The 57,671-nt window shown below is 64.6% G+C and carries 45 protein-coding genes and 1 pseudogene (2 of these 46 cut by a window edge); 25 read left to right on the top strand and 21 right to left on the bottom strand.

The window, feature by feature from the left end:
* The 8 genes from DT069_RS05460 to DT069_RS05425 all read right to left on the bottom strand — a co-directional run.
* Nucleotides 1–296, bottom strand: partial view of a hypothetical protein gene (locus DT069_RS05460; RefSeq protein ID WP_162912990.1) — the beginning only. Its footprint begins 955 nt before the window's first position; only the first 296 of its 1,251 coding nucleotides appear in the window; its start codon is at nucleotides 294–296; its stop codon lies beyond the left edge, outside the window.
* A 34-nt stretch (nucleotides 297–330) separates the two neighbouring features.
* Nucleotides 331–1,020: a hypothetical protein gene (locus DT069_RS05455; RefSeq protein ID WP_119459252.1), complete on the bottom strand. Its 690-nt coding sequence runs from the start codon at nucleotides 1,018–1,020 to the stop codon at nucleotides 331–333.
* A 172-nt stretch (nucleotides 1,021–1,192) separates the two neighbouring features.
* Entirely contained in the window at nucleotides 1,193–2,512 is a 1,320-nt protein-coding gene (locus tag DT069_RS05450) for a phenylacetate--CoA ligase family protein (protein WP_119459251.1), read from the bottom strand.
* Nucleotides 2,509–3,864, bottom strand: a complete 1,356-nt coding sequence (locus DT069_RS05445; RefSeq protein WP_162912989.1) for a phenylacetate--CoA ligase family protein — start codon at nucleotides 3,862–3,864, stop codon at nucleotides 2,509–2,511. Before DT069_RS05445 ends, DT069_RS05450 begins: the two co-directional genes overlap by 4 nt.
* Nucleotides 3,861–4,544, bottom strand: a complete 684-nt coding sequence (locus tag DT069_RS05440) for a GNAT family N-acetyltransferase (protein WP_119459249.1) — start codon at nucleotides 4,542–4,544, stop codon at nucleotides 3,861–3,863. Before DT069_RS05440 ends, DT069_RS05445 begins: the two co-directional genes overlap by 4 nt.
* The gene (locus DT069_RS05435) at nucleotides 4,541–5,689 is read right to left on the bottom strand and encodes a glycosyltransferase family 4 protein (protein WP_119459248.1); all 1,149 of its coding nucleotides are present in this window, start codon (nucleotides 5,687–5,689) and stop codon (nucleotides 4,541–4,543) included. Before DT069_RS05435 ends, DT069_RS05440 begins: the two co-directional genes overlap by 4 nt.
* On the bottom strand, nucleotides 5,686–6,942 hold the full coding sequence (locus DT069_RS05430) for a phenylacetate--CoA ligase family protein (RefSeq protein ID WP_119459247.1): 1,257 nt from the start codon (nucleotides 6,940–6,942) through the stop codon (nucleotides 5,686–5,688). The genes DT069_RS05435 and DT069_RS05430 overlap by 4 nt, the downstream gene beginning before the upstream one ends.
* A gap of 7 nt (nucleotides 6,943–6,949) precedes the next feature.
* Nucleotides 6,950–8,257, bottom strand: coding sequence for a polysaccharide pyruvyl transferase family protein (locus DT069_RS05425; protein ID WP_119459246.1), 1,308 nt, complete (start codon nucleotides 8,255–8,257; stop codon nucleotides 6,950–6,952).
* 247 nt (nucleotides 8,258–8,504) lie between these two features.
* On the opposite strand from DT069_RS05425, the gene DT069_RS05420 reads away from it, so the two are divergent.
* Together DT069_RS05420 and DT069_RS05415 are read left to right on the top strand one after the other, a co-directional pair.
* On the top strand, nucleotides 8,505–8,930 hold the full coding sequence (locus DT069_RS05420) for an OsmC family protein (RefSeq protein WP_119459245.1): 426 nt from the start codon (nucleotides 8,505–8,507) through the stop codon (nucleotides 8,928–8,930).
* A gap of 48 nt (nucleotides 8,931–8,978) precedes the next feature.
* Entirely contained in the window at nucleotides 8,979–9,860 is an 882-nt protein-coding gene (locus DT069_RS05415) for a 3-oxoadipate:acetyl-CoA acetyltransferase (protein ID WP_119459244.1), read from the top strand.
* A gap of 36 nt (nucleotides 9,861–9,896) precedes the next feature.
* Here the strand turns inward: DT069_RS05415 and DT069_RS05410 are convergent.
* From DT069_RS05410 to DT069_RS05390, 5 genes and pseudogenes are all read right to left on the bottom strand, one after another.
* A pseudogene (locus DT069_RS05410) lies at nucleotides 9,897–10,823 on the bottom strand (UDP-glucuronic acid decarboxylase family protein); the annotation flags it as partial.
* 329 nt (nucleotides 10,824–11,152) lie between these two features.
* Nucleotides 11,153–11,884 carry a methyltransferase domain-containing protein gene (locus DT069_RS05405; protein WP_119459243.1) on the bottom strand — a complete coding sequence of 244 codons (732 nt, stop codon included), beginning with the start codon at nucleotides 11,882–11,884 and terminating at the stop codon, nucleotides 11,153–11,155.
* Nucleotides 11,885–11,906: 22 nt separating this feature from the next.
* Complete coding sequence (locus DT069_RS05400; protein WP_119459242.1) at nucleotides 11,907–12,245, bottom strand: DUF1491 family protein; 339 nt, start codon at nucleotides 12,243–12,245, stop codon at nucleotides 11,907–11,909.
* A gap of 21 nt (nucleotides 12,246–12,266) precedes the next feature.
* Complete coding sequence (locus DT069_RS05395) at nucleotides 12,267–13,616, bottom strand: aspartate aminotransferase family protein (protein WP_425450025.1); 1,350 nt, start codon at nucleotides 13,614–13,616, stop codon at nucleotides 12,267–12,269.
* A gap of 15 nt (nucleotides 13,617–13,631) precedes the next feature.
* Nucleotides 13,632–14,021: a DUF2934 domain-containing protein gene (locus DT069_RS05390; RefSeq protein WP_119459241.1), complete on the bottom strand. Its 390-nt coding sequence runs from the start codon at nucleotides 14,019–14,021 to the stop codon at nucleotides 13,632–13,634.
* 269 nt (nucleotides 14,022–14,290) lie between these two features.
* Here DT069_RS05390 and DT069_RS05385 point away from each other — a divergent pair, with 269 nt between their 5' ends.
* The 9 genes from DT069_RS05385 (at nucleotide 14,291) to DT069_RS05345 (ending at nucleotide 35,380) form a co-directional block, all read left to right on the top strand.
* Nucleotides 14,291–17,671, top strand: coding sequence for a maltotransferase domain-containing protein (locus DT069_RS05385; RefSeq protein ID WP_425450024.1), 3,381 nt, complete (start codon nucleotides 14,291–14,293; stop codon nucleotides 17,669–17,671).
* Between the two features lie 26 nt (nucleotides 17,672–17,697).
* A complete protein-coding gene (gene treS, locus DT069_RS05380; RefSeq protein ID WP_119459240.1) occupies nucleotides 17,698–21,000 on the top strand; it encodes a maltose alpha-D-glucosyltransferase in 3,303 nt (1,100 codons plus the stop codon).
* Between the two features lie 6 nt (nucleotides 21,001–21,006).
* The gene (glgB, locus tag DT069_RS05375; RefSeq protein WP_119459239.1) at nucleotides 21,007–23,217 is read left to right on the top strand and encodes a 1,4-alpha-glucan branching protein GlgB; all 2,211 of its coding nucleotides are present in this window, start codon (nucleotides 21,007–21,009) and stop codon (nucleotides 23,215–23,217) included.
* Nucleotides 23,218–23,245: 28 nt separating this feature from the next.
* Nucleotides 23,246–25,399, top strand: coding sequence for a glycogen debranching protein GlgX (glgX, locus tag DT069_RS05370; protein WP_119459310.1), 2,154 nt, complete (start codon nucleotides 23,246–23,248; stop codon nucleotides 25,397–25,399).
* Nucleotides 25,396–27,255 carry a malto-oligosyltrehalose trehalohydrolase gene (treZ, locus tag DT069_RS05365; RefSeq protein WP_119459238.1) on the top strand — a complete coding sequence of 620 codons (1,860 nt, stop codon included), beginning with the start codon at nucleotides 25,396–25,398 and terminating at the stop codon, nucleotides 27,253–27,255. The genes glgX and treZ overlap by 4 nt, the downstream gene beginning before the upstream one ends.
* A complete protein-coding gene (malQ, locus tag DT069_RS05360; protein ID WP_119459237.1) occupies nucleotides 27,252–29,498 on the top strand; it encodes a 4-alpha-glucanotransferase in 2,247 nt (748 codons plus the stop codon). The genes treZ and malQ overlap by 4 nt, the downstream gene beginning before the upstream one ends.
* Nucleotides 29,495–32,434, top strand: a complete 2,940-nt coding sequence (gene treY / locus DT069_RS05355) for a malto-oligosyltrehalose synthase (RefSeq protein ID WP_119459236.1) — start codon at nucleotides 29,495–29,497, stop codon at nucleotides 32,432–32,434. Before malQ ends, treY begins: the two co-directional genes overlap by 4 nt.
* Nucleotides 32,435–32,569: 135 nt before the next feature.
* On the top strand, nucleotides 32,570–34,297 hold the full coding sequence (locus tag DT069_RS05350) for a sensor histidine kinase (protein ID WP_119459235.1): 1,728 nt from the start codon (nucleotides 32,570–32,572) through the stop codon (nucleotides 34,295–34,297).
* Nucleotides 34,298–34,516: 219 nt separating this feature from the next.
* Nucleotides 34,517–35,380 carry an RNA polymerase factor sigma-32 gene (locus DT069_RS05345; RefSeq protein WP_119459309.1) on the top strand — a complete coding sequence of 288 codons (864 nt, stop codon included), beginning with the start codon at nucleotides 34,517–34,519 and terminating at the stop codon, nucleotides 35,378–35,380.
* Nucleotides 35,381–35,563: 183 nt separating this feature from the next.
* Here the strand turns inward: DT069_RS05345 and DT069_RS05340 are convergent, their stop codons facing one another.
* Together DT069_RS05340 and DT069_RS05335 are read right to left on the bottom strand one after the other, a co-directional pair.
* The gene (locus DT069_RS05340) at nucleotides 35,564–36,124 is read right to left on the bottom strand and encodes a sigma-70 family RNA polymerase sigma factor (RefSeq protein WP_119459234.1); all 561 of its coding nucleotides are present in this window, start codon (nucleotides 36,122–36,124) and stop codon (nucleotides 35,564–35,566) included.
* A 212-nt stretch (nucleotides 36,125–36,336) separates the two neighbouring features.
* On the bottom strand, nucleotides 36,337–36,564 hold the full coding sequence (locus DT069_RS05335) for a NepR family anti-sigma factor (RefSeq protein WP_119459233.1): 228 nt from the start codon (nucleotides 36,562–36,564) through the stop codon (nucleotides 36,337–36,339).
* Nucleotides 36,565–36,909: 345 nt separating this feature from the next.
* On the opposite strand from DT069_RS05335, the gene DT069_RS05330 reads away from it, so the two are divergent.
* Entirely contained in the window at nucleotides 36,910–37,689 is a 780-nt protein-coding gene (locus DT069_RS05330) for a response regulator (protein WP_119459232.1), read from the top strand.
* Between the two features lie 236 nt (nucleotides 37,690–37,925).
* Nucleotides 37,926–38,519: a superoxide dismutase gene (locus tag DT069_RS05325; protein WP_119459231.1), complete on the top strand. Its 594-nt coding sequence runs from the start codon at nucleotides 37,926–37,928 to the stop codon at nucleotides 38,517–38,519.
* Between the two features lie 65 nt (nucleotides 38,520–38,584).
* Here DT069_RS05325 and otsA read toward each other — a convergent pair whose 3' ends face one another.
* Nucleotides 38,585–40,093 (bottom strand): alpha,alpha-trehalose-phosphate synthase (UDP-forming), encoded by a 1,509-nt coding sequence (otsA, locus tag DT069_RS05320; protein ID WP_119459230.1) that lies wholly within the window; start codon nucleotides 40,091–40,093, stop codon nucleotides 38,585–38,587.
* Between the two features lie 392 nt (nucleotides 40,094–40,485).
* On the opposite strand from otsA, the gene DT069_RS05315 reads away from it, so the two are divergent.
* Both DT069_RS05315 and DT069_RS05310 read left to right on the top strand, forming a co-directional pair.
* Nucleotides 40,486–40,815 (top strand): sll1863 family stress response protein, encoded by a 330-nt coding sequence (locus DT069_RS05315; RefSeq protein ID WP_119459229.1) that lies wholly within the window; start codon nucleotides 40,486–40,488, stop codon nucleotides 40,813–40,815.
* A gap of 111 nt (nucleotides 40,816–40,926) precedes the next feature.
* A complete protein-coding gene (locus DT069_RS05310; protein WP_119459228.1) occupies nucleotides 40,927–41,439 on the top strand; it encodes an MgtC/SapB family protein in 513 nt (170 codons plus the stop codon).
* 5 nt (nucleotides 41,440–41,444) lie between these two features.
* On the opposite strand, the gene DT069_RS05305 is transcribed toward DT069_RS05310, so the two are convergent.
* From DT069_RS05305 to DT069_RS05295, 3 genes are read right to left on the bottom strand one after another with little or no spacing between them, the layout of a single operon-like run.
* Nucleotides 41,445–42,179 (bottom strand): ABC transporter ATP-binding protein, encoded by a 735-nt coding sequence (locus tag DT069_RS05305; RefSeq protein ID WP_119459227.1) that lies wholly within the window; start codon nucleotides 42,177–42,179, stop codon nucleotides 41,445–41,447.
* Complete coding sequence (locus tag DT069_RS05300) at nucleotides 42,163–43,038, bottom strand: ABC transporter permease (protein WP_119459226.1); 876 nt, start codon at nucleotides 43,036–43,038, stop codon at nucleotides 42,163–42,165. The genes DT069_RS05305 and DT069_RS05300 overlap by 17 nt, the downstream gene beginning before the upstream one ends.
* Nucleotides 43,035–44,042, bottom strand: coding sequence for an aliphatic sulfonate ABC transporter substrate-binding protein (locus tag DT069_RS05295; RefSeq protein ID WP_425450023.1), 1,008 nt, complete (start codon nucleotides 44,040–44,042; stop codon nucleotides 43,035–43,037). Before DT069_RS05295 ends, DT069_RS05300 begins: the two co-directional genes overlap by 4 nt.
* Nucleotides 44,043–44,381: 339 nt before the next feature.
* Here DT069_RS05295 and DT069_RS05290 point away from each other — a divergent pair, with 339 nt between their 5' ends.
* Complete coding sequence (locus tag DT069_RS05290) at nucleotides 44,382–44,885, top strand: OsmC family protein (protein WP_119459224.1); 504 nt, start codon at nucleotides 44,382–44,384, stop codon at nucleotides 44,883–44,885.
* A gap of 13 nt (nucleotides 44,886–44,898) precedes the next feature.
* On the opposite strand, the gene DT069_RS05285 is transcribed toward DT069_RS05290, so the two are convergent.
* Nucleotides 44,899–45,702: a ZIP family metal transporter gene (locus tag DT069_RS05285; protein ID WP_119459223.1), complete on the bottom strand. Its 804-nt coding sequence runs from the start codon at nucleotides 45,700–45,702 to the stop codon at nucleotides 44,899–44,901.
* Nucleotides 45,703–46,047: 345 nt separating this feature from the next.
* Here DT069_RS05285 and DT069_RS05280 point away from each other — a divergent pair, with 345 nt between their 5' ends.
* The 8 genes from DT069_RS05280 to DT069_RS05245 all read left to right on the top strand — a co-directional run bounded on the left by DT069_RS05280 (nucleotide 46,048) and on the right by DT069_RS05245 (nucleotide 54,610).
* Nucleotides 46,048–47,241, top strand: a complete 1,194-nt coding sequence (locus DT069_RS05280; RefSeq protein ID WP_119459222.1) for a c-type cytochrome — start codon at nucleotides 46,048–46,050, stop codon at nucleotides 47,239–47,241.
* A complete protein-coding gene (locus DT069_RS05275; protein WP_425450022.1) occupies nucleotides 47,228–47,647 on the top strand; it encodes a c-type cytochrome in 420 nt (139 codons plus the stop codon). Before DT069_RS05280 ends, DT069_RS05275 begins: the two co-directional genes overlap by 14 nt.
* 10 nt (nucleotides 47,648–47,657) lie before the next feature.
* A complete protein-coding gene (gene coxB / locus DT069_RS05270; protein WP_119459221.1) occupies nucleotides 47,658–48,698 on the top strand; it encodes a cytochrome c oxidase subunit II in 1,041 nt (346 codons plus the stop codon).
* Nucleotides 48,695–51,214, top strand: coding sequence for a cytochrome c oxidase subunit I (ctaD, locus tag DT069_RS05265; RefSeq protein ID WP_119459220.1), 2,520 nt, complete (start codon nucleotides 48,695–48,697; stop codon nucleotides 51,212–51,214). Before coxB ends, ctaD begins: the two co-directional genes overlap by 4 nt.
* 7 nt (nucleotides 51,215–51,221) lie before the next feature.
* On the top strand, nucleotides 51,222–51,584 hold the full coding sequence (locus DT069_RS05260; protein ID WP_119459219.1) for a hypothetical protein: 363 nt from the start codon (nucleotides 51,222–51,224) through the stop codon (nucleotides 51,582–51,584).
* 92 nt (nucleotides 51,585–51,676) lie between these two features.
* Entirely contained in the window at nucleotides 51,677–52,405 is a 729-nt protein-coding gene (locus tag DT069_RS05255) for a ZIP family metal transporter (protein ID WP_425450021.1), read from the top strand.
* Nucleotides 52,406–52,547: 142 nt separating this feature from the next.
* A complete protein-coding gene (locus DT069_RS05250) occupies nucleotides 52,548–53,651 on the top strand; it encodes a sodium:calcium antiporter (RefSeq protein WP_119459218.1) in 1,104 nt (367 codons plus the stop codon).
* Between the two features lie 47 nt (nucleotides 53,652–53,698).
* Nucleotides 53,699–54,610, top strand: a complete 912-nt coding sequence (locus tag DT069_RS05245) for a cytochrome c oxidase assembly protein (RefSeq protein WP_425450020.1) — start codon at nucleotides 53,699–53,701, stop codon at nucleotides 54,608–54,610.
* Here DT069_RS05245 and DT069_RS05240 read toward each other — a convergent pair.
* Nucleotides 54,599–56,278: a thiamine pyrophosphate-binding protein gene (locus tag DT069_RS05240; RefSeq protein ID WP_119459216.1), complete on the bottom strand. Its 1,680-nt coding sequence runs from the start codon at nucleotides 56,276–56,278 to the stop codon at nucleotides 54,599–54,601. The genes DT069_RS05245 and DT069_RS05240 overlap by 12 nt on opposite strands.
* Before the next feature lie 189 nt (nucleotides 56,279–56,467).
* On the opposite strand from DT069_RS05240, the gene DT069_RS05235 reads away from it, so the two are divergent.
* Nucleotides 56,468–57,671: the 5' portion of an SEL1-like repeat protein gene (locus tag DT069_RS05235; protein ID WP_162912988.1), read on the top strand. The gene runs 1,025 nt beyond the window's last position; 1,204 of the gene's 2,229 nt are visible here — the first part of the coding sequence; it begins with the start codon at nucleotides 56,468–56,470; its stop codon lies off the right edge, out of view.

Here is a 57,671-nt window from a genome sequence, read left to right as displayed (position 1 = left end):
GCGCAGGGAAGCGTGAAGAGGGAGACCGAACCGATTGCCTCGCATTCGGGTTCACCCTCGAAGAACCGCCGGGCCAGAACCTCGATCGTCACCCCCTGACCAGCCACAAGGACTGTGCCAGTAGATGTCGGGCTCAGCCCCGTCAATCCCTTGAGCAGGAACAGCGGCACGCGAAGCTGCATCAAGGGCATCAGATAGCGGTGCCCGGAACGAAGTGCGTTCTCAAGCGGCTGAGGCAGAGAGTCGGTGAGCCAATCGTCGAACCGCGTCCAGAGCTGCCGCGAAACCATAGTCACCAGGCGCCTCCGTGCCATGATCGAGTCTGGATCTTCAGCGACTCGTAACCGTTTGCTCCTGGCGGCTCCGAGACGAGCCACGCTGGCGGCGAAAAAAGGTCCAGGACAGCGGGCCCGCCTTGATGCAGTTGATTGCTCCCGTGCGACGAAATCCGGCGCGCTCGCGCACGATGATGTTCGAGCGATTGTAAGGCGCAATCAGCGAAACTGCCTGTCGAAAACCGGCGGCCTTGAAATCCAGCAGGATTGTCGAAACAATTCTCGGTTGAATGTGCTGTCCACGATAGTCAGAAAGGGTAAAGGCATCGAAGATGTACATCTCTCCCTGATCGAGAGAGATATGCTGACCCAGCGCCTCGACCCAGGCGCTGCGCTCCGCGACCCAGGCGGTAGATGCGAGCTGCCCATCATGCCGCGCGGCGTAGCAGCAATGCCCCTCTTCTAGTCTGGACAGAAACTGCAGTGGCGTTGCGCCGCGCCGAAATGCGATATACTCGTCGACATGCTCTGCTGTAAGGCGACCGATCTCGACGGGGATTCGCGCCGATGCGAGCTCGATGGGCGCATCCAAGGCGCGCTGGTAGCGGCCGACGGTGCGATAGCCAATAAGCGCAAGTGTTCGGTAAACGAGGCCGCGCGTCCCCTCCCGTTGCCCGATTTCGCGAATGCGCCGGAGTGCCCATCCCCAACGTTCCCCCGCTATCCGGTTAGGCCTGTTCTGCATGACTTGGTTCGCTCTCGAACAAGAGGAAGGCGATCGCGAAACCGTCCGCGACGGTAATTCGCGCTCAACTCAACCTAAAATTCTAATACAAAATTTCGTGGAGCGCTTGTATATCGGCTTAACTCTGAACCATTTCCGGCTCAGTCGAGCGATATCTTCGCAATTGACCAGTTCAAGCGCTGGCTGAGCCTTCTTCCGGCTTAGCCGCGGTCTCGCCGTTCCGCGGCAGCTTCGACACGAAGACCTTGAACTTGGTGCCGTGGGTCTCGATCGCCGGAACGGGGCGCAGCTCGAGTGCGATCGGCTCGGCGAAGAAGGTGCGGAGCCGTGCTTCCAGCGCCGTGAAGTCCTCCGACGTCGCGCCCTCCTGCACGACCAGCTCGATCAGGAACCGCCCGAAATCCACCTGGGTGATGCGGTATCGGCGCAGCTTCTTGAACTCCCGGAGAAAATACAGCACGCCATAGGGCGAGAGCACGCGGCCGCTCGGCATCCGGATCAGGTCGTAGGTGCGACCGATGGGCGGGGCGATCAGGGGAAAGCTCCGGCCGCAGGAACAAGGCTTGTCCAGATACTGGCAGAGATCGCCCAGGCGATAGCGGATGAAGGGCATCGTCCGCGTGTTCAGCGTCGTGATGACAGCCTCGCCGATTGCCGGGTTTCCGTCGATCGGGCCGGTGGCGAGTGGCTCGACTTCCAAGATGACGTTGTCGGCGCAGACATGCAGCCCTTGATGCGCCGGACATTCCCAGGCGATGCGGCCGCTCTCCATGCATCCGTAGAAGTTGAAATGTTTGAGATCCAAGCCGAGATCGTCACCGCCGTCCTTCGGGGATGGCTGGAACATCTCCGCCGAGGTCACGAGCGCGCGCGGCTGGCAGAGTGTCGACAGCGGACCGTCGATGGATTCGAGGAGCGCCCGCAGCGCTGCCGGATAGGCCCAAAGAATGGTCGGCTTCAGGGCCTTCAGCCGGCGAATCTGCTCTTCTATCGGCAGAATGGGCGCGATCCGCTCGGTGCGAAACAGGCCGAGGCGCTGATGCGGGCTCTTCTTGATCGGCGGGTTGGGACCCAGCACTACCAGGCGATCCCATGGCCGGAAGCCGATCTCCACCAGATCCCGGAACTCGATCAGCCCGCGCGCCTTCAGCTCGTCCGGCGCGAGATAGAAGGTGAAGGGCGTGCCCGTCGTGCCGCTGGTGCGGATCGCCGTGAGCGAGTCCGGATCCGACCCCTGCGCGAGGACGGCCTCCAGGCCCGCCCTGCGAAGGTCGTCCTTGTTGCTGGTCGGTATGTGCCGAAGGTCGGCCAGGCTGCGAATGTCCTTCGGCGAGATGCCCGCCGAGCGGAACAGCGACCGGTAATAGGGAACCGACTCATAGGCATGCGCGAACAGGGCGCGTAGCTTGCGGAGCTGAAACGCCTCCAGCTCTCGCGGCGCGAGCTTCGGGTTCTTGCGAATGTCGTTGAACTGACGAAGCTTGCCGATCATCGCGGTGCTCCAGCGCTGCAATGTGATACGACCGGGCGGAACTTTCCGCTCGCCGAGCTTTCCAACCTCTCGCAGAACGACGTATCGATTCGCACGGATCCCAAAAGTTCGCGAAGATCCGCGGCCACCGCGGAGCCGATCCGGTCATAGGCTTCGCGGTCGGTCGTGACGAGCTTCAGCGCGAACCGCGCCGGCTCGTGCTGCACAAGCTGATATCGGACGATCTCGGGCCGGTCCTTGAAGACATTCCAGACGAGGCGCGGATCCACGATGCGACCGTCGGCGAGGATCAGCGCATCCTCGGCTCTGCCGAGCAATCCTGTCAGCACGGGCAGAGTCCGGCCACAGCCGCAAGGCGCGCCTGACATTACACCGACATCCCCCAGGCGATAGTTCAACAGCACCGTTCCGCGATTGACGAAGTTGGAGATGACGATCTCGCCCGGCTCTCCCGCGGGAACCCGCTGACCTTGGGCGCCGACGAGCTTCATATCGCAGAGGTCGCCGCGGATATGAAAGCCTTGGCCCTTCTCGCAGGTGAAGCCGATCTGGAAGGACTCGACGGCACGGTATCTTGAATAGACTGGGATACCGAACTGCTCCTCGATCAGACGCTTCCCCGGCTCGGTCATCATGTCGGCGCCGTACATGACGAGCTTCGGCGGATGAAGGGTGATCTGCCGCGCATGGGCCATGCGGAACAGGCTTTCCAGATAGGAGCCATATCCGATGAGAAGGTCGGGCCGGAACGCGTTGAGCGCCGCGACGACCTTGTCGAGAGGGTCGGTGACGCTGAGGACGAGATGCTCGGCGGGCGGCGGAACGAAGGTGATCCGGCGATAGACGTCCCAGATCTGCAGGACGGAGGATCCCGGATAATAGATCGAGATCTGGCGGACCGGGCGTCCCCGGCCGAAGAACCGGCGAACGACCTCCTTCTCCGGCTCGCAGAAGGCGAGGTTGGCCGCGACCGACATGGGATCGTGATAGGCCGTCAGGGGAGAACGGGTGGAGCCGCTGGTTTCGAACGGGATGGCGCGGCGACCGCTGCGTGATTGCGACCGAAAATGCTCCGGATCGGCGCGGACCCAGGCCTTTTCCAGCAAGGGCAGCCGGTCGAGGTCATCGGCGCCGCGGATGTCGCGCGGATCGATCCCCTGCTGTCGAAAGAGCTGCCGATAATAGGGCACGGTCGCCGCCGCATAGCGCACGATCCTGCGGACCCGCGCATCACGCTTCTTCTGGAGTCGCTCCGGCGCGAGATAGGGGATACCGCGCTGGCCGGGCAGATGGGCAAGGACTGTTCCGGTTCCCGCGAGCCGGGTGAAGAACGCGTCGAGCATGGCGGTCAAGGCCGGGGCCTTCGGGTGGCACCGTCATCCGCCTCGTCACGCCTGCCGCGGAAGAAATCCCGGCGGAACGGGCCGAGCCGCACCTGGCCCAGATAGCCGAGCCGACGGAATCCGGCCCGCTCGCAGACGGTGATTTTCGGGCGGTTGTGGAGTCCGATCAGGGAGAAGGCGCGGACGAAGCCTCCGGCCTGATAACGCGACAGGATCGCCGCGATCAGGAGCGGCTGAAGATGCGCTCCCCGGTTCGCCGGATCCGTATAGGCGTTGTAGAGATAGATCTCGCCCTCGCCGAAGAACAGTGTCCGGGAGAAGAACTCGACGCGGACGCTGTCCACGGCGACCCAGACGACGGAGGCCGGTCTGTCCTCGACGAAGGCGACGAAGCATCGGTGCCCGGCCTCGAGACGCGAGAGAAATACCGTCTCGGTGAGCTCGGGCCGGAACGCGACATAGGCTTCGGCATCGGATGCCGTCAGTTCGCCGACCCGCGCCGGCCGGCGCGCCTCGACAGGCCGCACCGGCGCATCGAGGGGTCGCACGAACCATCCGGCGCTCCGATAGCCCGAATGCATCAAGGCCCGAAAGGTCAGGCCGTGCACGCCCTGCCACTGCAGCGTCTCGCGGATTCGGAACAGCTTGTGGCGCAGGACTAGGGGCGCCTCGCCGAGCTTCGCGCTCATCCGGCGCCTCTCGCTGCCGGGCTTTGGCGGTCCGCCGCCTTGCTCACGCCGGTGCAGCGGAGGAATGTCGCCTCGTATTGGACCGTGACACGCGCGGAGGCGAAGCGATCGATACGATCCTGCCCCAGCCGACCGAGCGTCTTGATTTCCGTCTCGTCACCGACAAGACGCTCCAGGGTGGTGCGTAGCGCCTCGACGTTCCGAGGCTCGACCTTGATGCCGGCATCGCCGACGACCTCGGCGCAGCCGGGCGCCGTGCTGGTCACCACGGCGCATCCGGCGGCCATCGCCTCGAGCAGCACCATGGGGAAGTTCTCCTGCAAGGACGGAAAAACGAAGATCTTCGCCGTTCGGTAGAGCGCGGCCAGATCCTGCCGGGGAATGAATCCCAGGAAGGTGGCACGTGCGCCCGTCTCGGCGGCAAGGGCCTTCAGCATCGGCAGGCTCGGGCCGTCGCCGGCCACGACGAGTTCCCAATCCGTCTTCAGTTGCGCGAAGGCGCGAATCAGATCTTGAACGCCCTTGCGCTCGACCATCCGTGTCGCCACGAGAATCCGATTCCGCCGCGAAACATCCGCGGTCTTTGGTGGATCGTAAGGGTTGGGAATCACCTCGACCGGGACATCGATCTGGCGCTGGATCAGCTCCGCAAGGAAATGCGACGGGGTGGTGACGCCGCTGCTGCCCGCGATGACCCGCCTCCAGACCGGCTTGATGAGCCGGTGCATCAGGTCGAAGCGGTCGGGATTGTAGCCGGGGACGTCCGAGCCGTGCGCGGTGAGGATGTAGGGCAGGCGGCGGCGCTTCCATAGCAGGTAGGACACCAGGCCGGACGGCACCACGAAATGGCAGTGGTTCACGTCATAGGCCTTCCGCTCCATCAGCTCGAGGGCCTTCCGATAGGACGGCAGGATCTGCGTCAGGAGTTCGGGAGCCGTGCTGTAATGCCGGTGCAGGCGGATGCAGCGAACCCGATGAATGCCGACTCCGTTCCGCTCCTCGAAGGGCGGAAGGTCCTTCATCCCGGAGGTGACGACATCCACCTCGTGACCGGCCTTCACGAAGGCTTCCGCCGTGCCCTGGCAGACCGTGGCGCCGCCGCCGCCGACCGGCGGGTACTCGTAGCAGACACTGAGAATTTTCATCGGGTCGCTCCGGGCGGCAGCCTGGACTCCACGACCCGGAACTTGCGGCCGGGCGGCGGGTCCAGGCTCCGTTCCTGACGCACCGATATGCGCGCATCTGTCCCGATGATGTCGTGCATGACCCGGCGTGCGGCCTCGGCCGTCTCGCTTCCGTTGCCCGACCGGCCCTCATGCAGGATCGTGAAGACGTCGAGCGACTCCTGAATGACCTGATAGCGGCCGATGCCGGGAATCTTTTCGAGAGCAAGCGTCAGACGGTACGGCGAAAGGGTGAGGCCGTCGCGTAGCCGGATACAGTCCACAATCCTTCCTTCGATCCGCTGGAGGCGCGTCAGACTGCGTCCGCAGGCGCACTGCTCGGATGGTCCGGGAACGCCGATATCACCGGTCTGAAAGCGGATCAGCGGCATTCCCCGCAGTTCCAGATTCGTCATGACGAGGCGGAGGGCTCCGTCAGGACCCGTCGGAATGAACTCCGTGACGGTCGTGTCCTCCGCGAGATGATAACCGTCATGCTGCCCGCACTCCCAGGCTACCAGCCCCATCTCGGTCAGGCCGAAAATATCGTAGACCTCGGCGCCGAACGCCTCCATGAACAGCCGGCGCGTTTCGTCATCGAGGGCCTCGGCCGTCGAGACGACCGCTTTCGGCCGATGCGCGGCGGCGCCCATCTCTCGGATGTACGACGCCAGCTGCCGCAGCGGCGTGACGCAGCCATAGAGCACGCGCGGCCGGCACCGGTTCAGCGCGTCGAGCAGCCGCTCCGGCGGCTCGAGAAGGGACACGTAATGCAGTCCCGACCGCGATGTCTTGCCCTGCGTGCTCGTGACCAGCATCAGCCTGTCGCCGAACCGATAGCCGGCCGTGGTCAGCGCTCGCAGGAACAGGGCATCGCGAATCCGGACGAAGCGCCGGTCGAAACGGGTCGTGAAGGGCTGCCCGGTGGAGCCGCTGGTGGTTTCCGTGATCAGCTTGTCTGGGCGGACGGCGGTGCTCACCGTTGCCTCCGGTCCTGCTGCCAAGAGGGCCGACTTCGTGGTGATGGGGATTTGCGCCAGATCCTCGGCCGTGCGGATTGCGTCCGGAGGAATCCCGGCCTCGTCGAACAGCTGTCGGTAGTAGGGCACGCTCTGATAGGCGTGCCGTATCAACCTTCGCAGCTTGGCGTCCTGAATCCGCCGCAGCGCCTTTCGGTCGAGCCACTGGTTACGCCGAAGCTCGTTGTAGGTGGCCAAAGTCTGAAGAAGCGTCACGGTGAACTCACGAATCTCGCTTGAAGAGAGCGCTGTTGAAGCGCCTTATATCTTGCTGGAGCGCATCGATCCGCTCTCCCAGGCGCGGCCCTTCTTTGATGGCGGCGGCAAGCAGTCCGGCCAGCTCGTCCACTTGGCCGAGTTGCAGGAACGTTGCGATGTCGAGGACCCGGTCCTCGAGTCCGAGCAGCGTGAAGAAGCCGTGGAACTTCGGATTATAGGCGAGGCCGACGACCGGCGTTCCCGCGGCCGCCGCGAAGATCGTCGGATGCATGCGGCCACCCAGCAGAACGCTCAACTCCCCGGCCACTCCCTTATAGAGGGTAGGGTCGTCGATGCGCAGCACCCGGCCCGTGGCGGACGTCATCTTGGCGAGGACCGCCTGGCAGATCCGATCATCCCCCTCATGCGCGAGGGTGTAGGTCGGTAGGAACAGGATTTCGGCCTGCTGCTGCTCGGCGATCCGGTCGAGAACTTGGGCGAGCAGGGTCGTCAGCCGCTGCGCCTCCGGCTCATCGGTTACGCTGCGGCGGCGAAACCTGGCGGAAATCCGGTTGGGCACGATCCGCCGGCGTGGCGGAAACCAGCGCCGAAGCGCGACCCCGATCAGCGGACGCCCATCGAGCGTGACGCCTTGGTCGCGCAACCATTGCCGGGCGATTTCCGGCTCCACCGGACGGAGGAGCAAGGCCGGATCGGGGACCAACTCGACAGGCCGTCCCGTCAACTGCCGTGTTATGCGCAGCGCCTTCGGATCGCGCACCGCGACCCGCTCCATGCAGGCGAACGCCAACCGTGCGAACCAGCGGCTGCTCGCCGCGTCGAGTGGCCCGACACCCAATGAATAGCCGATGATCCGCCGGTTCAGCAGGCGCATCAGCGCCACCCGCAGACCCCAGTAGGGCATCTTGATCAGGCTGTCATCGTCCTGAAACAGGCCGCCGCCGCCGCACAGAATCAGATCGCTCCGGGCGGCGGCCGCGCAGAGCTGAAAGAAGCCGCGCGGGCCCAGCGGAATGGCGTCGGCCCCGTAGGCGCGGTGAGCCCGTTTCCGAGACGCGGAAATCACGGTGAATGCGGCGCCGGGATGCGCGGCCCGGATCTCCGCGCAGGTCGCTTGTAGAATGGCGCGGTCCCCGAGATTGTGATCCGTGTCGCCCGCGAGGATCAGGACATGACGCCGCTGTGCCGATGCCGGAGGGTCCGATTGAGCGGAGTCATGCGCCTCTGCGGGCAGAAAGGCGCCCAGAGTTCCCAGTTCGCCGGTCTGATCCGGTCGAGCGTTGCGGTTGATCAAGTCCTGCGCGCCGTTCAAAGCGTTACCCGTAGTCCCGCGAGGAGAACTCCGCTAGGCCAGCCTGAGTTCCTGAAAAAGATGATCCGCTCGTCACCCCTGCCGCCGGACCGATGCGAATCGTCGACGCGATCCAGGCCTGCGGCACCCCCACCGGCTGAACCGCCGGGCGAATTAATCCCTAAGTCCAACGGCTCCGATTGTAGGAATGATGTGTCGTTCATAAGTTAGGCATAATCAAGGTCTTGTTAATTTGGGAGGAGTGGAGATGGCGATTCGATCGGCGGAGGCGGAATGGAAAGGGAACCTGCGCGAGGGTGCGGGGCGAATGCGGCTTGGCAGCGGCGCCTTCGAGGGCGCCTATTCCTTTCCCTCGAGGTTCCAGGACGGGCAGGGGACCAATCCGGAGGAACTGATCGGCGCGGCCCATGCCGGCTGCTTCTCGATGGCGCTGGCCGCGGGGCTGTCCAAGGCCGGGCACGCGCCCACGCGGATTCATACGACGGCGCAGGTCCATCTCGAGAAGGTCGGTGAAGGGTTCGAGATCAGTCGAATCGAACTCGAGACGGAAGCTGAGGTGCCCGGCATTGATGACGCGGCCTTCCAGAAGGAAGCCGAGGCGGCGAAGGCGAATTGCCCGGTCTCGAAAGCGCTCGCCGGCCCTAAGATCGGCCTCAAGGCAGTCTTGCGGTAGATCCGACAGACCTTTAGTTTCGCTGCGGAATCCAGGGGAGTGAGAGTCATGCCGCATCCGGCGATCATCGCCGTTGCCATCACCGGAAGCCAGCCGACCAAGGACAAGACTCCGGCGGTTCCGATCACGACAGCCGAACAGATCGAGAGCACCCAAGAGGCGTTCGAGGCGGGCGCATCCCTGGTGCATATCCATGTTCGCGACGACCACGGGCACCCATCCTCCGATCCGGAGCGCTATGCCGCGGTCCAGGAGGGCGTGCGAAAGCATTGTCCCGGAATGATCGTCCAGTTCTCCACCGGCGGCCGCGGGCGAACCCCCGCAGAGCGCGGTCTCTGCCTCGATCACCGCCCGGACATGGCGTCGCTCGCCACCGGTTCCGTGAACTTCGCCACGATGATCTACGAGAATCCGCCGGACCTGATCGATGCCTTGGCCGGAAGCATGCTGGATCGGGACATCAAGCCGGAGATCGAGATCTTCGACCTGGCAATGCTCTACAACGCGCGGGATCTGGTGGAGCGCGGGCTGGTCCGGCCCCCGCTCCATGTCCAGTTCGTGATGGGTATTCCGAACGCGCTGCCGGCCCGCGAGCAGGTCCTCGATTTCCTGATATCGGAACTCGAGGACCAGCTACCCGGGGCGACCTGGACGGCCGCCGCGACCGGCCGGAGCCAACTCGTCGCCAATCGCTGGGCGCTCGCCCGCGGCGGTCATGTCCGCACCGGGCTTGAGGACAACATCTACTTCGAGCGGGGCCGGCTGGCCCAGAGCAACGCCGAGCTGGTGGCGCGAGTCGCCGCGCTCTGCGGCGAGTACGACCGCCGCCCCGCGACCCCGGCGGAGGCGCGGAGCCTTCTCGGCCTGCAACCTGTCCAATCCGTCCCCGGCCAACCCGTTGTTTCCGACGACACGCGCCGCGCCGGTTGAGCGCCGCGCTTTCGACAGCGTTCGGAGCAGATCGTCGAAGAAGGCGATGGTGCGCTTCAGGCCTTCCTCCAGCGGAACGGTCGGCTGCCAGCCGAGCTCTCTCCGGGCAAGCTTGATGTCGGGCCGCCGCTGACGCGGGTCGTCGGCCGGCAATGCCCGATATTCCAGCCGCGAACGCGAGCCGGTCAGTTCGATCACCTTCTCCGCAAGCTCCGCTATCGTGAAGGTGACCGGATTGCCGAGATTGACTGGTCCGGTCAACGCATCCGGCGCCTCCATCAGACGAATGAAACCCTCAATCAAATCGTCGACATAGCAGAAGGCGCGTGTCTGGCTACCGTCGCCGAAAATGGTGATCGGTTCGCCCTTCAGGGCCTGGACGATGAAGTTCGAAACGACCCGTCCGTCATTGGGGTGCATGCGCGGCCCATATGTGTTGAAGATCCGGGCGACGCGAATGCGCAGACGGTGCTGGCGATGGTAATCGAAGAACAGCGTTTCCGCGCAGCGCTTACCCTCGTCGTAGCAGGCGCGGAGCCCGATCGGATTGACGTTGCCGCGATAGCTCTCCGCCTGCAGATCGATCTGCGGGTCGCCATAGACTTCGCTGGTCGATGCCTGAAAAATCTTCGCATTCAGACGTTTCGCCAAGCCCAGCATGTTGATGGCGCCGTGCACGCTTGTCTTGGTCGTCTGCACCGGGTCATGCTGATAGTGAATCGGCGAGGCCGGGCAGGCGAGATTGTAGATCTCGTCGACCTCGACATAGAGCGGAAAGGTGACGTCGTGCCGCAGCAGCTCGAACTGCGGATGTCCGACGAGATGCGAAATATTGTCCTTCGTTCCCGTGAAGAAATTGTCGGCGCACAGGACATCGCATCCCTCGGCGATGAGGCGCTCGCAGAGATGCGATCCGAGAAACCCGGCGCCGCCGGTCACCAAGACGCGCTTTCGCAACATCATCTTGAAGAGCCCTCTTGCCGATGACGAGAGACAGCGTCGCCGCGCCGAAGCAGGCGAAACGACATTTCTTCGGCCGAATAACGCGGTCGTCGACGCCTGAAATGCTTGCGCCCACCCAACGCGCCGAAATGTAAGCGCTTCTTTTCAACGCATTCGAAGTAATCAACACCAATTCACGCCAGACGTTCCAGAACGCCTCCCGGATTTCTGCCACCGGTCCGAGCGATACTCGGCACGGTTACCTGCCTACGCCATCCGGACGTCGTGTTGATTGGGCCATTGATATCAAGGGGGCGACGTGCACCGGTCAGGCGATGTCCGCCACACATCTAACCCGCGATGGCGATGATCTCGGGACTTGTGGGGCTTACGGCCGACCGGTCCCAATCGCCATACCAGGTGACGTCCGTAAAGCCGGCGTCTGCGAGAAATGCGGCGAGCTCGTCCTGGTTCATGAAGCGAAGCGTGGTGGGCGCGACCAAGATATCATCCTCGGCAAAGCGGAAATGGGTCTCGAAGGTCACGAACGGGCCGGCTACCGACGTGATGTCGTAGTGAACCTCCACCGTACCGACACCCGCGACCTCAACCCGTTCGTGGGTTTCCTCCGGCGTCCATCCGCTCCATTCCTGCACCGCGGGGTTACGGGTTTCGAAGGCGACCCGGCCACCGGGCGCGAGATGCTGGTGGAGGGTGCGCAGGGCCGCGCGGACATCCTGATCGTCCAGAAAGACCTGAAACACATGCCCGGTCATGATGATGAGGTCGAAGCGCGTGTCGACGGATAGATCGGCGGCCTTCGTCTCGATCCATGTCACCTTCTCGCCGCCCGATCGGCTGCGCGCGATATCGAGCATCGCCGCCGCCGGATCGGCGCCGGTCACCTGATGTCCGCGCGCGGCGAGTTCGCAGGCGAGCCGTCCCGTGCCGCACCCCATGTCGAGGACGGTCTTGGGCGTTTCGCCGGCGAGGTCGAGATAGAAGAGGATATCGTCGTCGGACGGGTTCAGCGGGTCGTAAACCGCGGCCAAGCGCGGATCCGAATAGCTCGCACAGGGCATCTCGGTTTCTCCGTCCCAGGCTCTAAAGAATCTTTCCTTCGAAGGGGTGCCGGCCCTGGCGATCCTCGATCTCGATCACCCAAAGGTCCGGATCGCGGTCCACTGCGCGGGCGATATAGGCATCGGCCTCCGCTTCAGGGACCAGCGCACCCTTCAGGGCGGGGAGCCAGCCGAACCGTCCGTCGAGATCGCGCGTCTGGGTCAGAACGCGGCAGCCCTCTTCGCGCTGATTGAGCTTGAGGAGCACGGTTCCGCGATTGCCTTCGCCCTTGTGCACCACGGTCGCGGGGATGCCTTCGACGGTGCAGCGGCGAAGATGCGCGCGAATCCACAGGTCCGTCGGCAGGCGGTCGTCATCCATTGGTGCCATCCATCGGCTTCATCAACCGAGCGCGGACAGCAGGATCGAACGGCGCGTCTGCAGGAACTCCTCGACCGCGGCGCAGAGGGCGTCCAGATGGGCATCGGTGACCGGCAGCGACAGGCTGATGAAGCCGCGGCGGGCGAGATATTGCCCCCTCTCGATCATGTCGAAGTGGAACAGCGCCAGGAGGTCCGCCCGGCGTGCAAGCCGTTGCGGGTCCTCGCTCCAGAAATCCGCGGGCGATCGGATGCGGTCGCGTCGGAAATGCAGGTTGAGCAGCGACCCGATCCCCGTCGCCTGCAGCGGCACGCCGTACCCCGCGGCGAGCCCGTTCAGCCGCTCGCGGAGCTGCTCTCCCCTACGGTTCAACTGCATCGCCGCGTCGGGCGTGAACAGCCGCGTCAAGCCGGTGAGCCCCGCCGCCATCGACAGCACGTTGTTGTTGAATGTCCCGGCATGCGGCAGCGCATCCGACCGCCGCGGATCGAACCGGTCCATCAGCTCGGCCCTGCCGCCGAAGGCGCCGAAGCTGAGCCCGCCGCCCAGATATTTGCCAAGCGTGGTCATGTCCGGCCGAATCCCGAGTGTTTGCTGAAGCCCGCCCGGCGACAGTCGCGACGTCATCACCTCGTCGAAGATAAGGACGATATCATGCTGGTCGCAGGAGTCGCGCAGGGCTTCCAGAAACTCGCGGTCCGCGGGCACGCATCCGCCGGAGCCGAGCATCGGCTCGACCAGAACCGCGGCCAGATCGCCGGCATGCTGGCGGATCAGCGCGGTCGCCGCGTCGATGTCGTTGTATCTTGCCTTGATCCAGGGGACCGGAAGATTGAGAGGCGAGCCGCCGCGGCCGAAATAAAGCACGCTGCCGTGATAGCCGCCGTCGAACACCATGACGGCGGACCGGCCGGTCGCCGCCCGGGCGGCCGACAGCGCCAGGACGTTCGCCTCCGTGCCGGAATTGCAGAAACGCACCCGGTCCAGCGACGGAAACCGCCTGCACAATTCCTGCGCCAGCGGCACCTCATAGCGGTTCGGTCCGCCGAGGACGAGGCCCTGGTCCAGCGCGTCGCGCACCGCATTCCGGATCGTCGGGTCGGAATGGCCGTACAGCCCGGCCGTATATTCGCCAAGAAAATCGGTATAAGCGTGGCCGTCTACATCCTGAAGCGTCGCCCCGTCGCCCCGCTCCCAGACGAGCGGGAAGGGTGTGTAGAACAGCACCGTACGCGTGTTGCCGCCGGGCATGGCGCGCAGGGCTTCGCCATGTTGCGCCATGCTTCCAGGATTTGCGGCCCTGTAGCGGGTCTCGGCCTCCTGAAGGGCGCCGCCCAGATCGGCATTGAGCCGATCGACATTCGCGATCAAGGTTGCGGCACTCGATCAGACGGTCGGCTTCGTCGTGCTGCTCCTCGGCTTTTTCGCCGCGGTCTTGCTCTTCGGTTCCGTTTTGGTCTTGGTCTTGGCGGTCGTCTTGGTTCTTGCCCGCTTGCCCTCGACGGCCGCCTTGCTCTCGCCCGCAGCAGCCGCTGCCTCGGCCGGGGTCGAGCCGGCTGGGGTCGAGGTTGCACCGGCCGGAGATGACGGCGACATACCCGGCGCCGGGTTCGACCGTTCCATGGACCGTTGCAGAATGCTCTGATCGGCCTGCGACTTCACCTCTTGCTCGGCGCGGCGCCAATGTTCGAGGTGCTTCCCGTGGGGGCGTCCTTCGCCTTCCCAGAGCTGGTATGCACGCTCTTTGATCTTCGCCTCGAGATTCGTACCCACCATCTGCGCGTTCCCCGTCGGAAATTCTTCCACTCAAATGATGTGTCTGGCACCGGCGGGTGTCAACCGGAGGCGACTCGTGCCGCATCGCTTCTGGAACAAACCAAATCCGGGGACGTTTTACCGACAGGGGTCTGCTCAGGGTCCGCGTCGCATGTTTTCGATCTCCAGCTCTCTTGCCGTGTTGCCGTCGGTATTGCTGGAGACGGCAGGCTTATGATCGCTCCAAGGCCCTGCAGAGCCGCGCCGTCGTAACGGGAGAGGATGAAAGTGTGACCGCAGCTTCAGGTCCCCGGATATATAATCTGTTTCCGCTTCTGGTGGGCTCCATCGCTGATTGGAAGAAGCAGCTGCCGCGAATCGCGCGCATGGGCTTCGACTGGGTCTACATCAATCCGTTTCACTATCCGGGCTTCTCCGGCAGCCTCTACGCGGTCAAGGATCACTATCGCCTGCATCCGATCTTCAAAGGCGCCTCGAGGAAGTCCGCCGATGCACTGTTGCAGGACTTCACCGCGGCCGCCGAGAAGCAGGGTCTGTCGGTGATGATGGATCTCGTGATCAATCACACGGCCAAGGATTCCGATCTCGTGGCCGAGCATCCGGACTGGTATGCGCGCGAGCCCGACGGCGCCGTCCGATCGCCTTCCGCGATCGATCCGGCCGATGCGACGAACGTCACTGTCTGGGGCGACCTTGCCGAGGTCGATTTCGCCGAGCGCCCGGAACTGGCCCAGATCGTCGCCTATTGGACGGATCTCGTCCGCCACTACGTCAAGCTGGGGTTTCACGGATACCGCTGCGACGCCGCCTACAAGGTGCCTGCCTCGGTCTGGATCGAGCTGATCCGTGCTGTGCGCGAGAGCCGGCCTGACGCGGTGTTCGCCGCCGAGACGCTCGGCTGCACCTTGGAACAGGTCGAGCAGCTTCGGCCGGCCGGTTTCGATTTCCTGTTCAACAGCTCCAAATGGTGGGATTTCCGGGGCGACTGGCTGCTTCGGCAATATAGCGCGTTCCGTCATATCGCGCCGTCGATCGCCTTTCCCGAAAGCCACGACACCGAGCGGCTGGCGGTCGAAGCGGCCGCCCAGGGCGTCGTCGCCCGCGATCAGCTCGAGGCGCTGTATCGGCAACGCTATCTCTTCGCCGCCGCGTTCTCGACCGGGGTGATGATGCCGATCGGCTATGAGTTCGGCTTCCGGCGCAAGCTGGACGTGGTCGGAACGCGCCCCGACGATTGGGAGGAGCCGCAGTTCGACCTCAGCGACTTCATTGCCGAGGTGAACCGGACGAAGGCGAGCATCCCCGTGCTGAACGAGGAGGGGCCGCAGGTGGCAGTGCATGCCGATCTGGGGCCGGCGGTCGCCCTGGTCCGGCGCGGCGAGAAGGCGGCCGGCTGGACGGCGACGCTGCTCAATCCGGACCCAAACAGCGGCCACGGCTTCGCCGTCAACCGCCTCGACGGAATGGTGGGCGGCGTCGTCGACGGAGAGGATCTCACGCCGGGACGGGCGAGGGGCGATCTGAGGGCCGACATGATCGTCGACCTGGCGCCGCTCGACGGGCGTCTCGTTCGCGGCCGGGAGCGGGATCAGGCGCAGATATCGCCTTCGGGACGTGCCGCGTCGGCCCGTTCCGCGCGCCGGGCCTCGGCGACGCTGCTGTCGCCGGACACGCTCCGCAGCATGCCGGTCGTCATTCAGAACGTCTGGCCGGAGATCGATCACGGCCGATATCCGGTGAAGCGCGAGGTCGGCGACAGACTCGAGGTCTGGGCCGACATCTTCAAGGAAGGGCACGACAAGATCGCCGCCGTCCTGAAGTTCCGCCGCAAGGACGAGCCCGATTGGCGGGAAACGCCGATGACGCTCGAGAATGCGGGCCTGGACCGCTGGCACGGCAGCGTCACTCTGACCGAGAACGCCCGCTATCTCTATACCGTCGAAGCCTGGATGGACGAATTCGAAAGCTGGCGGGACGGCGCGCAGAAGAAGACGGACGCCGGCCAGAGCATCGATCTCGAACTGCTGGAAGGGCGCCAGATTCTACAGCGCGCGTTGACTGTCGCGCGCGGCGAGGACCGGGGACGGCTCGACCGGACGCTACAGACGTTCGACCTGGCGCAGACGGAGGCGGAGCGTGCTCTGCTCCTCCTCTCGCCCGAAACCCGCGCGGTCATGGCGCGCTGCCCGGATCGGTCGAACGCGACGGAGTACGCGCCGGTGCTCGAAGTGACCGTCGATCGGGTCGCGGCGCGGTTCGCGGCCTGGTACGAGATGTTCCCGCGCTCGCAAGGGACGGAGCCGGGGAAGTCGGCGACCTTCGCGGACTGCGAGAGGCGGCTGCCCGAAATCCGCGAGATGGGCTTCGACGTCATCTATTTCGTGCCGATCCATCCGATCGGCCGCGCCCACCGCAAGGGGCCGAACAACACGCTCGGCGCCGGCCCGAACGATCCCGGCAGCCCCTATGCGATCGGGTCCGAGGAGGGCGGCCATACCGCCGTGCATCCGGAGCTCGGAACCCTGGAGGACTTCCAGCGGTTCGTTGCGGCGGCCGAGCGCCACGGCATGGAGGTGGCGCTGGACTTCGCGATTCAATGCTCGCCCGACCATCCGTGGCTCCGGGAGCACCCCGACTGGTTCCAGCTTCGGCCCGACGGGACCATCAAATATGCCGAGAACCCGCCGAAGAAATATCAGGACATCGTCAATGTAAACTTCTACGGCCCGCATCGCGACGCGCTGTGGCAGGAGCTGTTGGACGTGGTGCTGTTCTGGGTCGACCAGGGCGTGAAGACCTTCCGCGTCGACAATCCCCACACCAAGCCGGTGCCGTTCTGGGAATGGCTGATCCGCAACGTGCAGGAGCAGCATCCAGAGGTGATCTTCCTGTCGGAGGCCTTCACCCGGCCACCGATGCTGAAGATGCTCGCAAAGGTCGGGTTCACCCAGTCCTACACCTACTTCACCTGGCGGAACTTCAAGGACGAGCTGACGCAGTATCTGACCGAACTCACCCAGACCGAGGTGAAAGAGTATCTGCGTCCGAACTTCTTCGCCAACACGCCCGACATCCTGCCGACCTTCCTGCAGACCGGCGGGCGCCCGGCCTTCAAGATCCGGCTGGTGCTGGCGGCTACTCTTTCCAGCGTCTATGGGATCTACAACGGGTTCGAGCTGTGCGAGAACGCGGCGGTCCCGAACAGCGAGGAATATCTCAACTCCGAGAAGTACGACTACAAGGTCTGGGATTGGGACCGGCCGGGCAACATCAAGGACTATGTCGCGCGGGTCAATCGGATCCGGCGCGAGAACCCGGCGCTGCATGAGCTCGACAATCTGCGATTCTACCGCTCGGACAGCGAGCACGTCCTGTTCTACGGCAAGATGGCGCCGGACCGCGGCAACTTCATCCTGATCGCGGTCAATCTCGACCCGTTCGAACCGCAGGAGAGCGAGATCGAGCTTCCGCTCGGCGCGATGGGCATCCCGGATGACCGGAACCTCGAGGTCGAGGAGCTGCTGACCGGCGCGAAGCACCTCTGGTGTGGCGCGCGGCATCGGCTGCGGCTCGACCCCGAGGACAACCCCGCCGCCATCCTTCGGGTGGCTCCCTGGACCTACGTCGATTACCGCGAGCCGTGCTTCTAGCCCCCGCCCCGAGCCTAAGTGTCGATATGCTGTCGGACGATCCGCTCTGGTACAAGGACGCGATCATCTACCAGACTCACGTCAAGTCCTTCTTCGATTCGAACAATGACGGCGTGGGCGACTTCGCCGGGCTGACCGCGAAGCTCGATTATGTCCGCGATCTCGGCGTCACGGCGATCTGGCTTCTGCCGTTCTATGTCTCGCCGTTGCGCGACGACGGCTATGACATCGCCGATTACCGGGCCGTCCATCCGGCCTATGGCACCTTGTCCGACTTCCGGAAGTTCGTGCGCGAGGCGCATCGGCGCGACCTGCGGGTGATTACGGAGCTGGTGATCAACCATACCTCGGACCAGCACCGCTGGTTCCAGCGCTCGCGTACCGCGAAGCCGGGCTCGCGCTGGCGCGACTATTATGTGTGGAGCGACAGCGACCAGAAATATCTGGGGACCCGCATCATCTTCACCGATACCGAGACCTCCAATTGGGCCTGGGACCCGGTGGCGAAGGCCTATTACTGGCATCGCTTCTTCTCGCATCAGCCGGACCTGAACTTTGACAACCCGCGAGTCGTCAAGGAGGTCATCGATGCGATGTATTACTGGCTCGACATGGGGGTCGACGGGCTGCGTCTCGACGCCATCCCCTACCTCGTCGAGCGCGACGGCACGAACAACGAGAATCTTGCCGAGACGCACAAGGTCATCAAGACGCTCCGCGCGGCGCTGGACGCGCGCTACGAGAACCGCATGCTGCTGGCCGAGGCCAACCAATGGCCGGAGGACGTGCGGCCCTATTTCGGGAATGGCGACGAGTGCCACATGGCGTTCCATTTCCCGGTGATGCCGCGCCTCTACATGGCCGTCGCGCAGGAAGACCGGCACCCGATCACTGACATCATGCGGCAGACACCCGATATTCCGGATAGCTGCCAGTGGGCGATCTTCCTGCGCAATCATGACGAGCTGACGCTCGAGATGGTGACCGACCGCGAGCGGGACTATCTCTGGCGGTTCTACGCCGCCGACGCGCGGGCGCGGATCAATCTCGGCATCCGCCGCCGCCTCGCGCCGCTGCTTGAGAACGACCGTCGCAAGATCGAGCTGCTGAACAGCCTCCTGCTTTCGATGCCGGGAACGCCGATCATCTATTATGGCGACGAGATCGGCATGGGGGACAATGTCTATCTCGGCGATCGCGACGGCGTGCGAACGCCCATGCAGTGGGCGCCGGACCGCAACAGCGGCTTCTCGAAGGCGGACCCGCAGGGGCTCTATCTGCCGCCGATCATGGATCCGGTCTACGGCTTCCAGTCGGTCAATGTCGAGGCGCAGAGCCGCAGCTCGTCGTCGCTCCTCAACTGGATGAAGCGGATTATCGCCGTGCGCAAGATGCAACCGGCGTTCGGACGCGGCGCGCTCAAATTCCTCTATCCCGGCAACCGGAAGATCGTCGCCTATCTGCGCGAATATGAGGACAATTCGATCCTCTGCGTCGCCAATTTATCCCGGTCGCCGCAGCCTGTAGAGCTCGATCTTTCGGCCTATAAAGGCCGGGCTCCCATCGAGCTGATCGGCCGCAGCCCGTTTCCGACGATCGGCGAGCTGCCCTATTTCGTCACCTTGCCGGCCTACGGCTTCTATTGGTTCCTTCTTGCCCAGGAGGCCGAGGCGCCGAGCTGGCACGAGCCCTACGTCCAGCCGCTGCCGGAACTGCTGACTCTGGTCATGCCCCATGGCTGGCAGAGCCTTCTATCGGATCGGGCCCGCGACGTGCTGCAAACGCAGAGCCTGCCGGAGTTCCTGCCGAACCAGCGCTGGTTCGCCGCCAAGGACGTCGGCATCGACGCCGTCGAGCTCGTGGAGACCGCCGAGGTCGCGCGCTCCGACTGGGTCTCGCTCTTCGCCGTCTGCCAGGTGGCTCTCAGGAACGGGGCGACGCAGGATTATTTCCTGCCCTTCGCCATCGCCTGGGAAAATGCGGCGGAGGATCCGCTCGTCTCGCTGCTGCCTTACTCGCTCGGCCGGGTCCGGAAGGGACCCAGGCGCGGCGTTCTTCACGATGCGGTGGCCGATCCCACCTTCGCGCGCGCGACCGTTGAATCGATGCACCAGGGCAGGGCCGTGCCGACGGCGCATGGCGGCCGGATCGAGTTCGCCGCGACCAGCGCCTTTCCGTCGACCGACGGGATCGAGGAGTGGGAGATCAGCCGCTTAGGCAAGGAGCAGAGCAACACCTCGCTGATGGTCGGCGACGGCATGGTCCTGAAGGCCTATCGCCGTTTGCAACCCGGCATTCATCCCGAGCTTGAGATCGGCCGCTACCTCACCGATGTGGCCCATTACAGGAACACGCCGCCGCTGCTCGGATCGGTCGAGCTGTTCGACGAGCGCGGCCAGCCGACCGTGCTGGCGACCCTGCAGGGGTTCGTTCGCAATCAGGGCGACGGCTGGAGCTACACGCTCGACTATTTGAGCCGGTTCCTGGATACGGCACAGCTGGTGCCTGAGGAGGAGTTGCAGCCGACGCCGCAGGAAACGGTCCCAGGTGTGCCGGCGGCAGCGGAGAGCCTGGACCCGAACCTTCAACTCTTCCACATGCTGGGCATTCGGACCGCTGAGCTGCACCGGGCTTTCGCGCTCGATACCGACGATCCGGCCTTTCGACCGGCGCCGGTCACGGCCGCGGATCTGTCAGGTTGGAAGCGGAAGATCCGAAAGCAGGCGCAGGACGCGATCACCGCGATCCGCAAGGTTCGCAGGCGCCTACCGGAGGCAGCGGCCGAGGACGCCGCGACGCTTCTCGATCATCGAAAGGCGCTGCTCGACCGCATCGGCGAACTGGTCCCGGCTCGCCTCGATGCGGTGAAAACCCGCTATCACGGGGACTATCATCTCGGCCAGGTGATCGTGGTGAAGGACGATTTCTACATCCTCGATTTCGAGGGCGAACCGGCGCGGTCCTTGGCCGACCGCCGCGCCAAGCATTCACCGCTGAGGGACGTCGCCGGCATGCTGCGTTCCTTCAACTACGCGGCCTGGTCGGCGCTGTTCGACCGCGCGGCCTTGGAGCCGCGCGCGCTCGAAACGCTGCAGCCCTGGACCGATCTCTGGGAGGAGCGGGTGTCGAACAGCTTCCTGACCGGCTATAGGGAGACGATCGGCGATTGCCCGTCCTACCCGACCGATGCCGACCAGGCGCGAAACCTGATCGACCTGTTCAGCCTGGAGAAGGCGCTCTACGAGATCTGCTACGAGGCGGCGAACCGTCCCGCCTGGCTGGGCATTCCGCTGCGCGGCGTCACGCGCTTGCTGAAGACGGAGGATTAGACAATCATGCTGGGCTCGCAGGAGGACGTGGCCGCCCGCACGGTGCTTGCCGGCGATCACGCCGATCCCTTCTCTTATTTCGGCATGCACCGGGACGGGCCGGACGGCCGGTTGGTCGTTCGGACCCTCCAGCCGCATGCCGCTCGCGCCGCGGTGGTTGATATCGCGAGCGGCGAAACCGTTGCCGATCTTCAGCGGATTCATGAGGCGGGCTTGTTCGTCGGCGATATCGAAGCTCGCTCCCAGCCGTTCGCCTATCGCCTGCATCTCGAAAATGCCGGAGGGCAATGGGACGTCGAGGACCCCTACCGCTTTCCGCCCGTCTTGGGCGAGCTCGATGTCTACCTTCTCAGTGAAGGCAACCATCTGAATCTTTATGAACGGCTCGGCGCCCATCGGCGGCGGATGGAGGGCGTCGACGGTGTCGCCTTCGCCGTCTGGGCGCCCAACGCCCGGCGGGTCAGCGTCGTCGGCCCGTTCAACGACTGGGACGGGCGGCGCCACCCGATGCGCCTTCGCTACGAATGCGGGGTTTGGGAGCTGTTCATCCCCGGCCTCGGCGAAGGCACGCTGTACAAATATGAAATCAAGGCCCGCTCCGGCGATCTTCTGCCGCTCAAGGCCGATCCTTGCGCCTTCTATTCCGAGCATCCGCCGGCGACGGCCTCCCTCGTCTTCGACCTGAACCGTTACGCCTGGCAGGATCACGACTGGCTTGCGAGCGGCCGGCGCGCCCGGGCGAACGCGCTCGACGCGCCGATCTCGATCTACGAAGTGCATCTCGGCTCCTGGCGGCGCAAGCCCGAAGGCAATCAGTATCTCAGCTATCGGGATCTAGGGGACGAACTCGTCTCCTATGTGAAGGAGATGGGCTTCACGCATATCGAGCTGCTGCCGGTTTCGGAATATCCTTTCGACGGCTCCTGGGGCTATCAGCCGCTCGGCATGTTCGCGCCGACCAGCCGCTTCGGCACGCCGGATGATTTCCGCGGCTTCATCGATCGCTGCCATCAGGCCGGAATCGGCGTTCTGTTCGACTGGGTCCCGGGACATTTCCCCACCGATGCGCACGGCCTCGGCTATTTCGATGGAACGCATCTCTACGAGCACGCCGACCCGCGTCAGGGACGGCACATGGATTGGGATACCCTGATCTATAATTTCGGCCGCCGCGAGGTCACGAACTTCCTCTACGCCAATGCGCTCTATTGGCTCCATTGCCATCACATCGACGGGCTGCGCGTCGATGCGGTCGCCTCGATGCTCTATCTCGACTACAGCCGCAACCCCGGCGAGTGGATTCCGAACCAATATGGCGGGAACGAGAATCTCGATGCCATCGCCTTCCTGAAGCGCACGAACGAGCTGGTCTATGAGCGGGCCGAAGGCGCGACGACGGCGGCCGAGGAGTCGACGGCTTGGCCGATGGTGTCGCGCCCCACATATCTGGGCGGCCTCGGCTTCGGCTACAAATGGAACATGGGGTGGATGCACGACACCCTGGAATATATGAGCAGGGAGTCGATCCATCGCCGCTATCACCAGGACAAGCTGACCTTCGGCCTGCTCTATGGCTTCACGGAGAACTTCATCCTGCCGCTGTCTCATGACGAGGTGGTGCATGGGAAGGGGTCACTCCTGGGCAAGATGTCCGGCGATCGCTGGCAGAAGTTCGCCAATCTGCGGGCCTATTTCGCCTTCATGTTCACGCATCCGGGCAAGAAGCTGCTGTTCATGGGCGGCGAGTTCGGGCAGGAGCGCGAGTGGAACCATGATGCCGGCCTTGACTGGCATCTGCTCGACGATCCGATGCATCGCGGCGTGCAGACGCTGATCAAGGACCTGAACCATCTCTATCGGTCGATGCCGGCGCTGCATCAGCTCGACTGCGAATCCGCCGGCTTTGCCTGGATCGACTGCCAGGACGTCGAGAGCAGCGTCGTCTCTTATCTGCGGCGCGGTCGCGACCCCGACGATGTCGTCGTCATCGTCTGCAACTTCACGCCGGTGGTTCGTCAGAATTATCGAATCGGCGTGCCGTTCGGCGGGTATTATCGGGAGCGGGTGAACACGGACGCCGACGCCTATGGAGGCAGCGGCGTCGGCAATGGCGGCGGCTTGCAGGCCGACCCCGTCGCCTGCCACGGGCATCCCTGCTCGCTGTCGCTCACATTGCCGCCGCTATCGACTTTGGTCTTGGCGCCCGAGCGCGGCTGATGTCGAGGAGAGGGATCCGGTGAACGTCATGAAGGCGCGCATCTGGCCGGGCGAGCCCTATCCCATGGGGGCGACCTGGGACGGCAAGGGGGTAAACTTCGCGCTGTTCTCCGAAAATGCCGAGAAGGTCGAGCTATGCCTGTTCGACGAACGGGGCGAGCGGGAGCTCGAGCGCATTGCGCTGCCGGAATTCACGGACGAGGTCTGGCACGGCTACCTCCCCGATGCGCGCCCGGGACAGCTCTACGGTTATCGCGTCCACGGACCCTACGATCCGAGGAACGGCCATCGCTTCAATCCGCACAAGCTGCTTCTCGATCCCTATGCGAAAGCGCTGCACGGCACGCTGCGATGGAGCGACGCCCATTACGGCTATCGGGTGGGGCACCCGGACGCCGACCTGTCGTTCGATACGCGCGACAATGCGGCGGGGATGCCGAAATGCCGCATCGTCGATACCGCCTTCACCTGGGGCGAAGACCGCCGACCGCGCCGGCCGTGGCACGAAACGATCATCTATGAGCTTCATGTCCGCGGCTTCACGAAGCTGCACCCGGACGTGCCGGAGCCGCTGCGGGGCACCTTCGCCGGCCTCGCTGCACCGGCGGTGATCCAGCATCTGTCGGATCTCGGCGTGACGGCTGTCGAGCTGCTGCCGATCCAGGCCTTCATCGACGACCGGTATCTCGTCGAAAAGCAGCTTCGGAACTACTGGGGATATAACTCGATCGCCTTCTTCGCGCCCGAACCGCGCTATTTCAGCAACGGCCGGTTGGGCGAGTTCAAGACGCTCGTTCAGCTTCTGCACGATGCAGGCATCGAGGTGCTTCTGGACGTCGTCTACAACCATACGGCGGAAGGCAACCATATGGGGCCGACGCTGTGCTTTCGCGGCATCGACAATGCCTCCTACTACAAGCTTCGGCCCGAGGATCGGCGGTACTACGCGGATTTCACCGGCTGTGGCAATGTTTTCGACCTGTACCATCCGCGAGTCCTGCAGCTTGTGATGGATTCGCTTCGCTATTGGGTCGAGGAGATGCATGTCGATGGCTTCCGCTTCGATCTGGCGACCGCGCTTGCGCGCCGGGAGAACGGCCTGTTCGACAGCCATGCCGGATTCCTCGACGCCGTCCGGCAGGACCCGGTCCTGTCCCGCGTCAAGCTGATCTCGGAGTCATGGGACCTCGGCGAGGGCGGCTATCAGGTCGGCGGCTTCCCGGCCGGCTGGGCGGAATGGAACGACCAGTATCGCGACACCGTCCGCCGATTCTGGAAGGGCGACGAGGGCCTGATCGGGACTGTCGCCTCCCGCATCACCGGGTCGAGCGACATCTTCGACCGGAAGGGGCGGCGCCCCTGGGCGAGCATCAATTTCGTCACCGCCCATGACGGCTTCACCCTGACCGACCTGGTCAGCTACGACCGGAAGCACAACATGGCCAACCATGAGGGCAACCGCGACGGCTCCGACAACAATTACAGCTGGAACGGCGGCGTTGAAGGCCCGACCGACGATCCGAAGATCCGCCGGCTGCGGGCGCGCCAGAAGCGGAATTTCCTTGCGACGCTGATTCTCTCGCAAGGCGTACCCATGATCGTCGCCGGCGACGAGTTCGGCCGGACGCAGAACGGCAACAACAACGCCTACTGCCAGGACAACGAGATCGGCTGGGTCGACTGGGAGAACATCGAGGCGGAGGACCGCCGCCTCCTCGCGTTCGTCCAGCGGCTGATCCGGCTGCGGCTCGACCATATCGTCTTTCACCGCAACCGCTTTTTCCACGGCGAGGTGCTTCCCGGAACCAACGTCAAGGACATTGTCTGGTTGAGGCCGGACGGCCAGGAGAAGGAAGGAGAGGATTGGGAGATGCCCTATGCCCGATGCCTCAGCTTCCTGCTGAGCGGGGAGGCCGGGCAATATCACCTGACGACCCAGGGCGAGCCGGAACCAGACGACAGCTTTCTGGTTATCTTCAACGCTTATCACGATGACATCGACTACACGCTGCCGCCCGTGAATTTGGGGCGCCGCTGGGAGCTGCTGATGGATAGCGCGACGGAAGATGGTTTCGGAGGCGGGGAGGTGCTGGGCGCGGCGGAAGTTTACCCGGTAAAGCCGCGCTCTTTCGTTCTCTTCATTCGGTGCGACGAGAAGAAGACGGACGCGGAAAACCGATGAAGCGCGCTCACATCATGCCGTTCGGTGCCGAACTCCTCGCCGAGGGCGGTGTTCGGTTCCGTCTCTGGGCGCCATCGGCCGAGCGCGTGGAGCTCTGCCTCGAAGGACAGGGCCTGTCCCGTACCGAGCCGATGAATCTGCAGGCCGACGGATGGTGCGAGTTCCGGAGTCCCGAGGCGGGGCCAGGGACGCGCTACTGCTATCGGATCGATGGTGGCGCCAAGGTCCCGGACCCGGCCTCGCGCTTTCAACCGGACGATATCCATGGTCCCAGCGAGGTGATCGACCCCGCCGCCTTCGACTGGCAAGACGACTCTTGGCGCGGCCGCCCGTGGGAAGAAACCGTCCTTTACGAGCTTCATGTCGGCACGTTCACCGAACAGGGGACCTATGACGGTCTAGCGCAGCATCTCGATCATCTGGTCGATCTGGGCGTGACCGCGATCGAGCTGATGCCGCTCTCGGAAGCGCCCGGTGCCCGCAATTGGGGGTATGACGGTGTTTATCCGTTCGCGCCGGAGCGACGTTACGGCCGCCCGGAGGATTTGAAGCGATTTGTGCAACTCGCCCATCAGCGCGAGCTGAGCGTGTTCCTCGACGTCGTCTACAATCATTTTGGCCCGGAAGGAAACTACCTCAACCAGTATGCGCGCCAGTTCTTTACCGAGCGCCACCACACGCCGTGGGGTGCGGCGATCAATTTCGATGGGACCGACAGCCGTCCGGTCCGCGATTTCTTCATTCACAATGCCCTCTACTGGATCGAGGAGTTCAATTTCGACGGGCTGCGGTTCGATGCCGTTGACCGGATCATCGACGACAGCGATCCCGATATCCTGAGCGAGCTGGCGGAGACCGTGCGCGCGGCCATCGGGGATCGCCGGCCGGTCCATCTCGTGCTCGAGAACGCGAAGAACGACGCGCACCGCCTTGAGCGAGGGGCGGACGGCCAGCCGCGCCACTACACCGCCCAGTGGGACGACGACATTCATCACGTCTATCACGTGCTTGTGACGGACGAGCGGGGCGGCTACTACGCGGATTACACCGAGCAACCGATCGAGCAGCTTGGCCGGGCACTGACGGAAGGTTTCGTCTTCCAGGGAGAGGTTTCGCCCTATCACGACAATGCGCCGCGCGGCGAGCCTAGCGGCCATCTTCCGCCGACGGCATTCGTCGCCTTCCTGCAGAACCATGACCAGATCGGCAACCGGGCCTTCGGCGAGCGGATCGGCGCGCTCGCGCCGTCGGAGGCGGTCGATGCGGCAGCGGCCATCCTGCTTCTCGCACCCGCGCCGCCGCTACTCTTCATGGGCGAGGAGTGGGGGGCGAAGGAGCCTTTCTACTTCTTCTGCGACTTCGAGCCGGAACTGGGACGGCTCGTTCGCGAGGGGCGGCGGAACGAGTTTGCACGCTTTCCGCATTTCTCCGACCCCGAGGTGCGCGAGCGAATCCCCGACCCGAACGCGCTGGAAACGTTTCGCGCCTCGATCCTGACCTGGGCCGACAGGGAATCGTCGCCCCATCGTGAGCGGCTGCAACTCTATCGCCGTCTGCTCCGGCTGCGGCATGACGAGATCGTGCCGCGGCTGAAGGGGATCGGCGGCGATTCGGGTCGGTTCGAGACGTTCGGGGATCGCGGTCTTCTCGTCGAGTGGCGGCTCGGCGACAAGGCGCGCCTGGGTCTCGTCGCGAATATGGGCGCTGAGGGTGCCTCCGCCCCGCCGCGCTCCCCTCCAGGCAGGCTGCTGTTCGCCACTGACGAGCAAGATCCGGCAGGGGTCGCGAAGGGGGGGCTGCCGCCTTGGTCGGTGGCGTGGTTCCTCGCCGATGATCAGGTGCGGGCCGCCGGATGACGACGGAGACGGCGCTCGACCGGCTGGCTCAGCGCCTCGGTATCGGGGACCAGTACCGCGACGGTCATGGCCGGCCGCGGCGGATCTCGGCAGAGAGCAAACGCACCCTGCTATCCGCCATGGGCTTCGCGGCCGAGAGCGACACGGCAATCGCCGCCGCCATCCAAGCCGTCGACGAGGTACCTTGGCGACGACCGCTGGAACCTGTGCTGATCGCCGCCGAGGGCGAGCCTCTCCCACCCGTTCCCGTCGTCCTGGATGCGGATCGATCGGGCCACTCCCTGTCCTGGACCGTCGAAGAGGAAGTCGGGCGCAGTCATCGCGGCGCCGTCGAGCCCGGTGACCTGCCATGCGAGGCATCCCGCAGGATCGACGGTCGCGTCCTGGAACGCCGCAGCATGCGGCTGCCCTTGAGCCTTCCCGCCGGCTATCACCGGCTGCGCCTCAGCGGTGCCGCCGAGGCGTCTACGGTCCTGATCGTTGCGCCGCCGCGATGCTATTGGCCGCCTGCGCTCGAGGGCGAGGGCAGGATGTGGGGCGTCGCGATCCAACTTTACGGCCTGCGGTCCGAGCGGAACTGGGGCATCGGCGATTTCACAGATCTGCGGCATCTGGCCGAAGCGCTGGCGCCGCTCGGCGTCGGCGTGATCGGCGTCAATCCGCTGCATGCCCTTTTCATTGAGAATCCGAATCGCATCAGCCCCTATTCTCCGGCGAGCCGTCTGTTCCTCAACGTCCTCTATATCGATGTCGAGGCTGTTCCCGACCTCGATGCGTGCCCCGCCGCGCGGACGGCGATCGATCGCATGCGGGAGAGCGGGCGGTTCGAGGAACTCCGCGCGGCCGCGCTCGTCGACTATCCCGGCGTCTCGGGCGCGAAGCTGCCCGTTCTTGAAGAACTCTACCGCTCGTTCCGAACCACTCACCTCGCCGAGGGCGGCACGGCCAAGGGCGACACAAATCGCGCGGCGGCGTTCCACGCGTTCCAGGCACGCGAGGGGCAGGCGCTCGAAACCTTCTCCCTGTTCGAGGCCCTGTCGGAGCACTTCCGGCGCACGGGCTCCGGCGTTCATAGCTGGCGGGATTGGCCGGTGCCTTATCACGACCCGGCCTCGCCGGAGGTTGCTGCTTTCGCCGCGGAACAGCGGGAGCGCATCGAGTTCTTCCAGTATCTTCAGTGGCAGGCGGACCTTCAGCTGCAGGCCGTCGGCGATCGATGCACGCAGCTCGGCATGCAGATCGGCCTCTACCGCGATCTCGCGCTCGGGGTGGATTCCGACGGGGCCGAGTTCTGGGCCCAGCAGCGGCTCTTCGCCAGAGGCACCGCGATCGGTGCGCCGCCGGACCTCTTCAACACGAAGGGACAGGATTGGGGCTTGCCGCCGATGACTCCGCGCGCATTGCGGGAGAACGCCTATCGCCCGCTGATCGAGGTGCTGCGCGCGAACATGCGCCACACCGGAGCGCTGCGGATCGATCACATCCTCGGCCTCATGCGCCTCTTCTGGGTGCCTCATGGCGCCTCGCCGACGGAGGGAGGCTATGTCAACTATCCTCTGGCCGACATGCTCGCCGTCCTCGCGCTCGAGAGCCAACGCAGCCGGTGTCTGGTCATCGGCGAGGATCTGGGCACCGTGCCGGAAGGGCTGGTCGACCGCCTCCACGGCTACGGGATCCTCTCTTATCGCCTGCTCTATTTCGAGCAGACCGGTGACGGTGACTTCCTGCTACCGGAGGCCTACCCGCCACTCGCCCTGGTCGGCGTGACGACGCACGATCTGCCGACACTGCCGGGCTACTGGCGTGGCCGCGATATCGACCTCCGGGCGAGGCTCGACCTCTTCCCGTCCGACGATGCGCGGCGCGACGCGCAGCGGGCGCGTGACAGGGATCGCCGATGCCTGCTCGACGCGCTTCGCCGCCAAGGGCTTCTTCCGGCCGGCGAAAGTCCAGAGGACGAGCTCGACCGGCCGCCTTCCGAGCGGCTCGTGCAAGCGGCCTATCGCTATCTGGCGCGCACGCCGTCGAAGCTCCTGATGGTCACCTTGGAGGATGTCCTCGGCGAGGAGGAGCAGCCGAATCTGCCGGGAACCACGGACGAACATCCCAACTGGCGGCGCAAGCTGCCGCTGGGCATCGACGAACTGGCGGCCGATCCGCGGGTCCGGGCTCTCACGGCGACGATCCGTGATCTGCGGCCTGCGCCAAGAGCGGGTCAAGCGGCGGGACAGGGAGCGTCATGACGGACAGGTCGGTGCGACCCCCAGCGAGTCCGATCGCCACCTATCGCCTGCAGTTCAACAGCGGCTTCACCTTCAAGGATGCGGAACGGCTCGTTCCCTATCTGTACGCCTTGGGCATTAGCCACATCTACGGCTCTCCCTATCTGAAGGCGCGGGCGGGCAGCACGCATGGCTACGACATCATCGATCACAACGCCCTCAACCCCGAGGTCGGCAGCGCCGAGGATTTCGAGGCGCTCGTCGCGAGTCTGCATCGGCACCGCATGGGGCAGATCGTCGACTTCGTCCCGAACCATATGGGGATCGGACAGGCGGACAACGAATGGTGGCTCGACCTGCTGGAGTGGGGGCCGTCCTCGCCCTATGCGCAGCATTTCGACATTGATTGGCAGCCGACCAAGCAGGAGCTCGGCGGCAAGGTGCTGTTGCCCGTTCTCGGCAATCACTACGGCGAGGTGCTGGAGCAGGGCGATCTGCAACTCAGGTTCGATGCGACGCAGGGCAGCTTCAGCGTCTGGTATCACGAACACCGCTTTCCGATCGCGCCGAGGCAATATGCGCGAATCCTGAATGCGGGCCTCGAAGCTATCGACCGGCAGCAGCAGGCGAATGATGATGGACTCGCCGAGCTTCGGCGGCTTGCGACGGAGTTCCGCAAGCTGCGCACCGGCGACGTGCCGCTGCGCCACCGCCCGGCCCAGCGGCAGCGCGCTGCCGAGCTGAAGCAGGCACTGGCGGACCTCAATGCCGGCAGTCCAGAAGTAGCGTCAGCGATCGGGCGATCGCTGCAGATCTTCGAGGGCACGCCCGGCGAGCCCCGCAGCTTCGATCCACTGCATCGTTTGCTGGAGGCGCAGGCTTACCGGCTCGCCTTCTGGCGGGTTGCGGCGGACGAGATCAACTATCGGCGGTTCTTCGATATCAATGATCTGGCGGGCCTGCGCATGGAGCTTCCGGAACTGTTCGACCGGACGCACCGCTTGATCTTCCGTCTGATCGCGGAGAACAAGATTCATGGCCTGCGGATCGACCATATCGACGGGCTCTACGATCCGCAGGACTATTGCCGGCGATTGCAGGCGCAGTATCGCGCGCTTCGGGGCAGCGCATCGGGGGACGCGTCGGGCGATTCTCCCCTCTATCTGGTCGTCGAGAAGATCCTCGCGCAGCATGAGCGGCTTCGCGAGGATTGGCCGATCGCCGGCACCACCGGCTACGAGTTCACGAATCTGGTGAACGGGCTCTTCGTCGACCCTGCGGGCGAACGGCCTCTGGATCGCATCTATCGGCGGTTCATTCGTGAGCACGCCGTCTTCGACGAGATTCTCTATGCCTGCAAGAAGCAGGTGATGGCCTATATCCTGGCCAGCGAGCTGACTGTTCTGGCGACCGAGCTCGATCGCATTGCCGAAGGCAATTGGCGGACGCGCGATTTCACCTTGAGCAGCCTGCGGGAGGCCTTGAGGGAGGTCGTGGCCTGCTTCCCGGTCTACCGGACCTATGTCACAGCCCGCGGTGCCGGTCCGGAGGATCGCCGCGACATCGATTGGGCAGTCGGGCAGGCGCGCAAGCGCAGCGCGATTCCGGACCGTAGCATCTTCGACTTCGTTCACGACGCCCTGACCACGGACCTCGTCCGCGCGCCGAGAAGCGGCCATAAGCGGCGGGTCGTGATTCGATTCGCGATGAAGTTTCAGCAATATACCGGCCCGGTGATGGCGAAGGGGCTCGAGGACACGAGCTTCTATCGCTACAACCGGCTCATCTCCCTGAACGAGGTCGGCGGCGATCCGCGCCGCTTCGGCGTGTCCGTCTCCGCCTTCCATCATCTCAATCAGGAACGCGCGCGCCGCTGGCCGACGAACATGCTGGCGACCGCGACGCACGATACCAAGCGCGGCGAGGATGTCCGCACCCGGATCGATCTGCTGTCGGAGATTCCGCAGGAATGGGGACGGCATGTGCGGCGCTGGGCGCGATTGAACCGTCGACTGAAGCGCGACGCCGATGGACAGCCGGAACCGACGGCCAACGACGAGTATCTGATCTACCAGACGCTCCTCGGCGCCTGGCCCGTGGAGCTGCTCGACCTCGAAGCCGCGGGCCCGGACGTGGTTCGGCAGTTCTGCGACCGCTGCACGGCCTACATGATCAAGGCGGTGCGCGAGGCGAAGCAGAATTCGAGCTGGGGAAATCCGAATGCGGCTTATGAGGACGCGGCCAGCGGGTTTCTCCAGCAGGTCCTGGATGTCTCGCGGCCCAATCCGTTCCTCGCCGACTTCGTTCCCTTCCAGCGACGGGTGGCCGTTCTGGGCATGCTGAACAGCCTATCCCAGGCGGTCCTCAAGCTGACCTTGCCCGGCGTTCCCGATGTCTATCAGGGTTGCGAAATGTGGGATCTCAGTCTGGTCGATCCCGACAATCGCAGGCCGGTCGATTATGATCGGCGCGTCGAAGCGCTGAATCGGCTGCGGCAGGGCTTCCCTCGTGATGCCGTATCGCCGGCGGACGCGGCGCGGCTTGTCGACGATTGGCCGGACGGGCGCGTGAAACTCTACGCGATCTGGAAGCTGCTGGAGTTGCGGAACGGCCATCCCGAGCTGTTTCGAAGCGGCGGCTACCGCCCCCTGACCGTTACCGGGCCGCAGGCGGATCATATCTGCGCCTTCGCCCGGGAAGGGACGGACGCGACCATCATCGTCGCCGTTCCTCGCCTGTTGGCCAAGCTCATGGGCGAGCCCGACGGTTTGCGACCCGGATGCGTCGATTGGGCCGACACCGCCGTCGGCTGTCCGTCGCCGTGGAACGGTCACGACCTCCGCGCCGTTCTTACGGGCGAGCGTTTGACCGCCTCCGCCAATGATGAACAAAGTTTGCTTCCGGCCGAAGTCCTCTTCGCCAACTTTCCGGTTGCCGTGCTCGTCGCGACCGCGTAGCCCTGACCGCCTGATCCGTGCGCGACTTGAGCTTTGACCACAAGGTCGTTAGCGTTCAGTCCGCTTCGGTACCATGCCGGTCATCACGGTATCTCGCATGGAAGGACGCTGCTCGCGATACGGTTCTGCCCCCTGATGTCTCTCCGTTGGCGCCTTACCCTCATCCTGCTGTTGACGATGCTGCCGGCCGCGGTGTTCAGCCTGCACGAGGCTTGGTCGGCGCGTGAAAGCGAGATCAAGCGGGTCGAGTCGAACACGCATCGCCTCGCCCTTGTCGCGGCGGCGTACCAGAGGGAGCTGCTCGACGGCACGCGGCGCGTCCTGACCGCGCTGACTCAGATTCCCGACGTCCGTACAAGCGTGCCGGAGGCCTGCCGCGCGACCTTGAGTCGTCTGCTCGAAAGAATTCCGGAGTACCGCGACTTCGCGATGATCAATAGCCGAGGTGATGTCCTCTGCAGTGCGGGCCCCTTGGCCGACATCGCCAGCGTCGCCGACAGTAGTTGGTTCCGGGAGGCTCGCGACACGAACAAATACACCATCGGCGAATATGTCACCGATGACACGTCCGGCGTTCCGGTTCTACCGGCGGCGCTGCCGATTATCGAGAACGGCGAGTTTACCGGAGCCATTCTGGCGACCATTTCGATCGACTGGCTGCGGCGTCTCATGGAGCGCATCAGCATGCCGGAGGCCGGGGTGGTTCATCTGCTCGATCGCAACGGCGCGATCCTGGCCTCCTATCCGGTGATCGGTGATGCCTCGGCCTTGCTGCCGGAAACCGGACGGCTTGAGGAGGTGTTGACCGCCGCGTCCCTGCCGCCGGTGCTGGCGGCTGAAGATCGGTCGGACCTGAGGCGGCTCTATGGGTTGGCCAAGATCGAGGGCGGCGATACCGTCGTGCTGTTCAGCGTTCCGCACAAGCGGGCGCTCAGCGGCGTCGCTCAGCAGTTCAGAAGCCAACTTGCCGGTCCCATGCTGATGTGGATGCTGGCGATCGTCGCCGCCTGGCTCAGCAGCGAGTTCCTGATCGCGCGCTGGATCCGGCATCTGTCGAACACGGCCGAAGCATTCATCCAAGGTGATCTGTCAGCGCGTCCGCGCATCCCGAACGGCCCCGCCGAGCTCCGAAAGCTTGCGGAGACGATCAGCATCATGGCCGAACGCATCCAGGCTCGGGAAGCGCAATTGCGAGGATCGATCAAGGAGAAGGAGGTTCTTCTCAAGGAGATTCACCACCGGGTGAACAATAATCTGCAGACGGTCACGAGCCTGCTCAACCTGCAGTCCAGACGGGTCGTCGATCCGGCCGCGCGCAAGGCCCTCGATACCACGCAGATGCGCGTCCGCACTTTGTCGCTGGTTCACAAGCACCTCTATGAGGGCGAGAACCTGGCGGCGGTGGACATGAATGCCTTTATTGCCGAACTCTGCGCGCAGCTCTGGCGGATCCATGGCGTGGACGAGGCCAAGATTCGGGCCGTCATCGACATGCCGCCGCTGGATCTCACGCCGGATACCGCGATCCCGCTGGGACTCGTCATTACCGAGGCGGTCTCCAATTCCCTGAAGCATGCGTTTCCCGACGATCGCGCCGGCCGCATTGAGATCACCCTCGAGCAGGACCGGTCCGGGGCGACGCTGCGGATCGCCGACGACGGGGTCGGGCGGTCGACTTCCGGAACGAATGTCGCAGCCGAGGACGAGCGCCTCGGCATGACGCTGATTCGTGCGCTCGCGCTGCAACTGCGCGGGCGCCTCCTCATCGAAGGCCCACCGGGAACTATCATCATTCTGCAGTTCAACAGCCCGCTGGATCGGGGCGGGCCGGTGCGGCGGCGGGGTGCTTCGACGTTACCGTAGAAGTGTCTGACGCCGTTCGCGATCGGCTTGCCACCTGCGGACCGCACGCGTCACCAAGAAAAGATGCTTCGCGATGACCGTCCGCCGAAATCAATTTGGCGGAGTTTCTTGGAACTAGCGGCCTGCGCCCAACGTTGACAGGACGATATGCTTCGCCAACCGCGATGCTTCGGTCGGCAGGGTTGGGGCGGCAGGCAGCCAGAGGTCGCAGGTACGCTGATGACCAAGAGCAACGTGAAATTCATCAACACCCTGATGAACGAGCCGTTTCTGACGCGAGAGCAGGAGCTCGAATTGGCGCGCCGGTGGCGGGAAATGGGCGATCAGCGCTCGCTGCATGCGCTGGTGCGCGCCTATATGCGGCTGGTGGTCAGCATCGCGGCGCGCTTTCGGAACTACGGCTTGCCGATGAGCGACCTGATCCAGGAGGGCAATGTCGGCCTGATGCTGGCCGCGGCCCGTTTCGAGCCCGAACGTGAAGTGCGCTTCTCGACCTATGCCGTGTGGTGGATCCGCTGCACGATGCAGGACTATATCCTGCGCAACTGGTCAATCGTGCGGACCAGCACCACGCCGTCGCAGAAACTGCTCTTTTTCAATCTGCGGCGGTTGCGCGCGCGGATCGAGGGCGCCTGGGCAACGGAGGAACTCTCCGAGGAAGGGCGCACGAAGATCGCCGCGGAGCTCAAGGTCAAGCCGTCGCTGGTCGAGGAGATGGGCCTCAAGCTCTCGAAGAGCGATACGTCGCTGAATGCGCCGATCAATGACGCCAGCGATGGCGAACTCCAGGATTTCCTCGTCGACAATCAGCCGAATCCCGAGGATATCGTGATCGCGACTCGCGCCGCGGAGCGGCGTTCGCAATGGCTGGCCGAAGCGCTCGATGAGCTCAGCCCGCGCGAGCGGGGCATTCTCAGCAAGCGCCGGCTGTGCGAGGATGGTGCGACACTCGATGAGCTCGGCCGCGAATTTCATATCACGCGCGAGCGCGTGCGGCAGCTCGAGCAGCGGGCCATGAAAAAGTTGCGGGAGTCCATGCGCAAACGGGTCGAGCAGCACACGGATCTGTTCGTCGAAGCCTGAACGCCGCTCCGGAGCACGATCCGATCAGGTTGGGTCAACCCGATCGGTGAATCATTCTCTCATTCAAATGATTAGGGCCTGATCGGATCACATCGCATCGATGTGATCGGATCAGGCCTTAGCGCGGCGCAACTTCGGCCCGGCGAGACCGCGATGCGGTCCGGTGCCGAAGCGATCGCCATATCAGGGTAGGGCGATGTCGGCGCGGGCTGCTGCGGTGTGTTCGGAGAATGGCCGGTCGGTACTGTCCGTCGCCTCGTCGGCGTCGCCCATCACCTTCGGATAAAGGACGCGCCGCGCCCGCGATACCCGTGATTTGATCGTTCCGACCGCGCAACCGACGATTCGCGATGCCTCCTCATAGCTGAACCCGCTCGCGCCGACGAGCAGAAGGACTTCCCGCTGCTCGACCGGAAGCCCCATGAAGGCGCGTTGGAAATCTTCGATCTCCAAATGCGCCTCCTGCGTCGGCGGGGTGGCCTGGTGCAGTTCCGAGACATCTTCCAACGCGTCGAAACGCATCCGCCGTCCTCGCAGCGTGTTGATATGGTGGTTCCGCAGGATGGTGAAGATCCAGGCACGAAAATTGGTGCCGGTCCGAAACTGATTCGCTGCCGAGAGTGCCCGGACGACGGTTTCCTGAACCAAGTCGTCCGCCAGATCCCTGTCGCGGGTCAAAGCGCGAGCGAAAGCACGGAGGTGGGGGATCGTCTCTATCAACAGCTCGTCGATCGATCCCGCCATAGTACGGTACCCTCCTTTGCAAGCCCCCTGGCTGTGCCTCCTGAAGTGTTTCCCCTCGGGGGTTAATGGTAGGCGGCAAAGTGCCCACGTCAACGAACCCGCGGAAAAAAGCTTGCTATCGGGATGTATAGGGAGATCTGTGGAGGACGTGTCCGAAGCGCGGCCGAAAAGCCGCCTAATCGAAACGCTTATGGTTTGGGGAACGGCGCGGGTCAGCGCGAGCGGCGGTTCTTGCGAAGCAGTTCCAACATGCCCTCCGGGATCGGCTCATCCAACACCGGATCATACAGCTTGCGCAGCTGATCGTTCACCCAGTGCTGAAAGCCCTCTTGCTCGGTGTCGTCCGCTTTCCCTGCCGGGCCGGAGTTCTCGCCACCTTGCGGCTTTCCCTTGCGTTGGACCTTCCTTTCGGCCGACGCGTTAATCTGCTTCTTCGCCACCTACCCCCTCCAACGAAGCCCCTGTGACGGTGCACTATGTGCCAGAAAGCTGGACATTGGGGAAATCCCCCGGAGAATCCCTACGTGGAATTTCATCTACAATTAGTTACCAGCCCCGTCATGGCATAGACCGTGTCACGCCCGTCCCCCAGAAACTCCACATGGGAAGCCCCATGCGGGAAACGTCATGGACAATGGCGCGAACAGGCTACACGTTTCAATACCGGACTTACAGATCTTGCTGGCCAGGGATCAAGTCTTTTCCAAGGTAAATTTCTATTGCCTCATGCCATCCGAGGCGTTCAGATGCCTCAAGCGTGTGGCTGCCACCCAAAGGAAGCGAGCATGACTGATCAATCGAAGGAAATCGTCGCCCAATTGCCCTATCTCCGCCGCTATGCGCGCGCCCTTACAGGGTCCCAAAAGCGCGGAGACCAGTGTGTTCGCATCTGCCTCGAAGCGATCCTTGCCGAGCCGTCGCAACTCTCCCCTCAGAAGGATCTGCGGCTCCAGCTGTTCAAAGTGTTTCATGACGCCTGGCGCGTGGTCAGCAGCGCGATCGGCGAGGTCGAGCCCTCCGGCAATGATGCGCGCCCGCAACTGGAACAGCGTCTCGCGGCGCTTCCGTCGGAGGAGCGGCAGATATTGCTTCTCGTATCGCTCGAGGGGTTCTCGATCGATCAGACGGCGCGAATTCTCAGCCTGGATGTGGCCGAGGTCGAGGCGAAGCTGAGTGCTGCGCGTGCCGACATAATGCGCCAGGCGCCGACCAAAGTGCTCATCATCGAGGACGAGCCCCTGATCGCGATGGATATCGCGCAGATCGTCCAGGATCTTGGGCATACGGTCTGTGGAACGGCCGCCCGGAAGGACGAGGCGCTTGCCGTTGCGAGGGAGAAGGGGCCCGGTCTGGTTCTCGCCGATATTCAGCTGAAGGAAGGCGACAGCGGCATCGAGGCGGTGCAGGAAATTCTGCAGTCCATCGATGTTCCGGTCATCTTCGTGACGGGCTTTCCCGAACGCCTCTTGACCGGCGAAGGGCTCGAACCGGCGTTCCTGGTGACGAAGCCCTTCGATGCCGAGACATTGAAGACGGCGATCGGACAGGCGCTCTCGGTGCAGTAGGCGCCGCCCGAACAGGGCGTCTTCGACCGGCGGACCTCCGCCCCTCCATCGGGAGAGGAGCTTAATCGACTAGGCGATGGGTGGCCCGGCGACGGGCCGTGCGACGTCGAAAGAAAGATTTTATCTCACCCAAACTTTCGTGCCGCTGCGGCGTTTCCTTCTCAGAGATGCGGACTCGGAGACGCGGCGCTTGTACGGAACATAGACACCGGCTCAACAAGGAAGAGGAAAAGACGATGGCTTTTGAACTCCCCCCATTGCCCTATGCGGAAAACGCGCTCGAGCCCGTGGTATCGGCGAAGACGATGCAGTTTCACCATGGCAAGCATCACAAGAAGTATGTCGACACCCTCAACGAGCTGGTCTCCGGCACGCCGCTGGAGAAGAAGGGCCTGGAGGAGCTTATCCAGGACTCCTTCGATGACGAGGGGAAGCGGAAGATCTTCAACAATGCGGGGCAGGTCTGGAACCACAACTTCTTCTGGAACAGCATGAGCCCCAAGGGCGGCGGCACCCCCACCGGCGAACTCGCGCGTCGCATCGATCAGGATTTCGGTGGCTTCGATCAGTTCAAGAAGGCGTTTGCCGACGTCGCGACGACACAGTTCGGCAGCGGCTGGGCTTGGCTGGTCCTAGAGAACAACGGGCGCTTGAAGGTGCTCAGCACGCCGAACGCCGTGCCGCCGATGGTCTATGGCCACAAGGCCGTGCTCACCTGCGACGTTTGGGAGCATGCCTACTATCTGGATTACCAGAACCGGCGTCCCGATTTCGTCCAGGCATTCCTGGACAAGCTGGTGAACTGGGACTTCGCTGCCGAGCAGTTGTAGGCTCAGTCCGACAGGAGTCCTCCCCTATCCGGGGAGGACTCGAATGCCATTCGGGTGACGCCGCCCTACCGCGCCTTGCGGAGTTCCGAGATCACGCCGACGCGGTTATCGGATTGGCCAATGTCGGGTCGGGCCATGTCGGGCCGGGCGATGTCAGATAGCCCGACCGCCCGCCGCTCCGGCACGAGATGATAGATCCGTCGGGGCTGGCGGGCCGCGAACAGGGCGCGGAGGAAGCTGTCGCGCCAATGTCCGATGTCCTCGCGGCACAAGGAGGCCATCATCGGCCGCCAGCGCGCACGGCGCTCCGCCACGGGCATGGCCAGGGCCGAGTGCAGTACCTTCGCGACACTCTGGATATCATAGGGGTTGACGATCAGCGCTCCGAGGAGCTGCTCGGCGGCGCCGGCGAATTGCGACAGCACAAGAACGCCGGGATTCTCGGGGTCCTGCGATGCGACATATTCCTTCGCGACAAGGTTCATGCCGTCGCGTAGCGGTGTGACCAGGCCGATCTCGCTGTTGCGATAGAGTCCCGTGAGCTGCTTCTGCCCGAACGATCGGTTGATGTAGTGGATCGGCGTCCAATCGAGCTCGGCGAAACGCCCGTTGATGCCGCCGGCGATCTTCTCGAGCTCCGCCCGAATGCCGAGATACTCCGGAACATGCTCGCGAGACGGGGCGGCGACCTGTGTCAGGCAGACTCGGCCGTGATACTCCGGATGGGTTTCTATCAGCGCCTCGAACGCCCGGAACCGCTCCACCAGACCCTTGGTATAGTCGAGCCGATCGACGCCGATGATCTGTCGATGGCGCCGGGCATGCTCGGACGGCCGCGGCTCTTGCGGCTCGGCATTGCCGGCCATTGCGGCGAACTTGTCGGCATCGATCCCGATCGGAAAGGCGTTTGCGACCAAGGTTCGCCCGAATACCTGAAGATTTCCGTCACCGTCGATCGCGCCATGCATCTCGCGTTGCATGAAGTCCCGGAAGTTCTGCAGGTCCCGCCGGGTCTGGAAGCCGATCAGATCATAGGCGCAGAGCGCCTTCGCCAGCTCTCGATGCCAGGGCAGCGCCATCATCACTTCCGGTGAGGGGAAGGGAATATGGAGGTAGAAGCCAAGCGGGTTGTCGAGTCCCGCCCGACGGAGTTCCTCGCCCAGCGGGATCAGATGATAGTCATGCACCCAGACGGCATCGTCCGGCGTGAGCAGGGGGGTCAGCCGCGCCGCGAAAAGGGCGTTCACCTGCTGATAGGACTGGAAGAAGGCAGCGTCGAACGACGTCAGATCCAGTCTGCTATGCAGCAGCGGCCACAGGGTCCGGTTGGCGAAGCCGTTGTAGTACCCTTCATAGTCCGGCCGCGCCAAGTCCAGCGTGGCGAGCGTGAAGCGATCGCATTGCGTGACGGTAGGCGCGGGCGCCGGAGGCTCGACGACCTTGCCGCTCCAGCCGAACCAAAGCCCACCGGTTTCATTGAGTGCCGCCTGCAAGGCCACCGCAAGCCCGCCTGCCTCCGACTTGGCCGGCGAGGTGGACGGGACCCTGTTGGAAACGACGACCAGACGGCTCATCGCACCGCTCCCGTTCGCGGGCGGGCCGACACGTCTTGCCGCGCCTCTTCCGCGGGTTCCGCGATGATTCGCCTGCGGGTCGGGCCGATATCCGAAATTATATGAGGGGTATCGTGTTCAGCACAGCAACCATGTCGGACCGACATCCAAATCCACCCAGGTCGAATTTGCGCCGGTTGCGGCTGACGATCGCACCGACTTCCTATTCAACGTGAACGGGGCCAACTAGTTCCGAGACAACGCGGATTTTGAGCGAGGTCGGTCCCGGAAATGCCACGACCGGCAGTCACGAAGCGGCGCCTGGCCGACGGGCGGGGAACCTAAGTTCCGTCCCGACGTTAAGATCGTTGGGCCGGGGGCATCACGAATATTGGAACGGTATCGAGCTTAGGATGAGCACGAAAGAGGCGTTCGAGCGAAAGATTGAAGCGCAGTTGAAGCAGATGTCGATCGAAATACAGCGTTTGCTCGATTGGGTCGACGAAGCCGAGGCCGATTTGGGAGGCGAGATCAACCGTGCCATTGAGGAGATCTGTGGCCGTTGGACCGACGCCGAACGAGAGTGGAACCGCATCCGCACGGCGGGAGAGGAGGGGTGGGAGCACCTGCAACACCGCATCGAGGCCGCGTTGCGCGATCTGAGGTTGGCGATCGAGCCCATGACGGCTCAACTCGAGCGGTTTGGCTCGGCAAAGGTGGTGTCCGTAGCAAATTCGCCGTAAGGCGTGCGTCAAGCCGGAGAGGAGAGGGAGTAGCAGAGTCGCGATATTGTGACGAGGGCCGGTTGCGTCCTATGCCTGCCGATCCGAAAGTCGCCGGGTAGCGCGACGGATATGGAGAGCGGCCTTTTCGCTGATCTTTGGAATGTCCGAACACCGTTCGAGACGGTCTGTCTGCGTCTCGGAGCGGCGCTCCTCTTCGGCACCGTCTTTGGGCTCGACCGCGAGTTGCGCCGGAAGGCTGCCGGCCTGCGCACCCATATGCTGGTATGTCTCGCCGCCGCTACCTTCACGCTCCTGACCTTCGAGCTGGTCTATCAGCTCAACGATCCCGATCTGTCCGATAGCGTGCGGGCCGATCCCATCCGAATCGTCGAGGCCGTTATTTCCGGGATCGCGTTCCTTGGTGCCGGCACCATCATCCAGGCGCGCGGCAGCATCAGGGGGATAACGACCGGCGCCAGCATGTGGCTGGTCGGCGCCATCGGCCTGGCCTGCGGTGCGGGGCTCTTCGGCATCGCGCTCATCGCGCTCGTTCTCGGCCTCGGTGTCCTCACCATCATCGGATGGCTGGAGAAACGCCTTATCGAGGACGGCCGGCATGCCGGGTCCTCGAAAGAGGACTGAGCCGTTCAAGCCTCGACCGACAAATCGAGGTCGGTGAGCAGCCTTTCCTTCCAAAGCTGGAATGCGGCGTCGGTGCGTCGCCGAGGCCGCGGAAGATCCACCGTATATTCCTGATGGATGCGGCCGGGATGGCCGCGCATGACGATGATCCGGTCGCTGAGGACGAGCGCCTCGTCGATATCGTGCGTGACGAAGAGCATCGTCGGCCGGTCGAATTCCCAGGTCTGCAGCAGGTGGTCCTGAAGCTTCAGCCGCGTGAAGGCGTCGAGCGCGCTGAACGGCTCGTCGAGCAGCAGGATCGACGGTCGCGTCACGAGCGCCCGGGCAATGGCGACCCGCTGGGCCATTCCGCCGGAGAGCTGCCGCGGCAGAGCCTCGGCGAACCCCGTCAGCCCGACCTTGGCCAGTGCAGCGGTGGCCAGCTCGTCCTTCACGGGTCTGGGCTGGTCCTCGATGCCGAACTTCACATTGTCAGCGACGCTCAGCCACGGCATCAGTCGCGGCTCCTGGAAGACAATGCCGATTTCCGGTCGCGGCGCCGCGACCGGCTCGTCGTCGATGAGTACCGAGCCGCTGGTCGGAAAGTCCAGGCCGCCGACGATCCGCAGCAGGGTGCTCTTGCCGCAGCCGCTGGTCCCGACCAGGCTGACGATCTCACTCTGGCCAACTGTCAAGGTGACGGTCTCGAGCGCCTTTACGCCGCTGTCGAAGCGCTTGGAGAGGTCATCGATCCGCAGCATCTGCGCTCGCTCTCGTATGATTGCTGCTGAACGAGTCCTGCCAGGTCAGGAACCGCTCGCCGACTGTGGCGAGAAGCAGATCCGTCAGCTTTCCGAAGATCGCGAACAGGGCGATGCTGCCGATGATGATCTGCGGTCGCCCGGTCATCTGCCCGTCGACGAGCAGGAATCCGAGGCCCTTGCTGGCCCCCATATATTCCGCGGCGACGACGAACATCCAGCCGAGACCCAGCCCGCTGCGGAGGCCGACGATATAGGTCGGCAGGGTCGCGGGAAGCAGGACGCGGCGGACCAGCTGAAGCCCGCTCAGCCGGTAAACGCGGCCGACCTCGACCAGCTTGCGATCGACGTTCTGTATGCCGCTCATCAGGTTCAGGTAGACCGGGAAGAAGACGCCCGTCGCGATCAGCGTCACCTTCGATGCCTCATAGATGCCGAGCCACAGAATGAACAGCGGCACCCAGGCGATGGACGGAATGTTCCGAAGCGACTGCAATAGTGGATCGAGCAGCTCGCGCGCCGTTCTCGAATAGCCGGTGGCCGCGCCGAGCAGTGTCGCGGCTGCGCCGCCGATCAGGAATCCCAGGGCCACGCGGTAGAGGGTGATCGCGATATGTTCGAGCAGTTCGCCGGTGACGGCGAGATCGGCGATCGCCCCGAGCACCTTAGAGGGGGCGGGCAGCAGGTTCGGGGCGAAGACGCCGAAACGCGACAGCGCCTCCCAGAGAACCAGCAGCAGCACCGGCAGAAGGAGGCCCTTCCCGCGGCCGAGCGCCGGCCGGTTCCGCCCGCCTCGCCCCCCGCCTCGAACAAGACGGGGGGCATTCGCATCGGACTGCGACGGGGCAAGCGCGGTCATTGCAGAGCCGCCTGCGCTTCGAGGACGTTCTCGATATAGCGGGGATCGAGCAGCTCATCGACGCGGGCCGCAATGCTCTCGTCCTCGTCGATGATGCCGCTTGCCTGAAGGACGACGCCGGCCGCTGCGATCGACTCGCGATGCGCGGCGCCGGGCACCGGATTGCTCAGATCGGTCCGCTCCGTCAGTTGCTTTTCCGCGACGTCGTCGGAGATCTTCGCCGCTGCGACGAGCGCCTGCTTCAGCTCCGCCGGATGCTCGATGGACCATTTGCGGGCGTACTCGTAGACCGCCAGGACACGCTCGACGAGCTCGGGATGTTCTTCGGCGAACTCCTCGCGCACATTGAGGACGCCGTAGGTGTTCAGGCTGGCGTCGCGAAAGAACAGCCGTGCGCCGCCATTCAGCTCCGCCTGCGCCATATGCGGGTCCAGCCCCGCCCAGGCGTCGACATCGCCGTTCATCAGGGCGGTCTTGCCGTCCGGATGTTGCAGCAGCACGGACTCGATATCCCGCTCCGTCAGGCCGAACCGATCGAGCGCGCGCAGCAGGAAGATGTAGGGATCGGTGCCCCGGGTCACGGCGACCCGCTTACCCTTGAGGTCCTTGACCGTCCCGATGCCGGTGTCGGCGCGGGTCACCAGGGCCGTCCATTCCGGCCGGGAATAGACATAGACCGCCTTGATAGGATTGCCGTAGATCTTGCCGAGGAGCGCCGCGGCGCCGGCCGTCGAGCCGAAATCGACGCTGCTGCTATTGAGCAGTTCGAGGGCCTTGTTGCTGCCCAGGCTCAATACCCACTCGATCTCGATGCCGTCGGCGGCGAATTCCTCTTCCAGCCATCCCTGGTCCTTCAGAACCAGGCTGACGGGATTGTAATAGGCGTAGTCGATCCGGATCGTCTCCGGCTGTTCGGCTGCCGCGTCCATGCCGGGGGCGAGCAGGGCAACGACTGCCGCGAAGGTCACGCTAAAGCCAAGTTTTCTAAGGGATCCAAGGGTCATTCGAGACATCTCCATCCAGTGGCGGAAGCCATCCAGAGGCCATCTCCGCCGATCCAAATTGACGTGACAGCGGACCTCTTCGTCACCTGCTAGCCTCTGAAGAGGACTGGACGAGACGAAAAAATCCGCCGCAGCTATCGCTGGGCGGACACCCGACGCTTTAGCTGCATTTATTAAGCGCCCGCAAGCTGAGGCTCAAATCGGCGCTGGAGATAACGCTAATTCACTTCAGATCTGCTGTCAATCTCAAAAAAATGCATGTATATAATGTAAAATAATGTGATTCACCCTTCCGGATTATGTGATAGGGTCCAGCCGGATTGGCAGGAGGTCATAATAATGGATTCCGAAGAACTCCGCGCACTTCAGGCGCCGTTGAAGGCACGCTACCGGGAAGAGCCGGAGGCGGCGCGTATCACCCTGCGGGCCAGCGGAGAACTCGGCGCCGAATCCCTGACCTGTAAGGTCGAGACCGGGCGCGCGATCGTCGAGGCGGGTCTCCATCCGGCCACCGGCGGCGAGGGGCTTTCCGCCTGCTCGGGCGACATGCTGCTCGAAGCGCTGGTCGCCTGCGCCGGCGTCACCCTGCGGGCGGTGGCGACCGCCCTTGAGGTGCCGGTGCGCGGCGGTACGGTGACGGCGGAAGGCGACCTCGATTTTCGCGGCACCCTGGGCGTCGATAAGGAAGCGCCTGTCGGGTTCGCGGATATCCGGCTGCGTTTCCAGCTCGACACCGATGCCGGACCGGAGCAGTTGGAAAAGCTTCTCAAGCTCACCGAGCGCTACTGCGTGGTCTACCAGACCCTGCGGAACGCACCGCACATGACGGCGCAGATCGGCTGATCCTTCTTCAATCTCAGCCGACGGCGACGCTGAGATACATCATCGTCACGAAGCCGACCAGCAGCCCGATGGTCGCATGCCCCTGGACGCCCTTGCGGTGGGTTTCAGGGATGATCTCGTGGCTGACGACAAACAGCATCGCGCCTGCGGCGGCGGCATAGCCCCACGGCAGCATCATCTGGGCGGCGCCCATCGCGGCGGCGGCGATCATGCCGCCGACCGGCTCGATGAGGCCGGTCATCAGCGCGAAGGTGAAGGCCCGACCCCGGCTGTATCCGTCCGCCAGCAACGCCGCCGCGACGACCAGCCCCTCCGGCATGTTCTGAAGGCCGATACCCAGCATCAGCGCCAAGCCGGTATCGAGATCCCCGCCGCCGAACCCTGCGCCGACCGCCAGCCCTTCGGGCAGGTTGTGAATGGCGACGGCGAAGACGAGCAGCCAGTGATGGCTGACCACCGCCGTTGCGGCGCCGTCGGGGCCGAGAATGAAGTGCTCGTGCGGAATGGTGTTGTGGGCCGCGAACAGCCCGCCGGCGCCGAGCAGGATGCCGGCTCCGATCATCAACGCGGCGTTGCCGCCCGCACCGACCAGCGCGCTCGCCGCATCGAGGCCCGGTAGAACGAGCGAGAAACTCGCCGCCGCCAGCATCACACCGGCCGCGAAGCCTAGAAGCGCACCCTCGCTTCGGGCCGAAGGTCGTGGCCAGGCAAGCACGGGTAAGGCCCCGACGGCAGTCGCCAGACCGGCGATCAGGCTGCCCAGCAGGGCCTGCTGAACCGGCGATAGAGCTGTGATCACATCATAGGGGAACGGCATGGCGGCGCTCGACTCTCTGACTTATCCAAAATTAATATTTAGAACTATTCTAATCTAGCGTGAGCAAAGACGAGCGGCAAGTTGCCGCAGCATCGCCACAGGGTAATCACCGTAGGGGCGCTGGCAGGATGGATGACGCTCTCTGCTGGAAATAGGGATCTCTACGCGCTGCGGGAACATGAACCGGCCGAGGCGAGTTTATGTGATTGGCGCTAATTTCCGCGTCAGCTTGCCCGATTCGCCGGGAGCCGAGCCTGACCGACAGGGTATCGGCGCTCGAATGGGAGCTGTATGCGCGGTGCCTTTCGGGGGCTTCCTCGAGCTTGGCTGACGCGAAAGAGGGCAATGAAGCGAACGCTCATAATCTTGGCCGTGTTGATTGCCCTCTTCGGTGCGGGAGCCTTCACCTTAGCCTGGTCCGGGATCTACAACGTCGCCGCGAGCACAGGTCATCTGGCCGTTACCCGCTGGTTCCTGGAGTTCGGCATGAGGAACTCTGTCGAAACCCATGCTCTCGGTATCGAGGTCCCGCCGCTCGACGACCCGTCCCTTTTCTATCGGGGGCTTGGACATTACCAAGGCGGCTGCGCACCATGCCATGGAGCGCCGGGCGAAGGGCGCAATCCGATCACGCGGCAGATGCTGCCGCCGCCGCCATATCTCGCCAACACGATCGAACATTGGAGCGCGGCCGAGCTGTTCTGGATCGTCAAGCACGGCATCAAATATGCCGGCATGCCCGCCTGGGTGGCGCAGCAGCGCGACGATGAGGTCTGGGCGGTCGTGGCGTTCCTGCAACGCCTGCCGGAGATGGAGCCGGAGGAGTACCGGCGCGTGTCGGAAAGCCAAGCGACGAGCCAGATCGAAGGGACACCCGAAGAGCGTGCCCGGCTCCTCGCTGTTGCCGGGTCGGCCGGGGAATCGCTGGTCGCCTGTGCGCGTTGCCATGGGCTGCGCGGGGCCGGCGGCGGCGAAGGCGGCTTTCCGAGGCTTGCGGGCCAGAGCTTCGAATATCTGCAGCATGCGCTCGAAAGCTATGCCGTGGGCTCCCGGCCGAGCGGGATCATGCAGCCGGTCGCGGCCGAGCTGAGCGAAGCGGAGCGGCGCAACATCGCGGAATACTACGCCGGGATCGAGGATGCGCCTTACCCTCCGAAACCGCAGGTCGCCGACCGGGAAACCCTGCAGCAGGGCGCTGCGCTCGTCGCAAACGGCGCGCCCGAGCAGGGCGTGCCGGCCTGCGTCACCTGCCATGGCCCATCCGCCGCCGTGGCGCCGGATCCGGTCTATCCATCGCTGGTGGGGCAGTATGCCGAGTATATCGCGCTGCAGCTCGAGCTCTGGAGGTCGGGCAAGCGCGGCGGCGGGTCTTACTCCGAGATCATGGCGACAATCGCCGAGCAGCTCACCGACGAGCAGATCCGCGCCGTCTCCCTCTATTACGCGTCCCTCCGGCCCGGCGAAGCACCGCAGGCGGCCGCCGAGAGCCTGGGCGAGAGGCTGGACGCGCCGTCCGTCGTTCCCGATGACCGGAACTGACTTCGGCCGCGCCCGCACAGTACTGGCGCCGGCGGCCTTCTTTCGGTTCGCCGTCGTTTTGTCGATCCTCACCGGCCTTTCGGGCTGCGACGAATCAGGGGAGTCGCCGCCGCAGCGGATGGTCGACGGTGATCCGGAACTCGGGGAGGCGGCGATCCTGCGCTATGACTGCGGCATCTGTCATGCGATCCCCGGCATCGACGGCGCCAACGGCACCGTCGGTCCGCCGCTGACGGATTTCGCGCATCGGGTCTACATCGCCGGCGTGGCGCCGAATCAGCCGGAATTCCTCACGCGCTGGATTCAAAATCCGCCGGCGATCGCACCGAACACGGCGATGCCGGACCTCGGCGTCAGTGACGAGGACGCCCGCCATATCGCCGCCTATCTCTATACGCTTCGCTGATGCGGCCGCGATGAAAGCCGATAAGCGTCACCCCATCACGAAAGCGGAATGCCCCTTCGGTTTCCGATGGCCGGTCGCGGCGTCGCTTGTGACGGCTTTTCTCCTGTTGACCGGCTGCGACGGCATTCAGGCGGCGCTGACGCCGAACAGCCCGGGCGCGGAGCGGATCGCCGAGATCGCCTGGATTCTGTTCATCGGTGCCGCGGTGATCTTCATCGCGGTCATGGCCTTGACCCTCTACGCGATGATCGCCCGGCCGGGACGCGGAGGATGGATCGGCAGCGGCGCGCTTATCATCGGCGGAGGCCTGATCTTCCCCGTCGTCACGCTGAGCGCGCTGCTCATCTATACGCTCGACGCGGCCGGCGTGATGACCGCGCCCGCCGAGGGGAACCCCCTCCGGATCGAGGTGATCGGCCACATGTGGTGGTGGGAGGTGCGCTATCTCGACGAAGACGGGAATGTCGCCTTTGTGAGCGCGAACGAGGTCCGCGTTCCGGTCGGACGGCCGGTCACGGCGGCCGTCTCCACCGCCGACGTGATCCACAGCTTCTGGGTGCCGAACCTCGCCGGGAAGATCGACATGATTCCCGGTCGGGTGAACGACGTGACATTTCAGGCGGAGGAGCCCGGCACCTTTCGCGGCCAATGCGCCGAATATTGCGGAGCGCAGCACGCGAAGATGGCGTTCTTTGTCGTTGCCGAGGAGCCGGAGCGGTTCGCGCGCTGGTTCGAGCACCAGAGCGGCCCGGCGCGGGAGCCGCAAACCCCCTTTATTACGCGCGGCCGGGACCTCTTCCTGTCCAGCGGCTGCGGTGCCTGCCACACCGTTCGGGGAACCCCGGCGGCTGGCCGGATCGGCCCCGACCTGACCCATGTCGGCAGCCGCGTCTCGATCGCGGCGGGCATTCTCGACAATCACATCGGGACACTCGAGGCCTGGATCGCCAACAGCCAGCGCATCAAGCCCGAGAACCGAATGCCGTCCTTCGATGTGTTCGAGGGCGAAGACCTGCGCGCGATCGCTGCCTATCTGGAGAGCCTGAAATGAAGCTGCCCAATCCCTTGCCCCGGCCGGCCGACGAGCTCGACCGTCTCGAGGCGGCGTGGCAGCAGCCGACGGGCTGGCGCATCATCAGCGCGGTCAACAACACCTATATCGGGCTCTTCTATATCGGCACGGCGGTTCTGTTCCTGATCCTCGCCGGAATTCTGGCGCTCCTGATGCGCACGCAGCTTGCGGTGCCCGAGAACGACTTCCTCGATCAGGGGACCTACAACCAGTTCTTCACCATGCACGGCACGATGATGATGTTCCTGTTCGCCGTGCCGGTGGTCGAGGCGATGGGCGTCTATCTGCTGCCGAACATGGTGGGCGCGCGCGACCTGCCGTTTCCGCGGCTCAGCGCCTACGCCTATTGGGCCTATGCCGTGGGCGGCATCGTGTTCTTCTGCAGCCTGTTCTTCGAGCTCGCCCCCGACGGCGGCTGGTTCATGTATCCGCCGCTGACCAGCTACATGTATTCGCCCGGGATCAACGCCGATTTCTGGCTCCTCGGCATCGGCTTCATCGAGATCTCCGCCATCGCCGGCGCGATCGAGATCGTGGTGGGCATCCTGCGCACGCGGGCGCCGGGCATGTCGCTCGACAAGCTGCCGGTCTATGGCTGGGCGATGCTGGTGTTCGCGGGCATGATCGTGTTCGGCTTTCCGGCCGTGATCGCCTGCACGATGCTCCTGGAGCTGGAGCGCGCCTTCCACTGGCCGTTCTTCATCGCCGAGCAGGGCGGCGACCCGCTGCTCTGGCAGCATCTGTTCTGGTTCTTCGGCCATCCCGAGGTCTACATCATCTTCCTTCCCGGCGCCGCGATGGTGTCGATGATCGTGCCGGCGATGGCGCAGGTGCCGCTGGCGGGCTATCGCTGGATCGTGCTGGCGCTGGTCGCCACCGGATTCCTGAGCTTCGGCCTGTGGGTGCATCACATGTTCACCACCGGCCTGCCTCAGCTCTCCTTGAGCTTCTTCTCCGCCGCCAGCATGGCCGTCGCAGTCCCCAGCGGCATCCAGGTCTTCGCCTGGATCGCCACGCTCGGCCGGGGGCGGCCGAAGCTTCACACGCCGATGCTGTTCATCCTCGGCTTCCTGTTCATCTTCGTGCTCGGCGGGCTGACTGGCGTCATGGTTGCGATCGTGCCGTTCGACTGGCAGGTGCACGACACCTACTTCGTCGTCGCCCATTTCCACTATGTGCTGATCGGCGGCATGGTGTTCCCGCTGTTCGCCGCCTTCTACTACTGGGCGCCGACCGCGAGCGACACGCAGCTGTCGGAGCGGCTCGGCCGTTGGGTCTTCGGGCTGATGTTCGTCGGCTTCAACCTCGCCTTCTTCCCGATGCACATCACCGGGCTGCTCGGCATGCCGCGCCGGGTCTATACCTATCCGGCGGAAATGGGCTGGGATACGCTGAACATGCTGTCGACGGCCGGCGCCTATGTGCTGGGGGCTGGCATTCTGCTGTTCCTCATCGACCTGATGCTGAATTTTCGGCCGACCGGGGCCGGCGGATCGGGCAATCCCTGGAAGGCCGGCACGCTGGAGTGGCTGCCCAGCGGCCTCTACCAGACCCGCAGCATTCCCATCATCACCAGTCGCGAACCCATCTGGGAGCAACCGAACCTCGCCGAGGACGTCGAGAGCGGGCGCTATTTTCTGCCCGGGACAGCGACCGGACAGCGTGAAACGATCATCACCAGTGCGGTCGACGCCCGTCCCCAATATCTGCTGATGATGCCCGGCCCGAGTTGGACCGCGATGCTGGCGGCGGTAGGCACGGCGGCGTTCTTCATGCTCCTCACGGTCAAGCTGCCGATCCCGGCGGTGATCTGCGGCGTGTTTGCGGTTGCGATGGTCGTCGCCTGGCTGTGGAGCACGGACCCGGGGCCGGCCTTCCCGCCGCAGGATGTCGGGGGCGGCATCACGCTGCCGGTCTACGTCACTGGTTCGACCTCCCATTCCTGGTGGGCGATGGTCGTTCTGCTGCTCGTCGACGGCTCGATCTTCGCCTCGCTGATCTTCGCCTACTTCTTTCTATGGACGGTCAACCCGGGCACATGGCCGCCGGAGGGCGTCGAGCTTTCCTCCCTGCTCTGGCCCGCCGCCGCCGCCGCATTGTTCGCCGCGAGCAGTGCGGCCATTGCCTATGCCAGCCGCGCGCTGGCGGCGGCGGAGCGGCGCGGCCAGTGGCCCATGCGCATCGCCCTGACGCTGGGCGTCCCGCTGATGATCGCCGCCCTGGCGATCGCGCTTTACGATCAGTGGCAGGCCGGGCTGCGGCCGTCAGAGCACGCCTACGGCGCGGCGATCTATGTGCTGCTCGGCTATCAGGGGTTTCACGTCGCGGTGTTGCTGCTGATGGCGGGCTACACGCTGGCGCGCTCGGTGTGCGGATTGCTCGATCCGGTGCGCCGGGCGACCTTCGACAACACCATGCTGCTGTGGCACTACATGGTGGGGCAGGGACTCGTCGCGCTCGCCGTCATTCATCTGTTCCCGCGGCTCGTGGAATAGGCCGGCGATGCGCACGCAGGGCTTCTCCGCACGCCTGGTCGAAATGTTCGCCGGCCCGCTGATCTGGGCCGCTCACTTCCTGTTCATCTACATCTTTCAGGCACTGGCCTGCGCCCGCGGTTTCGCCGACATCGACTTGTTCGGCGTCGGTATCGTGCCGCTGACCGTCGGCGTCGCTACGGTTGCCGCCGCGGTGGCGACCATATTTATGCTCCTCGTCGCGATGCGCGATCTCGGCGCGATCGGATCCGCCGCAGAGCGGGATGCGGAGCGCTTCATGAACTGGATGACGGCGGCGGGAGCCGGACTGTCGCTGGTCGCCGTTCTCTGGGACGGCCTGCCGGTGCTGCTGTTACCGCCCTGCCAGTGAAAGGATGAGTGAGGTCCACCGTCAGAAATGCCTTGAGCGGCCGACGGCAATCCGCTTCGCGTCGATGCGGCGCCCTTTCCGGTGAGGGGATCATGTCGGATTATCTGACCCTGCTCGCCATCGCCCTGCTTCCGGCAGGCGGAAACTTCGCCGGCGGCCTCCTGGCCGAAAGCCTGCGCGTGCCGCCTTGGGTTATCGGCGCGGCGCTGCACGCGGCGGCCGGCGTGGCCATTGCCGTGGTCAGTGTCGAGCTCATGCCGCGCGTGCTCGAGAGTCTTCCGACTTGGCTGCTGGTCGTGTCCTTCACCTGCGGAGCGGCGTTCTCGGTTCTGCTGGCGCGCGGCATCAAATGGGCGCGAAGCGGAGTGGGTGTCGGAGGGGCGGGTGCCTGGATGGTGTACTTGGCCGTCTCCGCCGACCTCCTCAGCGACGGGTTGATGATCGGAGCCGGCTCGGCCGTTTCCAGCGGCCTTGGCGTTCTCCTCGGCATCAGCCAGGTCATCGCCAACCTTCCCGGCGGATTTGCCACCATCGCGAACTTTCGCGAAAAACAGGTGCCGCGGCGATCGCGCTTGCTTACCACCGCGTCGTTCGCGCTGCCGGCCGTCCTCGGCGCCAGCGCGGGCTATTGGCTTCTGCGCGGCGCGAGCGACCGGTTCGAGCACGCGGCCCTGGCCTTCATCGTTGGCGTGCTTCTCCTCGCCACAGTGGAAGACATGGTCCCGCAGGCCGACGAGCCGGGCGCCGCGCGATGGATCTCGACGATTTCCTTTGCTGCGGGGTTCGCCTTTTTTGCGCTTTTCTCGGCCTATGTCGGCTAACTCGGGACCATGCCACTGGGCCAAGTCGGATAACGTGGCGGTATGCCGGTACTGCTGTTGCCGTTCTGCCGCTAGCGTGAGTCGGCCGTGCTGCATCCGGCACGAGGCGGCGTGCCTCTCGCCACCTCAGGAGTGACGATCCATGGATTTTCTGAATTTCAAGGGCTACTCCCTATGGATCAACATCGCGGTCTTCGTCGTCGCGGCAGCGGTCGTCTGGCTCGCTGGGGCGCGCTTGTCGCGATATGCCACTACGATCTCCGATCGGACCGGGATTGGGAAAGCGTTCATCGGTCTGGTGCTGCTCGGCGGAATCACGTCGCTGCCGGAGGTAGCCACCTCTATCACGGCATCGTGGAGCGGGAACGCGGCGCTCGCCGTCAACAACCTTCTTGGCGGCGTAGCAATGCAGGTCGCCGTTCTCGTCCTTGCCGATGCCGCGATCGGGCGGGACGCGCTGACCTCGGTCATCGCCCGACCCGGCGTACTTCTTCAAGGGGCGCTGGGCGTTCTCCTCCTCGTTCTCGTCATCGCCGGTATCACGGTCGGCGAGGTGCCGGTATTCGGTGTCGGCGGCTGGTCCGTCGGCATACTTGTCCTCTATTTCCTTTCCGTTTGGCTGATCGCGCAGTACGGCGCCCGCGAGACCTGGGCCGCCGCCGATCGTCGGGAAGCGCCCGGGCGGGCAGAGAAGCAAGGGAGCCGGAAACGGAAGGACGGCGAGCACCGGCAAGGCGAGAACGCCGATGACAGCGGTCGAGGCGCGGAGTCCCCGTCACTTGGGCGAACGGTGCTCAAGACCGTCATTGCCGGCCTCGCGATTCTGATCGCGGGGTTTCTGGTTGCCCGGACCGGTGACGCGATTGCGGCGAAGACGGGCCTCGGGTCGAGCTTCGTCGGCGCGGTGTTCGTTGCCATTGCGACCTCCCTTCCGGAAATCAGCACCGTTCTTTCGGCCATGCGTCTCAGGCAGTACGAAATGGCCATTTCCGACATCTTCGGCACAAACCTCTTCGACCTCGTGCTCATCTTCGTGGTGGATGTGGTCTATGTCGGCGGTCTGGTCCTGGACGAGGTCGGGCGGTTCTCGTCCTTTGCTGCGCTGCTCGGCATCGCCGTCACCACCATCTATATTGTCGGCCTGATCGAGCGCAAGGATCGAACCATGCTGCGGATGGGGGGCGATTCGGTCGCCGTGCTCGGCGTCTATATCGGCGGGCTTGTGATTCTCTACACCTTGCGGTGAGGCGAGCGGCCATGTGGCGGAAATGCCGTTCTATTGATATGCGATGGTTGAAGCTATCCATCCTCCTTGCGCTGCTCCCGTCGACCACCGCCCTGGCTCATGTCGATGCGCCGCCGGCGCCGCACGATCTCTGGTCCGCCTGGACGCTTGACCCATTCGTCACGCTGTCCTTGGCCTTCGTCGCCGTCCTCTATTCGATCGGCCTCTCTCGGCAGTGGCGGCGGGCGGGGACGGGACGCGGGCCGAAGCGCTGGCAGGCCGCCACCTTCCTCGGCGGGATGCTGGCGCTGGTCCTTGCCCTGGTTTGGCCGTTGGACGCCCTCGGCGAGGCGCTGTTCACCGCGCATATGGCGCAGCATGTCCTTCTGGTCGCCGTTGTGCCGCCCCTGATGGTCGTCGGCGCGCCGATGGCGCCGCTGATGCGGGGGTTGCCTGCGGCATGGCGGCGCCGACTCGTCGGCTGGGGACGGCAGGGGTGGTGGCGCGCTGCTTGGCGGCGGCTCAGCGCCCCGGGTGCGGCGGCGCTGCTCCATGGCATCGCGCTCTGGGCTTGGCATGCGCCCGCCGCCTTCCAAGCCGCCTTGGCGAACGAGGCGGTCCACATCGCCGAACATGCGAGTTTCCTGTTCACTGGACTGCTCTTCTGGTGGGCGATCGTGCGCTCCGGTCGCGTCCCGGAGCTGGGATTCGGCGTCGGCATCTTATGGATGCTCGTGACGGTGATCCATTCGGGCCTTCTGGGTGCGCTGATCACCTTCGCGCCGATGCCGCTCTATCCCGCCTATGCCAACCGCGCCGCGGCCTGGGGCCTCACGCTTCTCGAGGATCAACAACTCGCCGGGCTGGTCATGTGGGTGCCCGGCGGGATGATCTATCTGGTCGCGGGCGTGGCCCTGATGGCGGCGTGGCTCAAGGCGCTGGAGCGGCGCGCGCAGCGGGCGCCAGGACTACTTCGATGATGCGGCGGCGCGGATCTGGCTCAGGCTCGCGCGCGGTGTGATGGCCTCGGGATCGAGCTTCAGCTCGAGTAGCGCCGGTCGCCCGGCCTGCACCGCCCGTTCGAAGGCGGGAGCGAAGTCGGCCGTCGTCTCGACCGTCTCGCCATGCGCGCCGAAGGCGCGGGCATAGGCGGCGAAATCGGGATTGACCAGATCGGTGCCGCTGATTCGGCCGGGATAGTGGCGTTCCTGATGCATCCGGATCGTGCCGTACATGCCGTTGTTGATCACCAGGATGATGATATTGAGACCGTACTGCACGGCCGTCGCCAGCTCCTGTCCGTTCATCAGGAAGCAGCCGTCGCCGGCGAAGCTGATCACCGGCCGGTCGGGATGCACCGCCTTCGCCGCGACCGCAGCCGGCACGCCATAGCCCATTGCCCCGCTGGTCGGCGCGAGCTGCGTACGGAAATGCCGATACTGGTAGAAGCGATGCAGCCAGGTGGCGTAGTTGCCGGCGCCGTTGGTCAGGATCGCATCGGCCGGCAGCCGCTCGCGCAAATAGGCCATCACCTCGCCCATCTGCAGCGCCCCCGGATTCTGCGGATGTTGCAGATTGGCGAGATAATCGGCCCGCGCCGCCGCCGTCCACTCGGTCCAGGCCGCGGAGTCGACCGGCGGCAGGGCGCGCGCCGCCGCGGCGAACGCGGCCATGCCGGCATTGATCGGCAGGTCCGCCTGATAGACGCGGCCGAGCTCCTCCGCGCCGGCGTGGACGTGGACCAGAGTCTGCTTCGGCCGTGGCAGGTCGACCAGGGTGTAGCCGCTGGTCGTCATCTCGCCGAGCCGGGCGCCGACGACGAGCAGAAGGTCGGCGGCCTTGACCCGCTCGGCCAGTGGCGGATTGATGCCGATACCGACATCGCCGACGTAATTCTTACGGGTGTTGTCGAAGAGGTCCTGACAGCGGAAGGCCGCGCCGGTCGGCAGGTCGTTGGTCTCGGCGAAAGCCGTGATGTCGGCGACGGCATCGGCGCTCCAGCCGCCGCCGCCAAGGAGCATGAACGGCCGCTTCGCCGCGGCAAGCCGGCCGCGCATAGCGTCGAGGTCGGCCGCGCCCGGATGCGGCCGCACGGTCTTGTAGGGGCCGGCGTCGGCGACATCCACCCGCTCGGTCAGCATATCCTCGGGCAGAGCGATCACCACCGGACCCGGCCGGCCAGCCATGGCGCGATGGAAGGCTTGGCTCACCAGCTCCGGAATCCGCGCGGCATCGTCGATCTGCGCCACCCATTTCGCGAGCGGGCCGAACATCCGGCGGAAATCGACCTCCTGAAAGGCCTCGCGCTCGACCTGGTCGCGCGCCACCTGGCCGATGAACAGGATCATCGGCGTCGAGTCCTGAAAGGCGGTGTGGACGCCGATCGAGGCGTTGGTCGCCCCGGGTCCGCGCGTCACGAAGCAGATGCCGGGGCGGCCGATCAGCTTGCCATAGGCCTCCGCCATGTTGGCGGCGCCGCCCTCCTGTCGGCAGGCGACCAGGCGAATCGCGTCCCGCGCGTCATACAACGCGTCGAGCACCGCCAGATAGCTCTCCCCCGGGACGCAGAACGCCAGGTCGACCCCGTGGATCTTCAGGGCATCGACCAGAATCTGGCCGCCGGTCCGCAGGTTGGAGCCTTCGCGCATCGATCGTTCTCCCGCTGGCTAAAGGCGGATCGGGAACACCGCCCGAAAATGACATAGCGGATCGCCGTCACGCCCCGCAAGGCGGAAGCGGCCTCATGGACGCGGCCAGGCTCATCTGATATCACGATAGGTAACGTCGAACAGACTAGGTTCGGCCACCGCGCTATGCCAACCCTCAGGGAGGGTGCCATGTGGCGGTCGATGTCGCGCGCCGTTGCGCTGACCCTCGCCCTTGCCTTCAGCAACACTGCCGCCGCGCAGGCGGAGTTCGATGCGGCGGTCATGGCCTATCTCCGCGGCGAGCATTCCGTGGCCTTGGAGCAGTTCCTGGTGCTGGCTCAGCGCGGCGATCCCGTGGCGCAGTACTATCTCGGCCAGATGTACGAATACGGCCAGGGCGTTCGAAAGGACGATGCGGCGGCAATTCGCTGGTACCGGGCCGCTGCCGCGCAGGGCGACGAGAACGCAAGGGCGGCGCTGGCGCGGTTCGGCGAGGTCATGGCCGGTGGAGACCAGCGGCCGTCCGCGCTGAACCAGGCGATCGACGCATACAAGCGCGGCGAATACGCAACGGCGCGGGACAAGCTAAGCGACTTGGCGAACAAGGGCGACGCCGAGGCGCAATATCATCTCGGCCTGATCTATGAGCGGGGCGCGCCCGGAATCGCGCCGAACCAGCCGAGGGGGCTGCGCTGGCTTCGAAAGGCCGCGGAGCAGGGGCATGCCCAGGCCCAGTACCGTCTCGGCCGCGCTTACGAGCATGGCACGGGCGTGGAGCGGAATTATATCGAGGCGCGCCGCTGGTACGAGGCCGCGGCCGATCGAGGCAATGCCGACGCCCGTACCGCGGCCCGGCGGATCGCCGCGGCCGCGAGCCTCGAGACGGCCATTGCCGCTTACGAGGACGCGAATTACCAATCCGCTTTTTCGCAGTTCACCAAGCTCGCGCATCAAGGCGACGTTCGGGCGCAATTCTGGCTCGGCCTTCTCTACGACAAGGGCCGTGGGGTACCGCGGAATTATGTGACGGCTGCCAGATGGTACCGCTCCGCCGCAAGGCTCGGCGACGTCGAGGCGCAGTTCAACCTGGCGGTGCTGTACGATCTTGGCCTCGGCGTTTCGAGGAGTTTCGAGCAGGCCTATCGCTGGTATTCCGCGGCGCGGGCGCGCGGCCACCCCGGAGCCGATGCCGCGATCGATCGGATGTTCGTTCGGCGTTCGGGTGGCGATGTCGCCGCGCGGCCGGGCTTCGACGCAGCCATGGATGCCTATGAGCGCCGCGACTATGCCTGGGCGGCGGAGCAGTTTCGGACGCTGGCGCTCCAGGGCAATGTCGTGGCCCAGTCGTTCCTCGCCTCGATGTACGACCAGGGCCTCGGTGTGGCGACGGACA

The organism is Virgifigura deserti (assembly GCA_003576685.1).
In the GTDB taxonomy this organism is placed as follows: Bacteria; Pseudomonadota; Alphaproteobacteria; order Dongiales; family Dongiaceae; genus Virgifigura; species Virgifigura deserti.
Note: the sequence above shows the minus strand (reverse complement) of the source record. Positions and strands in the feature narration are given on the sequence as shown.

Coding starts and splice junctions, on each gene's coding strand:
- DT069_RS05455 (WP_119459252.1), bottom strand. CDS start 1,020: ATGCAGAACAGGCCTAACCGGATAGCGGGGGAACGTTGGGGATGGGCA.
- DT069_RS05450 (WP_119459251.1), bottom strand. CDS start 2,512: ATGATCGGCAAGCTTCGTCAGTTCAACGACATTCGCAAGAACCCGAAG.
- DT069_RS05440 (WP_119459249.1), bottom strand. CDS start 4,544: ATGAGCGCGAAGCTCGGCGAGGCGCCCCTAGTCCTGCGCCACAAGCTG.
- DT069_RS05435 (WP_119459248.1), bottom strand. CDS start 5,689: ATGAAAATTCTCAGTGTCTGCTACGAGTACCCGCCGGTCGGCGGCGGC.
- DT069_RS05420 (WP_119459245.1), top strand. CDS start 8,505: ATGGCGATTCGATCGGCGGAGGCGGAATGGAAAGGGAACCTGCGCGAG.
- DT069_RS05415 (WP_119459244.1), top strand. CDS start 8,979: ATGCCGCATCCGGCGATCATCGCCGTTGCCATCACCGGAAGCCAGCCG.
- DT069_RS05405 (WP_119459243.1), bottom strand. CDS start 11,884: ATGCCCTGTGCGAGCTATTCGGATCCGCGCTTGGCCGCGGTTTACGAC.
- DT069_RS05400 (WP_119459242.1), bottom strand. CDS start 12,245: ATGGATGACGACCGCCTGCCGACGGACCTGTGGATTCGCGCGCATCTT.
- DT069_RS05390 (WP_119459241.1), bottom strand. CDS start 14,021: ATGGTGGGTACGAATCTCGAGGCGAAGATCAAAGAGCGTGCATACCAG.
- treS (WP_119459240.1), top strand. CDS start 17,698: ATGCTGTCGGACGATCCGCTCTGGTACAAGGACGCGATCATCTACCAG.
- glgB (WP_119459239.1), top strand. CDS start 21,007: ATGCTGGGCTCGCAGGAGGACGTGGCCGCCCGCACGGTGCTTGCCGGC.
- glgX (WP_119459310.1), top strand. CDS start 23,246: ATGAAGGCGCGCATCTGGCCGGGCGAGCCCTATCCCATGGGGGCGACC.
- treZ (WP_119459238.1), top strand. CDS start 25,396: ATGAAGCGCGCTCACATCATGCCGTTCGGTGCCGAACTCCTCGCCGAG.
- malQ (WP_119459237.1), top strand. CDS start 27,252: ATGACGACGGAGACGGCGCTCGACCGGCTGGCTCAGCGCCTCGGTATC.
- treY (WP_119459236.1), top strand. CDS start 29,495: ATGACGGACAGGTCGGTGCGACCCCCAGCGAGTCCGATCGCCACCTAT.
- DT069_RS05350 (WP_119459235.1), top strand. CDS start 32,570: ATGTCTCTCCGTTGGCGCCTTACCCTCATCCTGCTGTTGACGATGCTG.
- DT069_RS05345 (WP_119459309.1), top strand. CDS start 34,517: ATGACCAAGAGCAACGTGAAATTCATCAACACCCTGATGAACGAGCCG.
- DT069_RS05340 (WP_119459234.1), bottom strand. CDS start 36,124: ATGGCGGGATCGATCGACGAGCTGTTGATAGAGACGATCCCCCACCTC.
- DT069_RS05330 (WP_119459232.1), top strand. CDS start 36,910: ATGACTGATCAATCGAAGGAAATCGTCGCCCAATTGCCCTATCTCCGC.
- DT069_RS05325 (WP_119459231.1), top strand. CDS start 37,926: ATGGCTTTTGAACTCCCCCCATTGCCCTATGCGGAAAACGCGCTCGAG.
- otsA (WP_119459230.1), bottom strand. CDS start 40,093: ATGAGCCGTCTGGTCGTCGTTTCCAACAGGGTCCCGTCCACCTCGCCG.
- DT069_RS05315 (WP_119459229.1), top strand. CDS start 40,486: ATGAGCACGAAAGAGGCGTTCGAGCGAAAGATTGAAGCGCAGTTGAAG.
- DT069_RS05310 (WP_119459228.1), top strand. CDS start 40,927: ATGGAGAGCGGCCTTTTCGCTGATCTTTGGAATGTCCGAACACCGTTC.
- DT069_RS05305 (WP_119459227.1), bottom strand. CDS start 42,179: ATGCTGCGGATCGATGACCTCTCCAAGCGCTTCGACAGCGGCGTAAAG.
- DT069_RS05300 (WP_119459226.1), bottom strand. CDS start 43,038: ATGACCGCGCTTGCCCCGTCGCAGTCCGATGCGAATGCCCCCCGTCTT.
- DT069_RS05295 (WP_425450023.1), bottom strand. CDS start 44,042: ATGACCCTTGGATCCCTTAGAAAACTTGGCTTTAGCGTGACCTTCGCG.
- DT069_RS05290 (WP_119459224.1), top strand. CDS start 44,382: ATGGATTCCGAAGAACTCCGCGCACTTCAGGCGCCGTTGAAGGCACGC.
- DT069_RS05285 (WP_119459223.1), bottom strand. CDS start 45,702: ATGCCGTTCCCCTATGATGTGATCACAGCTCTATCGCCGGTTCAGCAG.
- DT069_RS05280 (WP_119459222.1), top strand. CDS start 46,048: ATGAAGCGAACGCTCATAATCTTGGCCGTGTTGATTGCCCTCTTCGGT.
- DT069_RS05275 (WP_425450022.1), top strand. CDS start 47,228: ATGACCGGAACTGACTTCGGCCGCGCCCGCACAGTACTGGCGCCGGCG.
- coxB (WP_119459221.1), top strand. CDS start 47,658: ATGAAAGCCGATAAGCGTCACCCCATCACGAAAGCGGAATGCCCCTTC.
- ctaD (WP_119459220.1), top strand. CDS start 48,695: ATGAAGCTGCCCAATCCCTTGCCCCGGCCGGCCGACGAGCTCGACCGT.
- DT069_RS05260 (WP_119459219.1), top strand. CDS start 51,222: ATGCGCACGCAGGGCTTCTCCGCACGCCTGGTCGAAATGTTCGCCGGC.
- DT069_RS05255 (WP_425450021.1), top strand. CDS start 51,677: ATGTCGGATTATCTGACCCTGCTCGCCATCGCCCTGCTTCCGGCAGGC.
- DT069_RS05250 (WP_119459218.1), top strand. CDS start 52,548: ATGGATTTTCTGAATTTCAAGGGCTACTCCCTATGGATCAACATCGCG.
- DT069_RS05240 (WP_119459216.1), bottom strand. CDS start 56,278: ATGCGCGAAGGCTCCAACCTGCGGACCGGCGGCCAGATTCTGGTCGAT.